This window comes from uncultured Azohydromonas sp., assembly GCF_937926365.1.
Classification (GTDB): Bacteria; Pseudomonadota; Gammaproteobacteria; order Burkholderiales; family Burkholderiaceae_C; genus Azohydromonas.
The window spans coordinates 1-54,500 of sequence record NZ_CALAOH010000128.1; the positions used below are offsets into that span (position 1 = coordinate 1).

Annotated in this window: 57 protein-coding genes and 1 tRNA gene (1 of these 58 running past the window's edge); 46 read left to right on the top strand and 12 right to left on the bottom strand. The window is 67.7% G+C overall.

What is annotated here, in order from left to right; all coding sequences use genetic code 11:
- From Q0741_RS13450 to Q0741_RS13475, 6 genes are all read left to right on the top strand, one after another.
- Nucleotides 1-485, top strand: a 485-nt coding sequence (locus tag Q0741_RS13450) for an SRPBCC family protein (RefSeq protein ID WP_298233715.1), incomplete at its 5' end; no start/stop codon positions are given.
- Between the two features lie 66 nt (nt 486-551).
- Nucleotides 552-1,412 carry an NAD(P)H-binding protein gene (locus Q0741_RS13455; RefSeq protein WP_298233716.1) on the top strand — a complete coding sequence of 287 codons (861 nt, stop codon included), beginning with the start codon at nt 552-554 and terminating at the stop codon, nt 1,410-1,412.
- Nucleotides 1,413-1,535: 123 nt separating this feature from the next.
- Complete coding sequence (locus Q0741_RS13460; protein WP_298233717.1) at nt 1,536-2,306, top strand: AfsA-related hotdog domain-containing protein; 771 nt, start codon at nt 1,536-1,538, stop codon at nt 2,304-2,306.
- Nucleotides 2,307-2,653: 347 nt separating this feature from the next.
- Nucleotides 2,654-4,345: an FAD-dependent monooxygenase gene (locus tag Q0741_RS13465; protein ID WP_298233718.1), complete on the top strand. Its 1,692-nt coding sequence runs from the start codon at nt 2,654-2,656 to the stop codon at nt 4,343-4,345.
- 3 nt (nt 4,346-4,348) lie between these two features.
- Entirely contained in the window at nt 4,349-5,062 is a 714-nt protein-coding gene (locus tag Q0741_RS13470) for an HAD family phosphatase (RefSeq protein ID WP_298233719.1), read from the top strand.
- Nucleotides 5,059-6,033, top strand: a complete 975-nt coding sequence (locus Q0741_RS13475; RefSeq protein WP_298233720.1) for a DMT family transporter — start codon at nt 5,059-5,061, stop codon at nt 6,031-6,033. The genes Q0741_RS13470 and Q0741_RS13475 overlap by 4 nt, the downstream gene beginning before the upstream one ends.
- Nucleotides 6,034-6,049: 16 nt before the next feature.
- Here Q0741_RS13475 and dmeF read toward each other — a convergent pair whose 3' ends face one another.
- Nucleotides 6,050-7,102 (bottom strand): CDF family Co(II)/Ni(II) efflux transporter DmeF, encoded by a 1,053-nt coding sequence (gene dmeF / locus Q0741_RS13480; RefSeq protein ID WP_298233721.1) that lies wholly within the window; start codon nt 7,100-7,102, stop codon nt 6,050-6,052.
- Nucleotides 7,103-7,270: 168 nt separating this feature from the next.
- On the bottom strand, nt 7,271-7,771 hold the full coding sequence (locus Q0741_RS13485) for a DUF411 domain-containing protein (protein WP_298233722.1): 501 nt from the start codon (nt 7,769-7,771) through the stop codon (nt 7,271-7,273).
- Nucleotides 7,772-7,988: 217 nt separating this feature from the next.
- Between Q0741_RS13485 and argB the strand changes: the two genes are divergently transcribed.
- The 13 genes from argB (at nt 7,989) to tatC (ending at nt 15,858) form a co-directional block, all read left to right on the top strand.
- Nucleotides 7,989-8,900, top strand: a complete 912-nt coding sequence (argB, locus tag Q0741_RS13490; protein WP_298233723.1) for an acetylglutamate kinase — start codon at nt 7,989-7,991, stop codon at nt 8,898-8,900.
- Nucleotides 8,900-9,592 carry a pyrimidine 5'-nucleotidase gene (locus tag Q0741_RS13495; RefSeq protein ID WP_298233724.1) on the top strand — a complete coding sequence of 231 codons (693 nt, stop codon included), beginning with the start codon at nt 8,900-8,902 and terminating at the stop codon, nt 9,590-9,592. Before argB ends, Q0741_RS13495 begins: the two co-directional genes overlap by 1 nt.
- A gap of 166 nt (nt 9,593-9,758) precedes the next feature.
- Nucleotides 9,759-10,400, top strand: a complete 642-nt coding sequence (gene slmA, locus Q0741_RS13500; protein ID WP_298233725.1) for a nucleoid occlusion factor SlmA — start codon at nt 9,759-9,761, stop codon at nt 10,398-10,400.
- 19 nt (nt 10,401-10,419) lie between these two features.
- Entirely contained in the window at nt 10,420-11,076 is a 657-nt protein-coding gene (pdeM, locus tag Q0741_RS13505; protein ID WP_298233726.1) for a ligase-associated DNA damage response endonuclease PdeM, read from the top strand.
- An 89-nt stretch (nt 11,077-11,165) separates the two neighbouring features.
- Entirely contained in the window at nt 11,166-12,098 is a 933-nt protein-coding gene (locus Q0741_RS13510) for an ATP-binding protein (RefSeq protein WP_298233727.1), read from the top strand.
- On the top strand, nt 12,091-12,567 hold the full coding sequence (locus tag Q0741_RS13515; protein ID WP_298233728.1) for an NUDIX domain-containing protein: 477 nt from the start codon (nt 12,091-12,093) through the stop codon (nt 12,565-12,567). Before Q0741_RS13510 ends, Q0741_RS13515 begins: the two co-directional genes overlap by 8 nt.
- Nucleotides 12,568-12,580: 13 nt before the next feature.
- Nucleotides 12,581-12,976 (top strand): phosphoribosyl-AMP cyclohydrolase, encoded by a 396-nt coding sequence (hisI, locus tag Q0741_RS13520; RefSeq protein WP_298233729.1) that lies wholly within the window; start codon nt 12,581-12,583, stop codon nt 12,974-12,976.
- Nucleotides 12,973-13,323 carry a phosphoribosyl-ATP diphosphatase gene (locus Q0741_RS13525; protein WP_298233730.1) on the top strand — a complete coding sequence of 117 codons (351 nt, stop codon included), beginning with the start codon at nt 12,973-12,975 and terminating at the stop codon, nt 13,321-13,323. The genes hisI and Q0741_RS13525 overlap by 4 nt, the downstream gene beginning before the upstream one ends.
- A gap of 27 nt (nt 13,324-13,350) precedes the next feature.
- A complete protein-coding gene (locus Q0741_RS13530; protein ID WP_298233731.1) occupies nt 13,351-13,749 on the top strand; it encodes a hypothetical protein in 399 nt (132 codons plus the stop codon).
- A 22-nt stretch (nt 13,750-13,771) separates the two neighbouring features.
- A complete protein-coding gene (locus tag Q0741_RS13535; protein ID WP_298233732.1) occupies nt 13,772-14,119 on the top strand; it encodes a histidine triad nucleotide-binding protein in 348 nt (115 codons plus the stop codon).
- Nucleotides 14,120-14,220: 101 nt separating this feature from the next.
- Nucleotides 14,221-14,475, top strand: a complete 255-nt coding sequence (gene tatA / locus Q0741_RS13540) for a Sec-independent protein translocase subunit TatA (RefSeq protein ID WP_298233733.1) — start codon at nt 14,221-14,223, stop codon at nt 14,473-14,475.
- Nucleotides 14,476-14,575: 100 nt separating this feature from the next.
- Nucleotides 14,576-15,064 carry a Sec-independent protein translocase protein TatB gene (gene tatB / locus Q0741_RS13545; protein WP_298233734.1) on the top strand — a complete coding sequence of 163 codons (489 nt, stop codon included), beginning with the start codon at nt 14,576-14,578 and terminating at the stop codon, nt 15,062-15,064.
- On the top strand, nt 15,061-15,858 hold the full coding sequence (gene tatC / locus Q0741_RS13550; RefSeq protein WP_298233735.1) for a twin-arginine translocase subunit TatC: 798 nt from the start codon (nt 15,061-15,063) through the stop codon (nt 15,856-15,858). The genes tatB and tatC overlap by 4 nt, the downstream gene beginning before the upstream one ends.
- 51 nt (nt 15,859-15,909) lie before the next feature.
- Here the strand turns inward: tatC and Q0741_RS13555 are convergent, their stop codons facing one another.
- Nucleotides 15,910-17,082, bottom strand: coding sequence for a trypsin-like peptidase domain-containing protein (locus tag Q0741_RS13555; protein ID WP_298233736.1), 1,173 nt, complete (start codon nt 17,080-17,082; stop codon nt 15,910-15,912).
- Between the two features lie 15 nt (nt 17,083-17,097).
- Between Q0741_RS13555 and Q0741_RS13560 the strand changes: the two genes are divergently transcribed.
- Both Q0741_RS13560 and pdxA read left to right on the top strand, forming a co-directional pair.
- On the top strand, nt 17,098-17,850 hold the full coding sequence (locus tag Q0741_RS13560) for a Nif3-like dinuclear metal center hexameric protein (RefSeq protein ID WP_298233737.1): 753 nt from the start codon (nt 17,098-17,100) through the stop codon (nt 17,848-17,850).
- On the top strand, nt 17,847-18,908 hold the full coding sequence (pdxA, locus tag Q0741_RS13565) for a 4-hydroxythreonine-4-phosphate dehydrogenase PdxA (protein WP_298233738.1): 1,062 nt from the start codon (nt 17,847-17,849) through the stop codon (nt 18,906-18,908). The genes Q0741_RS13560 and pdxA overlap by 4 nt, the downstream gene beginning before the upstream one ends.
- Here pdxA and mscL read toward each other — a convergent pair.
- Complete coding sequence (mscL, locus tag Q0741_RS13570) at nt 18,905-19,360, bottom strand: large conductance mechanosensitive channel protein MscL (RefSeq protein WP_298233739.1); 456 nt, start codon at nt 19,358-19,360, stop codon at nt 18,905-18,907. The genes pdxA and mscL overlap by 4 nt on opposite strands.
- Before the next feature lie 215 nt (nt 19,361-19,575).
- Here mscL and petA point away from each other — a divergent pair, with 215 nt between their 5' ends.
- The 6 genes from petA to Q0741_RS13600 all read left to right on the top strand — a co-directional run bounded on the left by petA (nt 19,576) and on the right by Q0741_RS13600 (nt 23,760).
- The gene (gene petA / locus Q0741_RS13575) at nt 19,576-20,175 is read left to right on the top strand and encodes a ubiquinol-cytochrome c reductase iron-sulfur subunit (protein ID WP_298233740.1); all 600 of its coding nucleotides are present in this window, start codon (nt 19,576-19,578) and stop codon (nt 20,173-20,175) included.
- Between the two features lie 24 nt (nt 20,176-20,199).
- The gene (locus Q0741_RS13580) at nt 20,200-21,600 is read left to right on the top strand and encodes a cytochrome bc complex cytochrome b subunit (RefSeq protein WP_298233741.1); all 1,401 of its coding nucleotides are present in this window, start codon (nt 20,200-20,202) and stop codon (nt 21,598-21,600) included.
- Nucleotides 21,601-21,622: 22 nt separating this feature from the next.
- Nucleotides 21,623-22,393 (top strand): cytochrome c1, encoded by a 771-nt coding sequence (locus tag Q0741_RS13585; protein WP_298233742.1) that lies wholly within the window; start codon nt 21,623-21,625, stop codon nt 22,391-22,393.
- Between the two features lie 110 nt (nt 22,394-22,503).
- Nucleotides 22,504-23,121 carry a glutathione S-transferase N-terminal domain-containing protein gene (locus Q0741_RS13590; protein WP_298233743.1) on the top strand — a complete coding sequence of 206 codons (618 nt, stop codon included), beginning with the start codon at nt 22,504-22,506 and terminating at the stop codon, nt 23,119-23,121.
- A gap of 3 nt (nt 23,122-23,124) precedes the next feature.
- The gene (locus tag Q0741_RS13595; RefSeq protein ID WP_298233744.1) at nt 23,125-23,646 is read left to right on the top strand and encodes a ClpXP protease specificity-enhancing factor; all 522 of its coding nucleotides are present in this window, start codon (nt 23,125-23,127) and stop codon (nt 23,644-23,646) included.
- A 38-nt stretch (nt 23,647-23,684) separates the two neighbouring features.
- A tRNA-Thr gene (locus Q0741_RS13600) sits at nt 23,685-23,760 on the top strand.
- 85 nt (nt 23,761-23,845) lie between these two features.
- On the opposite strand, the gene Q0741_RS13605 is transcribed toward Q0741_RS13600, so the two are convergent.
- Nucleotides 23,846-24,148 carry a hypothetical protein gene (locus tag Q0741_RS13605; protein WP_043458475.1) on the bottom strand — a complete coding sequence of 101 codons (303 nt, stop codon included), beginning with the start codon at nt 24,146-24,148 and terminating at the stop codon, nt 23,846-23,848.
- A gap of 162 nt (nt 24,149-24,310) precedes the next feature.
- Here Q0741_RS13605 and secA point away from each other — a divergent pair, with 162 nt between their 5' ends.
- The 3 genes from secA (at nt 24,311) to Q0741_RS13620 (ending at nt 32,404) form a co-directional block, all read left to right on the top strand.
- Nucleotides 24,311-27,046 (top strand): preprotein translocase subunit SecA, encoded by a 2,736-nt coding sequence (secA, locus tag Q0741_RS13610; RefSeq protein WP_298233745.1) that lies wholly within the window; start codon nt 24,311-24,313, stop codon nt 27,044-27,046.
- A 43-nt stretch (nt 27,047-27,089) separates the two neighbouring features.
- Nucleotides 27,090-28,319 carry a bifunctional glutamate N-acetyltransferase/amino-acid acetyltransferase ArgJ gene (argJ, locus tag Q0741_RS13615; RefSeq protein ID WP_298233746.1) on the top strand — a complete coding sequence of 410 codons (1,230 nt, stop codon included), beginning with the start codon at nt 27,090-27,092 and terminating at the stop codon, nt 28,317-28,319.
- Nucleotides 28,320-28,489: 170 nt separating this feature from the next.
- A complete protein-coding gene (locus Q0741_RS13620; protein WP_298233747.1) occupies nt 28,490-32,404 on the top strand; it encodes an FAD/FMN-binding oxidoreductase in 3,915 nt (1,304 codons plus the stop codon).
- Here the strand turns inward: Q0741_RS13620 and Q0741_RS13625 are convergent.
- Complete coding sequence (locus tag Q0741_RS13625; protein ID WP_298233748.1) at nt 32,401-32,946, bottom strand: MgtC/SapB family protein; 546 nt, start codon at nt 32,944-32,946, stop codon at nt 32,401-32,403. The genes Q0741_RS13620 and Q0741_RS13625 overlap by 4 nt on opposite strands.
- A gap of 89 nt (nt 32,947-33,035) precedes the next feature.
- Nucleotides 33,036-34,022, bottom strand: a complete 987-nt coding sequence (locus Q0741_RS13630; protein WP_298233749.1) for a tripartite tricarboxylate transporter substrate binding protein — start codon at nt 34,020-34,022, stop codon at nt 33,036-33,038.
- An 87-nt stretch (nt 34,023-34,109) separates the two neighbouring features.
- On the opposite strand from Q0741_RS13630, the gene Q0741_RS13635 reads away from it, so the two are divergent.
- A complete protein-coding gene (locus Q0741_RS13635; protein WP_298233750.1) occupies nt 34,110-34,520 on the top strand; it encodes a DUF971 domain-containing protein in 411 nt (136 codons plus the stop codon).
- A 14-nt stretch (nt 34,521-34,534) separates the two neighbouring features.
- Nucleotides 34,535-35,266: a bifunctional demethylmenaquinone methyltransferase/2-methoxy-6-polyprenyl-1,4-benzoquinol methylase UbiE gene (gene ubiE / locus Q0741_RS13640; RefSeq protein ID WP_298233751.1), complete on the top strand. Its 732-nt coding sequence runs from the start codon at nt 34,535-34,537 to the stop codon at nt 35,264-35,266.
- A gap of 33 nt (nt 35,267-35,299) precedes the next feature.
- Here ubiE and pssE read toward each other — a convergent pair whose 3' ends face one another.
- The 5 genes from pssE to Q0741_RS13665 form a co-directional block, all read right to left on the bottom strand.
- The gene (gene pssE, locus Q0741_RS13645) at nt 35,300-35,794 is read right to left on the bottom strand and encodes a PssE/Cps14G family polysaccharide biosynthesis glycosyltransferase (RefSeq protein WP_298233752.1); all 495 of its coding nucleotides are present in this window, start codon (nt 35,792-35,794) and stop codon (nt 35,300-35,302) included.
- Nucleotides 35,791-36,255, bottom strand: a complete 465-nt coding sequence (locus Q0741_RS13650) for a hypothetical protein (RefSeq protein WP_298233753.1) — start codon at nt 36,253-36,255, stop codon at nt 35,791-35,793. The genes pssE and Q0741_RS13650 overlap by 4 nt, the downstream gene beginning before the upstream one ends.
- Nucleotides 36,252-37,121 (bottom strand): hypothetical protein, encoded by an 870-nt coding sequence (locus Q0741_RS13655; RefSeq protein ID WP_298233754.1) that lies wholly within the window; start codon nt 37,119-37,121, stop codon nt 36,252-36,254. Before Q0741_RS13655 ends, Q0741_RS13650 begins: the two co-directional genes overlap by 4 nt.
- A gap of 84 nt (nt 37,122-37,205) precedes the next feature.
- Complete coding sequence (locus Q0741_RS13660) at nt 37,206-38,306, bottom strand: Gfo/Idh/MocA family oxidoreductase (RefSeq protein ID WP_298233755.1); 1,101 nt, start codon at nt 38,304-38,306, stop codon at nt 37,206-37,208.
- 40 nt (nt 38,307-38,346) lie between these two features.
- Complete coding sequence (locus tag Q0741_RS13665; protein ID WP_298233756.1) at nt 38,347-39,441, bottom strand: glycosyltransferase; 1,095 nt, start codon at nt 39,439-39,441, stop codon at nt 38,347-38,349.
- A 403-nt stretch (nt 39,442-39,844) separates the two neighbouring features.
- Here Q0741_RS13665 and Q0741_RS13670 point away from each other — a divergent pair, with 403 nt between their 5' ends.
- The 14 genes from Q0741_RS13670 to Q0741_RS13735 form a co-directional block, all read left to right on the top strand.
- Entirely contained in the window at nt 39,845-40,822 is a 978-nt protein-coding gene (locus tag Q0741_RS13670; RefSeq protein WP_298233757.1) for an EpsD family peptidyl-prolyl cis-trans isomerase, read from the top strand.
- Entirely contained in the window at nt 40,819-41,709 is an 891-nt protein-coding gene (gene epsE, locus Q0741_RS13675; protein ID WP_298233758.1) for a polysaccharide export protein EpsE, read from the top strand. Before Q0741_RS13670 ends, epsE begins: the two co-directional genes overlap by 4 nt.
- 10 nt (nt 41,710-41,719) lie before the next feature.
- The gene (epsF, locus tag Q0741_RS13680; protein ID WP_298233759.1) at nt 41,720-43,141 is read left to right on the top strand and encodes a chain length determinant protein EpsF; all 1,422 of its coding nucleotides are present in this window, start codon (nt 41,720-41,722) and stop codon (nt 43,139-43,141) included.
- Complete coding sequence (locus Q0741_RS13685) at nt 43,141-44,082, top strand: polysaccharide biosynthesis tyrosine autokinase (protein WP_298233760.1); 942 nt, start codon at nt 43,141-43,143, stop codon at nt 44,080-44,082. The genes epsF and Q0741_RS13685 overlap by 1 nt, the downstream gene beginning before the upstream one ends.
- Before the next feature lie 66 nt (nt 44,083-44,148).
- Entirely contained in the window at nt 44,149-44,988 is an 840-nt protein-coding gene (xrtB, locus tag Q0741_RS13690; RefSeq protein WP_298233761.1) for an exosortase B, read from the top strand.
- Entirely contained in the window at nt 44,985-45,707 is a 723-nt protein-coding gene (epsI, locus tag Q0741_RS13695) for an exosortase-associated protein EpsI, B-type (RefSeq protein ID WP_298233762.1), read from the top strand. The genes xrtB and epsI overlap by 4 nt, the downstream gene beginning before the upstream one ends.
- Nucleotides 45,708-45,730: 23 nt before the next feature.
- Nucleotides 45,731-47,293 (top strand): hypothetical protein, encoded by a 1,563-nt coding sequence (locus tag Q0741_RS13700; RefSeq protein WP_298233763.1) that lies wholly within the window; start codon nt 45,731-45,733, stop codon nt 47,291-47,293.
- Nucleotides 47,286-48,185 (top strand): sulfotransferase, encoded by a 900-nt coding sequence (locus Q0741_RS13705; RefSeq protein WP_298233764.1) that lies wholly within the window; start codon nt 47,286-47,288, stop codon nt 48,183-48,185. Before Q0741_RS13700 ends, Q0741_RS13705 begins: the two co-directional genes overlap by 8 nt.
- A 43-nt stretch (nt 48,186-48,228) precedes the next feature.
- A complete protein-coding gene (locus tag Q0741_RS13710) occupies nt 48,229-48,942 on the top strand; it encodes a sulfotransferase family 2 domain-containing protein (protein ID WP_298233765.1) in 714 nt (237 codons plus the stop codon).
- Nucleotides 48,943-48,951: 9 nt separating this feature from the next.
- The gene (locus Q0741_RS13715) at nt 48,952-49,884 is read left to right on the top strand and encodes a sulfotransferase (protein ID WP_298233766.1); all 933 of its coding nucleotides are present in this window, start codon (nt 48,952-48,954) and stop codon (nt 49,882-49,884) included.
- Nucleotides 49,885-49,888: 4 nt separating this feature from the next.
- Nucleotides 49,889-51,112: a glycosyltransferase gene (locus Q0741_RS13720; RefSeq protein ID WP_298233767.1), complete on the top strand. Its 1,224-nt coding sequence runs from the start codon at nt 49,889-49,891 to the stop codon at nt 51,110-51,112.
- Nucleotides 51,112-52,680, top strand: a complete 1,569-nt coding sequence (locus tag Q0741_RS13725; protein ID WP_298233768.1) for a hypothetical protein — start codon at nt 51,112-51,114, stop codon at nt 52,678-52,680. The genes Q0741_RS13720 and Q0741_RS13725 overlap by 1 nt, the downstream gene beginning before the upstream one ends.
- On the top strand, nt 52,677-53,660 hold the full coding sequence (locus Q0741_RS13730; protein WP_298233769.1) for a sulfotransferase: 984 nt from the start codon (nt 52,677-52,679) through the stop codon (nt 53,658-53,660). The genes Q0741_RS13725 and Q0741_RS13730 overlap by 4 nt, the downstream gene beginning before the upstream one ends.
- Nucleotides 53,661-53,718: 58 nt before the next feature.
- Nucleotides 53,719-54,500, top strand: the 5' portion of a protein-coding gene (locus tag Q0741_RS13735) for a sulfotransferase (protein ID WP_298233770.1). The gene runs 175 nt beyond the window's last position; the window shows 782 of its 957 coding nt (coding positions 1-782); its start codon is at nt 53,719-53,721; the stop codon falls past the right edge of the window.

Sequence of the window (54,500 nt, forward strand, 5' to 3'; positions counted from 1 at the left end):
CCGTGGCCGCGGCGGTGGCGCTGGCCGCGCTGGGCGCGCCGGCGGCGCACGCGGCCGAGGCGCCGCAGGTGCGCGTGGAGCACACCTTTGCCCTCGGCGCCGATGCGGTGTGGGCGCGCCTGGGGCGCTTCTGCAGCATCGCCGAGTGGCAGTCGCTGGTGGCGGGCTGCGTGGTGGACGAGCGCCGCGACGGCCTCTACCGCACGGTGGTGATGCGCAACGACACGGCCTACGTCGAGCGGCTGGAGCGCTTCTCGCACGAGGAGCGGCGGCTGGCCTACTCGATCCTCAGCGGCCCGCTGCCGGTGCGGCGCTACGTCTCGGAGCTGCAGGTCCTGCCCGTGGATGCCCGGCATTCGCGGCTGGTGTGGCAGGCCTGGTACGAGGTGCCCGCCGGCACCGAGGCCCCCGCCGTGGCGCGCGACCTCTCGGCCCTGTTCGGCAACGGTATCCAGGGCATGGAACGCCTGCTGGCCGCCGACTGAACCCGCTTTTCCTGCCCGGGAGGGCGGCAGGCCCTTCCGCCTTTTTCCTCACCTGAAGAGGTTTCCATGATCGTTGTCACCGGAGCATCCGGAAACGTGGGCACGCACGTCGTGTCACAGCTCGCCGCCGCAGGCTTTCCCGTGCGGGCGCTCAGCCGCAAGCCCGCCGCGGCGCCCTCCCTGCGCGGCGTCGAATGGGTCGAAGCCGACTTCGAGCAGCCCGAGAGCCTGGCGCGCGCGCTGCAGGGCGCCACGCGGGTGGTGCTGATCTCGCCGGCGCATCCGCGCATGCGCCAGCACCAGGTGGCGGTGGTCGATGCCGCGGTGGCCGCCGGCGCCCGGCGCATCGCCAAGCTCTCCGGGCTGGGCGCGGGCCCGCAGGCGCCGATCCGGCTGCCGCAGGAGCATTACGCGATCGAGCAGCACATCGAGCGCAGCGGCCTGGCCCACAGCTTCGTGCGGCCCAACCTGTTCATGCAGGTGCTGCTGGGCAGCGCCGACAGCATCGCCGGCGACGGCGTGATCTACGCCCCGGCCGGGGAGGGCGCCATCTCCTTCATCGACGCCCGCGACGTGGCGGCGGTGCTGGTGCACGAGGTGCTGCGCGACGACGTGGCGCCCTCGGTGCGCGAGATCACCGGCCCCGAGGCGCTCACCTACGCGCAGGCGGCCGAGACCATTGGCGGCGCGCTGCGCAAGGCGGTGCGCTTCGTGAGCGTCGAGCCCGCCGCCGCCCGCGACGGGATGCTGTCCTCCGGCATGGACCCGTGGCTGGTGGAGGCCTTCCTGGAGCTGTTCGAGATCTACCGCGCCGGCCATGGCGCCGCGGTGCTCGCCGCGGCCGTGGAGTCGGCGCTGGGCCGCCCGGCGCTGACGCTGGCGCGCTTCGCCGCCGATCACGCGCACGCTTTCCAGCGCGCGGCCTGACCCAGTGGCAGCGGCGGCGGCACCGCCGCCGTGGCTGCTTTTCCCGGGCGCCTGCGCCATCTCCTTCCCCAGGCGCCCACGCAGAAGAAACCAGGCAGTCCGTACGTCCAGAGAGGAAACACGATGGAAAAAGTCCGCTCCATGCTCGTCGTCGGGGACCGTTTCTCGCAGTTTGGTGCCCTGGATGGCGCCGTCACGGTGTCGCGCATTGCCGCGATGCTCGATGGCCAAGCGCCCGCCTCCGAGATCCCCGAACGGCTGCTGATCGGCCAGGGCGTGTCGGAGTGCTGGCGTGCCTACCTGCGCAACCGCGCCGAGGCGCGCGGGCTGCAGCTGGAACTCGTCGATGCCCCGGGCACGGGGCTGCGCACGGGGCGGCACTTCGCCCACAAGCACCGCCGGCACAACATCCTGATCACGGACCCGAGCCAGGTCGGGGTGCAGCGCTACCACTGCCACCTGGTCGTGGACGACGAGTGCGAGGTGATGTCGGACCACACCACCGGCTGCCACCTGCAGGGAATGCTGCTGATCGAGGCCGCGCGCCAGAGCTTCCTGGCCGTCACCGAGTGGTTCCTGCTGGATGCCAAGCAGAAGTACTACTTCGTGATCAACCGGCTGGACGTCAGCTACCACCGCTTCGCCTTCCCGGTGGGCACGGAGATCGACATCGCGCTGCGCGACGTGGACCACAGCCGCGCCGACCGCGTCGCGGCCGAGGCGACCATCCGCTTCCTGCAGCACGGCGAGTGCGTGGCCGAGGTGCAGGTGGCCTACACCGCCATCCAGGAAGGCCGCCTCCTGCAGCGCGAGGAGCAGATGGCGCAGGCCGTGCTGCTGCAGAGCTTGGCCACGGTGAAGGACGGCGCCGCGCGCGCGGTGCAGGCGTCCTGATGCCTGGTACGGATCCCATGAGGTGTTCAAACCTGTATTCCGTTCGCCCTGAGGTATCGAAGGGTGAACGGCCCCGGCTGCGCGGTAGGCCGCAGGGCCCGTTCGTACTTCGATGCGACCGCAGGGCGCACCCTGCCCTGAGGTATCGAAGGGTCGGCACGAACGGGCTTTCAGGGCTCGAGAACCAAGTGGGCGCTGTCTGAGGCGCTGCTGCAGCAGCCCTTTTCGTTTCCCCCCATCCATCGCCGCAAGGGCGGGCGCGCGTGCGCCCCGTCCTGCCGCGCCCGTGTGCGCGGTGCCCGCCGGGCCGCGGCGCGAAGCACGCGCAAGCCCAAGGAGAGATCCCGATGAAACAGTCCCAGGTGCCCGTCCTCATCGTCGGCGGCGGCCCGGTCGGCATGGCCGTCGGCGCCATGCTGCGCCGCCATGGCGTCAAGTCGCGCATCGTCGAGAGGAGCGACGGCCCGACGCCGTATTCCAAGGCGGTGGGCGTGCATGCCAACACGCTGGAGTCGATGCACGCGCTGGGGCTGAGCGAGCAGCTCGTCTCCGACGGCCGGCCGCTGCACCGCTTCCGGCTGCAGGAGGAGGGCCGCGCCATCATGTCCGCAGGCTTCAGCGGCATCGGCTCGCCCTATGAATTCGTGCTGGGGCTGCCGCAGAGCCGTACCGAGCGGCGGCTGCTGGAGCGGTTGCAGGCGCAGGGCGGGGACGTGGAGTGGCGCACCGAGCTGGTGTCGCTGCGGGACACGGCCGAGGCGGCGCAAGCCGTGGTGCGGCATGCCGACGGCAGCGAGGAGACCATCCACAGCCGCTGGGTGGTGGGCGCCGACGGTGGGCGCAGCACGGTGCGCGAGCTCAGCGGCATCGCCTTCCCCGGCGGCGACTACGGGCGCGCCTTCATCCTGGGCGACGTGCGCCTGGACTGGGACGGCCCCAAGGAGGATCTGCAGTTCTTCCTCTCGCCCAACGGCTACCTGCTGGTGGTGCCGATGCCCGAGGGGCTGCACCGGGTCATTGCCCAGACCGAGCGGCGCTATGAGGACTTCCAGACCGAGGACCGGCCGGTGGCGACCCTGGAGGAATTGCAGGCCATCGTGGACCGCAACGGGCCGGGCGGCATCTGCGTCCATTCCCCGCAGTGGCTGACCTGCGCGCCCTTCTATCACCGCTGCGCCGAAACCCCGGTCAAGGGCCGCGTGCTCCTGGCCGGCGACGCCTTCCACCTCTACAGCCCGCTGGGCGCGCAGGGGCTCAACACCGGCTTCCAGGACGCCTTCAACCTGGCCTGGAAGCTGGCCTTCATCGAGCAGGGCTGGGCCGGCCCGGAGCTGCTGCAGACCTACGCGGACGAGCGGCTGGAGCTGGTGCAGCGCGTGGGCGCCATGACGGCACGCACCACGCGCTACATCACCGCCACCGACCCGGTGGAGCGCCAGCTGCGGCAGGAGCTCACCCGCCAGCTCAACGACACGCCCAAGGTGCAGCAGGTGCTGCCGCGGCTGCTGGCGGGGCTGCTGCAGTCCTACGGGGAGCACGCGCGCCTGTCGGCGCCCAGCGACGCGGGGCTGCCGGCGGCGGGCGGGCGCATTCCGCACGCCTGGGTGCCGGACGCCGGCGGCTACCGCCCGCTGGCGAGCCTGGTGCACGGCGTGTCCTACACGTTGCTGCTGCTGAAGTCGGTGGGGGACGAGTCGGCGTTGCGGACGCTGGCGCCGGCGGAGGTGGCGGCGCTGCGGGCGGAATTTCCGTTCCTGCAGATCGTGCTGGTGGCGCGCGAGGCCGGCGCCCTGGGCGAGCAACTGCCGCCGGGCGTGCGCCTGGTGGAGGACCGGCTGGGCGAGGTGGGCCTGCGCCTGGGCAGCCAGAGCCTGCCCGGCGGCGTGGCCAGCGTGCTGGTGCGCCCGGACGGCTACTGCGCGCAGGCCGTGCGCGGCTGGGACCTGTCGCAGGTGGCGCGCTACTTCCGCGAGCGCGGCCTGGGCGCCGCGGCCGGCAGCGCGCGCACGCCCGTGGCGGCCGTGCCGGCGGAGGGCTGAGCCATGGGGCGGGCCGCCTTTTTCGACGTGGACAACACGCTGCTGGACGCCAAGTCGATGTTCTCCTTCCAGCGCTTCTACCTCGACGAGTGGCTGCCGCGGCACGGCGGCGCCGAGGGCAGCACTCAGAGCTATGCGGCCTTCGCCCGTGACTTCGAGGCGCTGGCGCAGCGCCTGGAGCGCCCGATGCTGAACCGGCTTTTCTACGAGGGCTACGCCGGGCATTCGCGGCGCGGGCTGATGGAGGCGGCGCGGGCCTGGTTCGCGCAGCTGCTGGCGCAGCGCGGCGAGGGCTTGTGGATCCGCCCGGCGCTGGCGCTGGCCGAGGAACTGCGCGCCGACGGTTTTCAGCTGGTGGCCGTGTCGGGCTCCAGCCGCGAGATCCTGGCGCCGGTGATGGAGCGGCTGCGCTTCGGCCACTGCCTGGCGACCGAGCTGGAGGCCGAGGGCGACCGGCTGAGCGGACGCATCGTGCCGCCGCAGATGATCGGCGAGGGCAAGGCCGTGGCGCTGCGGCGCTGGGCGGACGCGCACGGCATCGAGCTGGCGCGTTGCGTCGCCTGCGGCGACCACATCTCCGACCTGCCGATGCTGGCGTGCGTGGGGCGCGCGCTGGTGGTGGCGGGCGATCCGGCGCTGGAGCGCGAGGCGGCCCTCCGCGGCTGGCCGGTGCTGCGGGCCGACTCCGTGACCGATTCCCTGGGAGTGCACGCATGAGCGAATCGCTGACCCAGGCCGTGCCCGCGGCCGTAACGGCGGCGCCGGCCGGCGAGGAGGCGCGCAAGCGCTGGACGGGGTTGCTGGCGCTGCTGCTGGCGACCTCGGCGTGGGGCGGGCTGTTCCACGCCGGCAAGCAGGTGCTGACGCGGCTGGACCCGTTCTGGTTCACGGCGTTGCGCTACGGCGGCGCGGCGCTGCTGCTGGCCGCCCTGCTGCTGGCGCGTGGCGCACTGCGGCCGGGGGAACTGCGGGCGCAGGCCGGGCGGCTGTTCGGGCTGGGGCTGCTGGGCTACGGGGCCTTCGGCATCCTGGTGTTCATCGGGCTGTCGATGTCGGTGCCCTCGCACGGGGCAGTGATCATGGCGACGATGCCGCTGAGCACGCTGTTCATGCGCTGGGCCATCGACGGGCAGCGCCCCCAGTGGTGGGCCTGGATCGCGGCGAGCCTGGCGCTGGGCGGCGTGAGCCTGGTGGCCGGGGTGTGGAGCGCGCCGGGCGCGGGGAGCGGCGGCAGCACGCTGGCGGGCGATTCCATCGCGCTGCTGGGCACGCTGGGCTGGATCCTGTACACGCGCGGGCAGGCGAAGGTGCCGCAGCTCTCGGTGCTGGAGTACACGGCCTACACGGCGCTGCTGGCCTTCCCGGGGCTGCTGGCGATCGCGGCGCTCGCCTCAGGACTGGGCTGGGCACACCGGCCGAGCGTGGAGGCCGTGCGGGAAGTGGCGCCGGCCGCGCTCTACATCATCGCCATCGGCACGGTGCTGGCGGCGCTGGCCTACAACCTGGGCGTGCGGCTGCTGGGCGTGACGACCGGGGTCCTGTTCATCAACTGGGTGCCGGTATCGGCGCTGGTGATTGGCGCTGTGCTGGGGCATGTGCCCAGCGCGTCCGAATTGATCGGCACGGGGCTCGTGATTGCGGCGCTGGTGTTGGTGGCGGGGAGGATGAGGGCGGCGGGCAAGGGGTGAGGACTTATTGCCGTCGTCACGCCCCGGGCCGGTTTCCCAATCCACACCCCCGGCACCGATGCACCTCCACCGTCACGTGCCGCAGCGACTGCAGGTGCTCCAGGCGGTGCCGGTACTGCGCCGGCGCCAGCGGCTCGTCGGCCACGACGGAGGCCACCACCGACCACGCGTCCGGCCCCACCTGCCACACGTGCAGGTCGGCCAGCTTCGCGTCGCCGTCGCTTTCGATCGCATGGCGCACCTGGGTGCGCAGCTCGGTGGAGGCGGTGGCGTCCACCAGGGCGTGGGCGGAGACCTTCAGCACGCCCATGGCCCAGCGCGTGATGACGATAGCGCCCAGCACCGCCACCAGCGGGTCCAGCCAGCGCCAGCCGTAGAGCAGGCCGCCGCCCAGCGCGGCAATCGCCAGCACCGAGGTCAGCGCGTCGGCGATCACGTGCAGGTAGGCGGCGTTGAAGTTGTGGTCGTGGTGGTGGTGGCCGTGGCCGTGCCCATGCGCGTGGCTGTGGCCGTGGTGGTGCCCGTGGGAATGGGCATGGCCATGGTTGTGGTGCTCGTCGTGGTCGTCGTCATGGCCGTGGTGCTCGTGCGCCGCGCCGCTCGAGGCGCCGCGGTGCAGCAGCCAGGCGCTGCCCACGTTCACGACCAGGCCGATCACCGCGATCACCATCGCCTCGCCATAGGCGATGGGGTGCGGGTCGAGCAGCACGCGCACGGCGTCGATCACCAGCCAGGCCGAGACGGCCAGCAGCATCAGGCCGCTGGTGTAGGCGGCCAGCACTTCGATCTTCCAGCCGCCGAAGGCGTAGCGCTCGTTGCGGTGCGCGCGCTGCGCCAGCCGCGCCGCCAGCAGCGCGCCGCCCAGCGCCAGCGCGTGCGTGCCCATGTGCGCGCCGTCGGCCAGCAGGGCGAGCGATCCGCTCCAGGCCCCGGCCAGGAGCTCCACCACCATGGTGAGCAGGGTCAGGATCGTGACGGTGCGCAGCGCGCGGGAGCGGCCCTCGGCACCAGCGTCCTGCCAGTCGTGGCTGTGGTGGAAAGGGGTGAGGTCGTGGACGTGTTGCTGCATCCCCCGATCGTAGAGAGAGGGCATGACCGCGCCGGAACAGGCGGCATGTGAAAGGCCAGTCCCGGCGGGCTGCCGCACAGCCAAGGCCGTTCATCCTTCGATACCTCAGGACGAACGGAATACGGGGTTCGAAACCTTGTGAACCCGTGTGAGTCGTTGGGCGGTGGCTCAGGCGTTGTGCGTGGCCCAGACGCGGCTGGCGCCGTCGCGCTGCACCAGCAGCACGTCGAAGCGGTCGCGCCGGCCGCCGTAGGCCGGGCCGTCCATGCCGGGCGAGCCCACCACCATGCCCGGCACCACCAGGCCCAGCGCGGCCGGGCGCTCGCGCAGCAGGCGGCGCACGTCGGCGGCAGGCACGTGGCCCTCCAGCACGTAGCCCTCCACCAGCGCGGTGTGGCAGGAGCCGTACTGGGCATCCAGGCCCAGCTTGCCGCGCTGCGCGGCGGTGTCCTGCACTTCGAAGACCTGCAGCTGGAAGCCGGCGGATTCCATGTGTGCCACCCAGTCCTTGCAACAGCCGCAGGTGGGCGACTTCCACATCTGCACCCGGGTCGTGGCGGCCGGGGAGGCGGCGCGCACCCTGGGCGCGGCACAGGCCGCCAGGACGAACAGGCCCGTGGCCTGCAGCAGGCGGCGGCGGTCGGTGAGGGACGATTGAGCAGTCTTCATGCGAGGCAGTGTGGGCGCCGCCGGGGCGGCAGCGCTTGACGGACATCAAGCGTTTCGGGCGCTGGGCGCGGAGCTTGCCGCAGTGCGGCAGGCGTATCGCGAAGCCGCGTCAAGACCTCGCGCGGAGGCTTGAACATCCCCACCTACAATGCGCGCCGCCTGACGCCGCCCCGGCGCCTCCTGCCGGACTTTCCGGCCCCTCCAGCACCGTACTCCCATGAGCACTCCCGACCCGAGCATCCCCGACCTGTCGCATGTGGCCCCGCGCGAGAAGGCCGAAATCCTGGCCCAGGCGCTGCCCTACATCCGCCAGTTCCACGGCAAGACCATCGTCATCAAGTACGGCGGCAACGCCATGACGGATCCGGCGCTGCAGCAGGACTTCGCCGAGGACGTGGTGCTGTTGAAACTGGTCGGCCTGAATCCCGTGGTGGTGCACGGCGGCGGTCCGCAGATCGACGAGGCCCTGACGCGCGTGGGCAAGAAGGGCCAGTTCATCCAGGGCATGCGCGTGACCGACGAGGAGACGATGGAAGTCGTCGAGTGGGTGCTCGCCGGCCAGGTGCAGCAGGACATCGTGGGCCTGATCAACGCCGCCGGCGGCAAGGCCGTGGGCCTCACGGGCCGCGACGGCGGCATGGTCCGCGCGCGCAAGCTCAAGATGGTCGATCGCGACGACCCCGAGAAGCTGCACGACATGGGCCAGGTGGGCGAGATCGAGAGCATCGACCCCAGCGTGGTCAAGGCGCTGCAGGACGACCAGTTCATCCCCGTCATCAGCCCCATCGGCTTCGGCAAGGACAACGAGTCCTACAACATCAACGCCGACCTGGTGGCCGGCAAGCTCGCCGAGGTGCTGCGCGCCGAGAAGCTCGTCCTGCTGACCAACATCAAGGGCGTGCTGGACAAGGAGGGCAACCTGCTGACCGACCTCACGGCCAAGCGCATCGACGAGCTCTTCGCCGACGGCACCATCTCCGGCGGCATGCTGCCCAAGATCGCCTCGGCTTTGGACGCGGCCAAGAACGGCGTCAACGCCGTGCACATCATCGACGGCCGCGTGCCGCACGCCATGCTGCTGGAGATCCTGACCGACCAGGCCTACGGCACCATGATCCGCTCGCACTGATGTCGGACGCGTCGAGCGGCCCGGCCCGGCGCCCCGCGGTGCGGGCCTGGCTGTTCGACCTGGACAACACGCTGCACGACGCCTCCAGCGCCGTCTTCGGCGTGCTCAGCCCGGCGATGACGGACTACATCGCGCAGGAACTGGCACTGGAGCCCGCGGAGGCCGACGCGCTGCGCCGGCGCTACTGGCAGCGCTATGGCGCCACGCTGCTGGGGCTGATCCGCCACCACGGCATCGAGCCCGCGCACTTCCTGCACCAGACGCACCTGCTGCCCGGGCTGGAGGAGCGGCTGCGCTGCCACGCGCACGACGTGGCGGCACTGCGCCGGCTCCCGGGGCGCAAGTACATCCTGACCAACGCGCCGCGCGCCTACGCGCTGCGGGTGCTGCGGCGGCTGGGCTTCCTGGACGTGTTCGACGGCGTGTTCTCCATCGAGGACATGCGCGTCTTCGGCCACTGGCGGCCCAAGCCGGACCCCCGGATGCTGCAGCGCATCTGCGTGCGGCTGCGCCTGGCGCCGCGCCAGTGCGCGCTGGTGGAGGACACGCTGGAGCACCAGAAGGGCGCGCGGCGCATCGGCATGCGCACCGTGTGGATGCAGCGCTGGGCGCACCGCGCGGGGCTGTGCTGCTCGGCCCGGCCGCCCTACGTGGATCGGCGGGTGCGGCGCTTGGCTGCCCTGTGCCGCTAAGCGGGCAGAGGGGTTTTCGTCACACGGAAGCATTTCCGAGGAAACTGCCGTAATACGCGATCGGCTTGGCGGCAATCCGCCGTTCCGATGGGCCGCGAAGCAGACCACTGGCGGCAAAGCGTCGCAAGAATCCCGTAGTTATTACTACCAACCAAGGGGGCGTTCCATGTCCGACCTGAGTGCAGCCGCCGGAGAGCCCGACGTCATTCCTCTGAACCTGACGGCGCGGCGCCGCTTGAGGCCTGGTGAGCGGCGCACCCAGATCCTGCAGGCGCTGGCCGCCATGCTGGAGCAGCCTGGCAGCGAGCGCGTCACCACCGCGGCGTTGGCGGCGCGGCTGGATATCAGCGAGGCGGCGCTGTACCGGCACTTCGTGAGCAAGGCGCAGATGCTGGAGGCGCTGATCGACTTCATCGAGACCAGCGTTTTCACGTCGCTGAACCAGATTGCCGAGCGCGAGACGCCCGGCGCGGCGCAGGCGCAGCGCTCGCTGGCGGCGCTGCTGCAGTTCGCCGAGCACAACCCCGGCATGGCGCGGCTGATGGCCGGCGACGGGCTGGCGCACGAGGACGAGCGGCTCAACACGCGCATGAACGCTTTCTTCGACCGGCTGGAGAGCCACCTGCGCCAGTGCCTGCGCCAGGCGGCGCAGGCCTCGGGCTCCGAATCCCCCACGGTGGACGCGCAGGTGCAGGCCTCCGTGCTGTGCGCCTTCGCGCTGGGGCGGCTGCAGCGCTTCACGCGCTCGGGCTTCAACCGTCCGCCCACCGAGCACCTGGACGCCGTGCTGGCCCTGGTGCTGCGCTGAAGGCGGCACCATCGCCGCCATGAATGGCGGCGAAACCTGGATCGAACGCGGCGGCGAGCGGTTGCAGCTCCTGGCCGAGCGCGCGCTGTGGTGGCCGGCGCGGCAGGCGCTGCTGGTGGCGGACGCGCATTTCGGCAAGGCCGCGAGTTTCAGGCGGCTCGGCGTGCCGGTGCCGCAGGGCACCACGGGGCGCAATCTCGACGTCCTCTCCGGGCTGATCGAGCGCCACGGCGCCCGGCGGCTGCTGGTGCTGGGCGACTTACTGCATTCGGCGCACGCCCACGACGCGCCGGACACCCTGGCGGCACTCGCGGCCTGGCGCGCGGCGCGGGTGGACCTGCGGATCGTGCTGGTGCGCGGCAACCACGACGACCGCGCCGGCGACCCGCCGGCGGCGCTGGGCATCGAGGTGGTGGACGAACCGCTGCGACTGGCCGGGCTGGCGCTGTGCCACCACCCGCGGGCGCTGCCCGGCGCCTACGTGCTGGCGGGGCACCTGCACCCCTGCATCACCATCGGGCGCGGCTTCGATCGGCTGCGCCTGCCTTGCTTCCACTTCGGGCCGGCGGTAGGTGTGCTGCCGGCCTTCGGCGCCTTCACCGGCATGCATCCGGTGCGTCCGGGCCGTGCGGACGAGGTGTACGTGGTGGCGGGCGAGGTGGTGCGGCGGGTGTAGCGGGCTGCGTCCGACCTCGGCGGAGGGCGGTACGGGGCTGGCTACACTGCGCAGCTTTTCGCATAACCCCCCGGTTCGTCCTGCCTGCCATGCCTGATTTCGATTCCCTGATCGCGCGCGCCGAGGCGCTGTTGAGCCGTCTGGAGGCGGTGTTGCCGCAGCCGATGGCCGCGCCGGACTGGGGCGCCTCGGTGGCGTTCCGCTACCGCCGCCGCCGCGGTGCCGGCGTGCTGGAGCCGGTGCGGCACGTGGCGGGCATCCGCCTGTCGGACCTCAAGGAGGTCGAGCCGCAGAAGGACAAGCTGCTGCGCAACACGGCGCAGTTCGTGGCCGGCAAGCCCGCCAACAACGCGCTGCTCACCGGCGCGCGCGGCACGGGTAAGAGCTCGCTGGTGAAGGCCTGCCTCAACGAGCTCTCGCCGCAGGGACTGCGGCTGATCGAGGTGGACAAGGCCGACATGGTCGATCTGCCCGACTTGGTGGAGCTGGTCGCGGAGCGTCCGGAGCGCTTCATCGTGTTCTGCGACGACCTGAGCTTCGACGAGGGCGAGCCGGGCTACAAGGCGCTGAAGTCGATCCTGGACGGCTCCGTGGCGCAGGCCAGCGACAACGTGCTGATCTACGCCACCAGCAACCGCCGGCACCTGCTGCCCGAGTACATGAAGGAGAACCTCAGCTACACGCACACCGCCGACGGCGAGGTGCATCCAGGCGAGGTGGTGGAGGAGAAGATCTCGCTGTCCGAACGCTTCGGGCTGTGGGTGAGCTTCTACCCCTTCAGCCAGGGCGAATACCTGGCGATCGTGGCGCAGTGGTTGCGCAACCTGGGCGTGCCGGAGGAGCAGATCGTGCCGGCCCAGAAGGCCTCGCTGGTGTGGGCGCTGGAGCGCGGTTCGCGCTCGGGGCGCGTGGCCTACCAGTTCGCGCGCGACTGGGCCGGGCGCGCGCACGGGGGCGACCTGGCGCCGCCGCCGGCGGTGGCCGACGACGAGGAGCCGCCGCAGGGGCTGGACCATGTCTGAGGCGCGGCGCATCACGCAGCTTCCGGACGGCTGCACGCCGGTGGAGGTGGCGGTGGGCGTGCTGATCGAGCGCGACGGCGAGGGCAACGAAGGGCGCTTCCTGCTCACCAGCCGGCCCGAGGGGAAGGTCTACGCCGGGCACTGGGAGTTCCCGGGCGGCAAGCTCGAAGCCGGCGAGAGCGTCGAGGAAGCGCTGCGGCGGGAACTGCACGAGGAGCTGGGGATCGACATCGATGTCGCCAGCGTGCGGCGCTGGCACGTGGAGATGTTCGACTACCCGCACGCGCTGGTGCGGCTGCACTTCTGCAAGGTCTACGACTGGACGGGCGAGTTCCAGATGCGCGAGGCGCAGCAGATGGCCTGGCAGACGCTGCCGGTGCAGGTTCGGCCGGTGCTGCCAGGCACCATTCCCGTGCTGCAGTGGTTCGCGCAGGAGCGCGGGCACGCCGGGACCACCCATATCGACTGAGTACACTGAAACGATGGATTGGCTGGATGAAGTGAAGTGGGACCGCGACGGTCTCGTGCCCGCGATCGCGCAGGAAGCGTCCAGCGGCGACGTGCTGATGTTCGCGTGGATGAACCGCGAGTCGCTGGCGCTGACGCTGCAGCGCGGCGAGGCGGTGTACTGGAGCCGCTCGCGCCAGCGGCTGTGGCACAAGGGCGAAGAATCGGGCCACGTGCAGCAGGTGCACGAGATCCGGCTCGACTGCGACGCCGACGTGGTACTGCTGAAGGTGACGCAGCGCGGGCACGAGCCCGGCATCGCGTGCCACACCGGGCGCCATTCCTGCTTCTACCGCCGGCTGGACCGGGACAGCGGCGCCTGGAGCGCCGTGGACCCGGTGCTCAAGGATCCGGAGAGCATCTACAAATGAGCGAAGAACGAGTGCAACTGGGCGACGCGGTGCTGGCGCGGCTGGCCGAGGTGATCGAGTCGCGGCTGCCGGCCAACGGCGGCGACCCGGCCAAGAGCTACGTCGCCAAGCTCTCGGCCAAGGGCCTGGACGCGGTGCTGAAGAAGGTGGGCGAGGAGGCGGTCGAGGTCGTGATGGCGGCCAAGGACGGCGCCCGCGACAAGGTCGTCTACGAGGTGGCGGACCTGTGGTTCCACAGCCTGGTGGCGCTGGCGCAGTTCGGCCTGCGCCCGTCCGACGTGCTGGCCGAGCTGGCGCGGCGCGAGGGGCTGTCGGGGCTGGAGGAGTTTGCCCAGCGCAAGGGCTGAGGCCCGCAACCCCCGAGAGGATCCGCCATGGCCCTGCCACCGGTGCTGCCGCCCGACAACGTGCCCGACTGGGAGCGCGACCAGCATCTGCGCACCATCGGCCACATCAGCTACGCGCTGCACGCCATCGTGGCCGTGGGCGCGGTGCTGCCGGCCTTCCAGCCCAGCGTGCTGCTGCTGGTGGCGGCCTTCATCCTGGACCTGGTGAAGAAGGACGACGCGCAGGGCAGCTGGCAGCAGTCGCACTTCTCCTGGCGCATCCGCAGCGTGCTGTGGGCCGCCGGGCTGTACCTGGTGACGGCGCCGCTGTGGCTGCTGTTCTTCATTCCCGGGTGGATTGCCTGGGGCGTGATTTCCATCTGGTTCATCTATCGCGTGGTGCGCGGCTGGCTCGCCCTCAACGAGCGCCGGCCCATGCCCGAATAACGAACACCCTCTGCCCATCACCATGAGCACCGACCCGAACTGCATCTTCTGCAAGATCGCCGCTGGCCAGATCCCGTCGCGCAAGGCGTACGAGGACGAGGAGATCCTGGCCTTCCACGACATCGCCCCCTGGGCGCCGGTGCACGTGCTGCTGATCCCCAAGCTGCACATTCCTTCCATGGTCGAGGTCGGGCCGGAGCACGCACCGCTGCTGGGCAAGATGATGGCGCTGGGACCCAGGCTCATGCGCGAGCTGGGTGTGACCAACGGCTTCCGCACCATCGTCAACACCGGCGCCGACGGCGGGCAGGAGGTGGGGCACCTGCACATCCATTTCATCGGGGGTCCGCGGCCGTGGAAAAAGGGCTGAACTTCAGCTTATTCCACGAGACAGACAAACCAAGCCCGGACGGGGAAAGCTGTCATACGGCCACCCCCTAGAATCCCGGGATTGAACAAGGAGTTCCGGACATGGGTTCTTTCAGCATCTGGCATTGGCTGATCGTGCTGCTGGTGGTGGTGCTGATCTTTGGCACCAAGAAGCTCAAGAATTTGGGCTCGGACCTCGGAGGCGCGGTCAAGGGTTTCAAGGACGGCATGAAGGGGGCGGCGGAAGACAGCGGCTCGCCCACCACGACGACCACCGTGCCGCCGCAGCAGGTGAGCACGACGCACAAGGCCACCGATCCCAACACGGTGGATGTGGAGGCCCGGACCAAGTCCTGAGCCTGAACCGCAGGCGGTGAGGCCCGCCGCGTCGGCATGACGCCCCGGGCCACATCGCAGTTCACTTGCGGCGCCGCGGCGCCGCGCAACCTGTCTCCGGATGATCGATTTCGGTTTCGACAAGCTGGCGCTCATTGGCGCGGTGGCGCTGATCGTCATTGGCCCCGAGAAGCTGCCGCGCGTGGCGCGCACGGTGGGTCACCTCGTGGGCAAGGCGCAGCGCTACGTGGCCGACGTCAAGGCCGAGGTCAACCGCTCCATCGAGCTCGATGAACTCAAGAAGATGAAAACGCAGTTCGAGGATGCGGCACGCAACGTCGAACAGAGCGTGAACCAGGAGTTGCACGACACCACGCGCGACCTGGAACAGAGCTGGAACCAGGCTACGGGTTTCGACGGCAGCGGCACGGACGGCAGCGGCACCACGCTGGAGTCTCCGCCGCCGCAATACCAGCACCCGCGCAAGAACTGGCGGCTCAAGCGGGGCGCGACGCCGCTCTGGTACAAGCAGCGCAACGGCGTGCGCACGCGCGCCCAGTCGGGCGCGGCACGGGTGGCACGCTTCAGGCCGCCGCGCGCTTCCTCATGAGCGGCCAGCCTCCCAAGGACGAACTCGAGGGCACCGAGCAGCCGTTCGTCGAACACCTGGTCGAGCTGCGCGACCGCCTGATCAAGGCCCTGCTGGCCGTGGGCGTCGTCTTTGGCGTCCTGGCCTTCTATCCCGGCCCTGGCGCGCTCTACGACCTGCTGGCCGCGCCGTTGGTGGCCAATCTGCCGGAAGGCGCGACGCTGATCGCCACCAGCGTCATCTCGCCGTTCCTGGTGCCGCTGAAGATCACGCTGATGGCGGCGTTCCTGATTGCGCTGCCGGTGGTGCTCTACCAGGTCTGGGCCTTCGTGGCGCCGGGCCTGTATTCGCACGAGAAGCGCCTGGTGCTGCCGCTGGTGGTGGCCAGCACGCTGTTGTTTGCGCTGGGGGTGGCGTTCTGCTACTTCTTCGTGTTCGGGCAGGTCTTCAAGTTCATCCAGGGCTTCGCGCCCAAGAGCATCACGGCGGCGCCGGACATCGAGGCCTACCTCAGCTTCGTGCTGACCATGTTCATCGCCTTCGGCGCCGCCTTCGAGGTGCCGGTGGCGGTGGTGCTGCTGGCACGCATGGGCGTGGTGAGCATCGAACAGCTCAAGGCCTGGCGTGGCTACTTCATCGTGGTGGCCTTCATCATCGCCGCGGTGATCACACCGCCGGACGTGGTGTCGCAGCTCTCGCTGGCGATCCCGATGTGCCTGCTGTACGAGCTGGGGCTGTGGGCTGCCAAGCTCTTCATCCGCACCACCAAGGCGCCGGACGAGGAAGAGGCGGGCAGCAGCGACAAGGCCGCCTGAGCGATCTTTTCCCTGGCCTGAAAGCAAACGGCGGCCCAATGGCCGCCGTTTTCATTGCACGCGCTGCCCCGGCTTGGGCCGCTGGCCCACGGTGAGCTTCAGCTCCAGCGACTGGTTGCCGCGCTGCACGCCGATGACGGTATCACTGCGCGGCCTGAGTGCGGCCACTGCGCCCAGCAGCTGCGCGGTGTTGGCCACGGGGCGCTCGCCCACCTTCGTGACCACGTCGCCGGGCTTCATGCCGGCTTTGCCGGCCGGCCCGTTCTGCAACACGCCCGAGATCAGCACGCCCTCGCGTACGGGCAGATTGAAGCTCTGGACGAACTCGGGCGTGAGGTTCTGAGGCTCCACGCCGATCCATCCGCGCGTGACCTGGCCCTCGCGGATGAGGCTTTCCATCACTTGGCGCGCGGTGTCGGAGGGGATGGCGAAGCCGATGCCCAGGCTGCCGCCGCTGCGGGAAAAGATCGCGGTGTTGATGCCCACGAGCTGGCCGCGCGTGTCCACCAGCGCGCCGCCGGAGTTGCCGGGGTTGATGGGGGCGTCGGTCTGGATGAAGTTCTCGAAGGTGTTGATGCCGAGCTGGTTGCGTCCCAGCGCGCTGACGATGCCGGAGGTGACGGTCTGGCCCACGCCGAAGGGGTTGCCGATGGCCAGCACGATGTCGCCCACCTGCAGCGCCTCGGCCACGCCGAAGGTGATGGCGGGCAGGTTGGGCAGGTCGATCTTGAGCACGGCGACGTCGGTTTCGGGGTCGCTGCCCACCAGCCGCGCCTGCGCCTGGCGGCCGTCGGAGAGCTGCACCTCGATGTCGTCGGCGTCCTCGATGACGTGGTTGTTGGTGAGCAGGTAGCCGGTGCTGGAGACGATCACCGCCGAGCCCAGCCCTTTTTGCGGCTGCTGTGAGCCTGGGCCGTCGCGGAAGAAGAAGCGGAACCAGGGATCCTCGCCATGCGGATTGGGCCGCGCGCGGCCGCCGCTACCCTTGCGTGCCACCACGCTGACCACGGTGGGCGCGGCCACCCGCGCCGCGGCGGCGTAACCGCCGCCCGCGGGCGCCGAGGAGCCCGGCGCCGGCGGCGTGGCGCTGGAGATGGCGACCACCTCGGGGATCACCGGCCCTGGCGTGTTGCGCAGCCACTCGGGCTTGAGTGTCGTCACGACGAACAGCAGGGCAACGGCCACCGTGACGGCCTGCGAGAAAATCAGCCAGGTTCTGCGCATGAAAGGAAGCGGGCGATGGGCAGCGTGACGCGTGCCGAGATAGAGCAATACCTGAACCAGGCGCTGGCGGCGGACCGCTTCAAGGATTATGGGCCGAACGGCCTGCAGGTCCAGGGCAAGCCGGAAGTGCGGCGGCTGGTGTCCGGCGTGACCGCCAGCCGCGCGTTGATCGAGGCGGCCATCGCCGACGGGGCCGATGCGATCCTGGTGCACCACGGCCTGTTCTGGCGCGGCCAGGACGGGCGCCTGACCGGCTGGCTGGCCGAGCGCGTGAGGTTGCTGATGCGGCATGACATCAGCCTTCTGGCCTACCACCTGCCGCTGGACGCGCATGCCGAGTGGGGCAACAACGCGCAGCTCGGCCTGCAGCTAGGCCTGGCGGCCGACGCCCGCTTCGGCGAGCAGGACCTGGGTTTCATTGGCGAGGGTGGTGGTGTGGTGCTGGAGGCGCTGGCCGATCGCGTGGAGCGTTCGCTGGGCCGCGCACCGCTGGTGCTGCCGGGTGATGGCCGGCCCCTGCGCCGCATCGCCTGGTGCACGGGCGGGGCGCAGGGCTGGTTCGAGGCGGCCGTTGCCGCCGGCGCCGATGCCTACATCACGGGCGAGGTTTCCGAGCCGCAGGCGCATCTGGCGCGCGAGACCGGCGTGGCTTTCCTGGCCTGTGGCCACCACGCCACCGAGCGCTATGGGGCGCCCGCGCTGGCGGCGCACGTGGCCGAGCATTTCGGCCTGGAGCACCGCTTCATCGACATCGAGAACCCGGCATGACTTCCACGAACGACGAAGCAATGCGGCAGCCGCTGCTGGTGACCATGGGCGATGCCGCGGGCATTGGCCCCGAGATCGTGCTGCGCGCGCTCATGCGCGAGGACGCGCCGGCGGCGCTGGTGCTGGGCTGCCCGCGGGTGCTGCGCCGCGCGGCGGCGCTGCTGGGCGGAGCTGCCTGGCCGATGGCGGTGCTGGACGCGCCCGGCGACCTGGCGCAGTGCCCGCCACGCTGCGTTCCCGTATGGGCACCGCCGGGGTTGCCCGAGGGGCTGGAGACGCTGCCCTGGGGCCAGGTGGACGCACGCGCCGGGCGGGCGGCGGCGGTGTGCATCGAGGCCGCGGTGCGGCTGCTGCAGGAGGGTGTCGGGCGAGCCATCGTCACCGCGCCCATCCACAAGGAAGCGCTCTCGGCGGCGGGCGTGCCCTATCCGGGCCACACCGAGATGCTGCAGGCGCTGGCGGCGCCGGAAGGCGGCGAGCTGCCGCCGGTGCGCATGATGCTGGCCAACGAGGAACTGAAGGTGGTGCTGGTCACCATCCACATGGCGCTGCGCCGGGCGCTGGAGGTGCTGGATTTCGAGGGCGTGCTCTCCACGATCCGCATTGCGCACCGCGCCGCCGCGGCTTGGGGCCAGGCGGCACCGCGCATTGCCGTGGCGGGGCTCAATCCGCACGCGGGCGAGGGCGGGCTGTTTGGCGACGAGGAATTGCGCTACATCGCGCCGGCGGTGCAGGTGGCGCGCGCGGAAGGTATCGATGCCCGCGGCCCCTTCGCGCCGGACACGGTGTTCATGCGCGCGCGCCATGCGCTGCCCAGGCATCCGGGTGAGTTCGACCTGGTGGTGGCCATGACGCACGACCACGGCTTGATCCCGGTGAAGTACCTGGGTGTGGAGGAGGGCGTCAACGTCACGCTGGGGCTGCCCTTCGTGCGCACCAGCCCCGACCACGGCACCGCCTTCGACATCGCCGGCCGCGGGGTGGCCGACGACGCGAGCCTGCGCGCGGCGCTGCGCATGGCGCTGGCGCTCAGCGGCGCCGGCGCGGTGGCGGTTTAGGGCTGCTGGGGCTTTTGTTGCAGCGCGTCGCGGATCTCGCGCAGCAACACGATGTCTTCCGGTGCCGCGTCAGGCACTTCCGCCGGCGGCGGCTTGGGCTCCTCGCGGCGCAGCCGGTTGATTTGCTTGACCATCAGGAAGATCACGAAGGCCAGAATCAGGAAGTTCAGCGCCACCGTGATGAAGCTGCCGTAGGCGAACAGCGGCACGCCCGCCTTCGTCAGCGCGTCGTAGGTCATGGGGCCGGTGTAGTTGGGCGGTGGATCGGCCAGGCGGATGAAGTAGTTGGAGAAGTCCAGCCCGCCGACGATGCGGCCCACCAGCGGCATGATCAGGTCCTTGACTATCGAATCGACGATGCGCTGGAACGCCGCGCCGATGATCACGCCGACCGCCAGGTCGACCACGTTGCCCTTCATCGCGAAGGCCTTGAATTCGGACATGAAACTCATCAGCGGGTCCTTTTGACAGTTTTTCTGAGCGCCGTTGTAGCGCTAAGCACACACACGGCAGCGCTGAGTATTTCCGGCTTTTGATTTGAATCAAAGCTGCGAATACCGCTGTGACGGATGCATGGGAGCGTCAGCCACTCGAAAGGCTTTGTGTCAATCCTTGTCCGCTAGAATCTAGGGTTGCCCCTGAATCCGGAACAGTTCCTGAGGAAGCTATGTCAAAGCCTGAAGTCGACCAAGGCCGCCGCACCTGGGTGGCGATTGCCTGTGGCGCGGGTGCCGTCGGCGGTGTGGCCGCAGCCGTACCGTTTGTGAGCACTTTCACGCCGTCCGAGCGCGCCAAGGCCGCCGGTGCCGCCGTCGAGGCGGACATCAGCGCGCTCAAGCCCGGTGAAAAGATGACCGTGGAATGGCGCGGCAAGCCGGTGTGGATCGTCAAGCGCACTCCGGAGCAACTCGCGGGCCTGAAGAAGGTCGACGCGCAGGTGGCGGACCCGAATTCCGAGCGCAAGCCCGCGGAGCTCACGCCCGAGTACGCGCGCAACGAGCACCGCTCGATCAAGGAAGACATCTTGGTGGTGGTGGGCATCTGCTCGCACCTGGGCTGCTCTCCCAGCGACAAGTTCCAGGCCGGCGCGCAGCCGTCGCTGCCGGATGACTGGCAGGGCGGCTTCCTGTGCCCCTGCCACGGCTCGACCTTCGACATGGCCGGACGCGTGTTCAAGAACAAGCCCGCACCCGACAACCTCGAGGTGCCGCCGCACATGTACCTGTCGGACACCAAGCTGTTGATCGGCGAGGACAAGAAGGCCTGATCCCAGGCTCCCGGAGAACACCTCATGGCTGAATTCAAGACCGTACCCGCCGATGCGCCGGTCGCCCAGAAGCTGCTGAACTGGGTCGATAACCGCTTTCCGGCTTCCAAGCTCTACAAAGAGCACATGTCGGAGTACTACGCTCCGAAGAACTTCAACTTCTGGTACATCTTCGGCTCGCTGGCGCTGCTGGTGCTGGTGATCCAGATCGTCACCGGCATCTTCCTGGTGATGCACTACAAGCCCGACGCGAACGTTGCCTTCGCATCGGTCGAGTACATCATGCGCGACGTGCCCTGGGGCTGGCTGGTGCGCTACATGCACTCCACCGGCGCCTCGGCCTTCTTTGTCGTGGTGTACCTGCACATGTTCCGCGGGCTGATGTACGGCTCGTACCGCAAGCCGCGCGAGTTGGTATGGATCTTCGGCTGCGCGATCTTCCTGGCGCTGATGGCCGAGGCCTTCATGGGCTACCTGCTGCCCTGGGGCCAGATGTCGTACTGGGGCGCGCAGGTGATCGTGAACCTGTTCGCCGCCGTGCCGTTCGTCGGTCCGGACCTGGCGCTGCTGATTCGCGGCGACTACGTCGTGTCGGATGCCACGCTCAACCGCTTCTTCAGCTTCCACGTCATCGCCGTGCCGCTGGTGCTGCTGGGCCTGGTGGTGGCCCACATCATCGCGCTGCACGAAGTGGGTTCCAACAACCCCGACGGCGTGGAGATCAAGGCCAAGAAGGACGCCCTGGGCCGTCCGCTCGACGGCATCCCCTTCCACCCGTACTACACGGTGCATGACATCTTCGGCGTGAGCGTGTTCCTCGTCGCCTTCAGCGCGGTGGTGTTTTTCGCGCCCGAGTTCGGCGGCTATTTCCTGGAGTACAACAACTTCATCCCGGCCGACCCGCTGAAGACGCCGCCGCACATCGCGCCGGTGTGGTACTTCACGCCGTTCTACTCAATGCTGCGCGCCACGACCGACGTGATGGTCAACGTGCTGGCCGTCATCATCGCGCTGGCCGCCGTGCTGGCCGTGCTCAAGGGGCGTCTGCCGGGCAAGGCCAAGGTAGGCGTGTTGGTGGGTGCCGTGGTGGCTGTGGGCCTGCTCAAGGTCTTCGACGCCAAGTTCTGGGGCGTGGTGGTGATGGGCGGCGCCGTGATCATCCTGTTCTTCCTGCCCTGGCTGGACCATGCCCCGGCCAAGTCGATCCGCTACCGTCCGAACTGGCACAAGTACCTGTACGCCGTGTTCGTGGTCTTCTTCGTCGTGCTGGCCTATCTGGGCATCCAGCCGCCGTCCGAAGTGGGCACCCTCGTGGCGCAGGTCGGTACGCTCTTCTACTTCGGCTTCTTCCTGCTGATGCCGTGGTGGAGCCGCCTGGGCGATTTCAAGCCGGTGCCCGAGCGCGTCGTGTTCAAGGCGCATTGAGGCGACAGCCGGAGAAGCTCGAATGAAAAAGTTCATCCTCTCGCTCCTGGCCTCGCTGGCCATGGCCACGTCCGCCTTCGCTGCTGGTGGCGGCATCGCCTGGGACAAGTTCCCGGCGGACAAGCTCAATGACGTCGCTGCGCTGCAGAACGGCGCCAAGCTGTTCGTGAACTACTGCCTCAACTGTCACTCGGCGGCGTTCATGCGCTACAACCGCATGCGCGACATCGGGCTGACCGAACAGCAGATCAAGGACAACCTGATGTTCGCCACCGACAAGGTGGGTGATCTGATGAAGGTGTCGCTGGATGCGCGCGAAGCCAAAGAGTGGTTCGGCGCCACGCCGCCCGACCTGACCGTCATCGCGCGCTCGCGCGCCGACGGTGCCAAGGGCAGCGGCGCGGACTACCTCTACACTTACCTGCGCACCTTCTACCGCGACGACACCAAGGCGACCGGCTGGAACAACCTGGCTTTCCCCAGCGTCGGCATGCCGCACGTGCTGTGGGAACTGCAGGGCCAGCGCGTGGCCAAATTCGCCGAGGAGAAGGATCCGCACGATGCCAGCAAGACGGTGCACGTCTTCAAGGGCTTCGAGCAGGTCACGCCGGGCAAGATGGATGCTGCCCAGTTCGACAGCGCCATGGGCGACTTGGTGGCCTACCTGCAGTGGATGGGCGAGCCGGTGCAGAAGCAGCGCGTGCGCCTGGGTGTGGCGGTGCTGATCTTCCTGGGTCTGTTCACCTTCATCGCCTGGCGTCTGAACGCCGCCTACTGGAAGGACATCAAGTAAGCGAACCCTGCTGAACCGGCCCTGAAGGGCCGGCCAGACCCGCGCAGTGGGAGGCGTTGCCGCCCACTGCGCTTCATCATTTTCAGAGCGACAACAAAGGAGCCGTTGCCATGATGGTGCTCTACTCCGGAACCACCTGCCCCTACTCGCACCGATGCCGCTTCGTCCTGTTCGAGAAGGGCATGGACTTCGAGATTCGCGATGTGGACCTCTTCGCCAAGCCCGAAGACATCGCGCTGATGAATCCGTACAACGAGGTGCCAATCCTGGTTGAGCGCGACCTCATCCTGTACGAGTCGCACATCATCAACGAGTACATCGACGAGCGTTTCCCGCACCCGCAGCTCATGCCCGGCGATCCGGTGGCGCGTGCGCGCGTGCGGCTGTTCCTGCTCAACTTCGAGAAGGAGTTGTTCCTGCACGTCAACGTGCTGGAGGGCCGCGGCCAGGCCGTCAAGCCCACCGACAAGCAGTTGGAGAAGGCGCGCGCGCAGATCAAGGACCGCCTGACGCAGCTCGCCCCGATCTTCGTCAAGAACAAGTACATGCTCGGCGACGACTTCTCGATGCTGGATGTGGCCATCGCCCCGCTGCTGTGGCGCCTGGACTACTACGGGATCGACATGTCCAAGAATGCAGCGCCGCTGCTGAAGTATGCCGAGCGCATCTTCTCGCGCCCGGCCTACATCGAGGCACTGACGCCCTCCGAGAAGGTGATGCGCAAGTAAGCCATGAACGAGGCTGCCACTGACCAAGGCTCCAGCACGCGCCCGTACTTGATCCGGGCGCTGCACGACTGGTGCACCGACAACGGCTTCACGCCCTACCTGGCGGTCTTCGTGGACCGCAGCGTGCAGGTGCCGCTGGAGTACGTGAAGAACAACGAGATCGTGCTCAACATCGGTTTCGAGGCCACCTCGGGGCTGAAGCTGGGCAACGAGTTCATCGAGTTCAAGGCCCGCTTCGGCGGCCGCGCGCGCGAGATCGTGGTGCCGGTGGACCATGTGGTGGCCATCTACGCCCGCGAGAACGGGCAGGGCATGGCCTTCCCCGCGCCCGTCGCCACCGAGCCGGCGGAAGCCCAGGCGCCGGTGCCCGCGTCGGCGGCCTCGGCGCCGCAGGGGCTGCGCCTGGCCACGGCCGAGCCTGAAGCCGCGCAGCCCGAGGGTGAGAGCTCGGAGGGCGTCACGCCGCCCGAGCCGCCGCCGGAACCGCCCGCGCCCGGGCGCCCGTCGCTCAAGCGCATCAAGTAAAAAGGCAGCCATCGGCGGCTAAAATCCGCCGATGCCGTGCCGGCTTAGCTCAGTTGGTAGAGCAGCTGCCTTGTAAACAGCAGGTCACCCGTTCGATTCGGGTAGCCGGCACCACCTCAAGATGACAACGGCGCGTACCTCCCGGTACGCGCCGTTTTCCATTTCAGGGCGCATGGCGCGTCTTCACGCCTTCATCCCATCACGGCCGCAGGTGTATGCGGATGCGCTTGTCGCCAAAGCCCTCGTCGCGCAACTGCTGCTCGATGCGCGGCAGCAGCTGGCGCAGCTTGGCGGCGACGGCGGCGTTGGGGGCGAGCAGTGTCCAGCCGTCCTCGTCCACCGGGCCGGCGCGCAATTGCTGGCGCAGTGCCAGCGGCAGCGCGCGCGTGGCGACCTCGAAGCGCCGGTTCGACTCGCGCAGTCGCTGCGACAGGCGCTGCAGCGCGGCGTTTTCATTCAGCACCTGCGACAGGGGCAGGGCGGGAGGCAGCGTGGTGGCCATCGCCAAAGTGTAGCCAGCGCCTGCGAGGCTGCCCCGTGGGCGCGGCCTTGACGCCAGTCGGGGCAGGTGGCCGGGCGTCAAGAGTCGGTGAAGACCCGGGTGTTAAACTGCCCGGCTTGCCCGCCGCGGCGCTTCGCGGCTTTGCTCCCTCTTTATCACTGCATGTTGCCCAAGCTCCTGACCCAGATTTTCGGCAGTCGCAACGACCGCCTCCTGAAGCAGTACCGGCGCGTGGTGGAGCAGATCAACGCCCTGGAGCCCCAGTTCGAAAAGCTCGACGACGCGGGGCTGCAGGCCAAGACGGGCGAGTTCCGCGAGCGCCTGGCCAAGGGCGAGACCCTGGACGCGCTGCTGCCCGAGGCCTTTGCCACCGTGCGTGAAGCCGGCAAGCGCGTGCTCAAGATGCGCCACTTCGACGTGCAGCTCATCGGCGGCATGACGCTGCACCAGGGCAAGATTGCCGAGATGCGCACCGGCGAGGGCAAGACCCTCATGGCCACGCTGCCGGTGTACCTCAATGCGCTGCCCGGCAAGGGCGTGCACGTGGTCACGGTCAACGACTACCTCGCGCGCCGCGACGCGGAGTGGATGGGCCGGCTCTACAACTTCCTTGGGCTGTCCGTCGGCGTGAACGTGCCGGGCCTGAGCCGCGAGCAGAAGCAGGCCGCCTACAACGCCGATGTCACCTACGGCACGAACAACGAGTTCGGCTTCGACCTGCTGCGCGACAACATGGTCTACGAGGTCGCGGATCGCAGCCAGCGCGGACTCAACTACGCCATCGTTGACGAGGTGGACTCCATTCTCATCGACGAGGCGCGCACGCCGCTGATCATCAGCGGCCAGGCTGAGGACCACACCGAGCTCTACGTGCGCATCAACGCCGTGGTGCCAAAGCTCAAGAAGCAGATCGGCGAGGCCGATCCGCGCACCGGCGAAGGCGTGATCGAGCCGGGCGACTTCACGGTGGACGAGAAGACGCATCAGGTCTACCTCACCGAGGCCGGCCACGAGCACGCCGAGGAGATTCTCACCGAGGCCGGGCTGCTGGCCGAGGGCGCCAGCCTCTACGACCCGGCCAACATCACGCTGATGCACCACGTCTACGCGGCGCTGCGTGCCCACCACCTCTACAACCGCGACCAGCACTACGTGGTGCAAAACGGCGAAGTGGTGATCGTTGACGAGTTCACCGGCCGCCTCATGACCGGCCGGCGCTGGAGCGACGGCCTGCACCAGGCGGTGGAGGCCAAGGAAGGCGTGCAGATCCAGAGCGAGAACCAGACGCTCGCCTCCGTCACCTTCCAGAACTACTTCCGCCTGTACGGCAAGCTCGGCGGCATGACCGGCACGGCCGACACCGAGGCGTACGAGTTCCAGGAGATCTATGGGCTGGAGACGGTGGTGATCCCGCCGAACAAGCCCACCATCCGCAAGGACGAACTGGACCTGGTCTACAAGACGACCAAGGAAAAGTACGACGCGGTCGTCAAGGACATCCAGGACTGCGTCCAGCGCGGCCAGCCGGTGCTGGTGGGTACGACCTCGATCGAGAACTCCGAGATCGTCTCGAACCTATTGACCAAGATCGGGCTGCCGCACCAGGTGCTCAACGCCAAGCAGCACGCCAAGGAAGCGGAGATCGTGGCGCAGGCCGGCCGGCCCGGCGTCATCACCATCGCCACCAACATGGCCGGCCGCGGCACGGACATCGTGCTCGGCGGCAACGTCGAGAAGCAGATCCAGTTCCTCGAAGCTGACGAGAGCATCCCAGCCGAAGACAAGGCGCGCCGCATCCAGCAGCTGCGCGACGAGTGGGCGGGCCTGAACGCACAGGTGAAGGCCGCGGGCGGCCTGCGCATCATCGCCACCGAGCGCCACGAAAGCCGTCGCATCGACAACCAGTTGCGGGGCCGCTCCGGCCGCCAGGGCGATCCGGGCAGCTCGCGCTTCTACCTGAGCCTGGACGACTCGCTGATGCGCATCTTTGCGGGCGACCGCGTGCGCGCCATCATGGACCGGCTCAAGATGCCGGAGGGCGAGGCGATCGAGGCCGGCATCGTCACGCGCTCCATTGAAAGCGCGCAGCGCAAGGTCGAGGCCCGCAACTTCGACATCCGCAAGCAGCTGCTGGAGTACGACGACGTCGCCAACGACCAGCGCAAGGTCATCTACCAGCAGCGCAACGAGATCCTGGAGGCGCAGAGCCTCGATGATCAGATCTCCAACCTGCGCCGCAGCACCATGACGGCGCTGGTGCGCGAGTACGTGCCGCCGGAGAGCCTGGAAGAGCAGTGGGACCTCGCCAGCCTGGAGCGCCAGCTGCGCGAGGAGTGGCAGATCGAGCTGCCGCTGAAGTCCATCGTCGAGGGCAGCCAGTCCGTCACCGACGAGGACATCGTCGAAGCCGTGGTGAAGGCCGCCGACGAGGTTTTCGCCGCCAAGGTGGCGCAGGTGGGTGCCGAGCAGTTCACGCCCTTCATGCGCATGGTGCTGCTGCAGTCCATCGACACGCACTGGCGCGAGCACCTCGCCGCGCTGGACTACCTGCGCCAGGGCATCCACCTGCGCGGCTACGCGCAGAAGAACCCCAAGCAGGAATACAAGCGCGAGGCCTTCGAGCTCTTCGCACAGCTGCTGGACGTGGTCAAGACCGAGGTCACGCGCGTGCTGATGACGGTGCGCATCCAGACACAGGAGCAGGTGGCGCAGGCCGCCGAGGCGTTGGAAGAGCGTGCCGGTGCCGTCAGCAACGTGACCTACACGCACCCCAACGATGACGGCTCGGTGTCGCAGGACCGCGACCCGTCCGCCGAGGTGCCCAAGGTCGGACGCAACGATCCCTGCCCCTGCGGCAGCGGCAAGAAATACAAGCAGTGCCACGGCAAGCTCAGCTGAGCCAGGCCGAGCGCCTGGAGCCCTACTGCAAGGAGTTGATTCGATGCCCGTGAACCTGTCCGCGCCCGATCCCGCCACGCTCGCGCCCGTGCCCGGCGTGCGCATCGGTACCGCCATGGCCGGCGTGCGCAAGGCCAACCGCCGCGATCTGACCGTCATGACCCTGGTCGAGGGTTCGGCCGTGGCCGGCGTGTTCACGCTCAACCGCTTCTGCGCCGCTCCGGTGCAGCTGTGCCGCGAATATCTGGCCGCGGGCAGCGCCGTGCGTGCGCTGGTCATCAACACCGGCAACGCCAACGCCGGCACCGGCGAGGACGGCCTGGTGCGCGCACGCCGCACCTGCATCGCGCTGGCGAAGCGGCTGAGCCTGTCTCCCGAGCAGGTGCTGCCGTTCTCCACCGGCGTGATCATGGAAACGCTGCCGGTGGAGCGCATCGAGGCCGGGCTGCCGGCGGCGCTGGCGGACCTCAAGGAAGACAACTGGGCACTGGCGGCCGAGGCCATCATGACCACCGACACGCTGCCCAAGGCCGCCTCGCGCCAAGTGCAGATCGGTGGCCGCACCGTCACCGTCACCGGCATCAGCAAGGGCGCCGGGATGATCCGCCCCAACATGGCCACGATGCTGGGCTTCGTCGCCACCGACGCCGTGGTCGCCCCGGCGCTGCTGCAGCCGTTGGTCAAGGAAGCGGCCGACGCCAGCTTCAACCGCATCACCATCGATGGCGACACCTCCACCAACGACTCGTTCGTGCTGATCGCCACCCGCCAGGCGGGCCACGCCGAGATCACTTCGCTGGACTCGGCCGAGGGCCAGGCGCTACGAGAGGCGGTGATTGCCGTGTCGCAGCAGCTGGCACAGGCCATCGTGCGCGACGGCGAGGGCGCCACCAAGTTCATCACCGTGCGCATCGACGGTGGCCGCAACGAAGATGAGTGTCGCCAGGCGGCCTACGCCATCGCGCACTCGCCGCTGGTCAAGACCGCCTTCTTCGCCAGCGACCCGAACCTGGGCCGCATCCTGGCTGCGGTGGGCTATGCCGGCATCAGCGACCTGGACCAGGGCCTGATCGACCTGTTCCTGGACGACGTGCACGTGGTGGTGCAGGGCGGCCGGCATCCGGACTACCAGGAGGCTGATGGCCAGCGCGTGATGAAGCAGGCCGAGATCACCGTGCGCGTGGACCTGCGCCGTGGCCCGGCGAGCGCCACTGTCTGGACTTGCGACCTCTCGCACGACTACGTCAGCATCAACGCCGACTACCGCTCCTGACGCGAGCCCGCGGCGCCCGCCTTGCCGGGCCGCCGCACAGCAGTCGCCCGGCGCCGACTCCTACGCGCCGACGCGCCCCGCCTGTTCCCCTCATTCCCGGGGGAAACCCTGTGCGGGGTACATTCCTTTTTTTCGCGCTCATCCGGGTGCGAATCGCGCGCCAGCTCCCCATGAACGCACCCATTCCCGTCAATACCCTGGCCGGCGCCGCCGTGGCGGCCGCCATCGAAGACACGCCGCGCCTGCGCGAGATCCCCTACAACTACACCTCCTTCTCCGACCGCGAAATCGTGTCGCGGCTGCTGGGCGAGCGGGCTTGGGATCTGCTGCTGCAGCTGCGCGAGCAGCGCCAGACCGGCCGCTCGGCGCGCATGCTCTACGAGGTGCTGGGCGACATCTGGGTGGTTCAGCGCAACCCGTACCTGCAGGACGACCTGCTGGACAACCCCAAGCGCCGCGAGGCGCTGATCCAGGCGCTGCACCACCGCCTGGGCGAGGTTGGCAAGCGCCGCCATCCGGAAGACGACGCGCAGCGCGACGCGCTGGTGGGCGAGCTGCTGGGCCTGGCGCAGCAGGCGGTGGCGGACTTCGGCGCCGCCTTCACCCAGATCGACGAGCTGCGCCGCCGCGCGCGGCGCGTGCTGGGCCGCCACACGGCCAAGGACAACATCAAGTTCGACGGCCTCTCGCGCGTGGCGCACGTGACGGATGCCACTGACTGGCGCGTCGAATATCCCTTCGTGGTGCTCACGCCCGATACCGAGGCCGAGATGGCCGCGTTGGTGGCCGGCTGCGTGGAGCTGGGCCTGACCATCATCCCGCGCGGGGGCGGCACGGGCTACACGGGCGGTGCAGTGCCGCTGACCTGGAAGAGCGCCGTCATCAACACCGAGAAGCTGGAGCAGATGACGGAGGTCGAGCTGGTCGATCTGCCCGGCGTGCCGCACAAGGTGGCAACGATCTGGACCGGCGCCGGTGTGGTGACGCAGCGCGTGGCCGATGCCGCCGAGCGCGCGGGCTACGTCTTCGCGGTCGATCCGACCTCGGCCGAGGCCAGCTGCGTGGGCGGCAACATCGCCATGAACGCCGGCGGCAAGAAGGCGGTGCTGTGGGGCACGGCGCTGGACAACCTGGCCTCCTGGCGCATGGTCACGCCGGAAGCCAAGTGGCTGGAGGTGGTGCGCCTGGAGCACAACCTGGGCAAGATCCACGACGCCCCGCAGGTGCGCTTCGAGCTGCGTTACTTCGACGCTTCGGGCAAGACGCTGGAGCGCACCGAGATCATCGACGTGCCGGGCAGCATCTTCCGCAAGGAGGGGCTCGGCAAGGACGTCACAGATAAATTCCTGGCCGGCATTCCCGGTATCCAGAAGGAAGGCTGCGACGGCCTGATCACCAGCGCGCGCTGGGTGGTGCACCGCATGCCCGCGCACGTGCGCACGGTGTGCCTGGAGTTCTTCGGCAACGCCAAGGAAGCGGTGCCCTCCATCGTCGAGATCAAGGACTTCATGTTCGCCCAGGCCAAGGCCGGCGGCGCGATCCTGGCCGGCCTGGAGCACCTGGACGACCGCTACCTGAAGGCCGTGGGCTACGCCACCAAGAGCAAGCGCGGCACGCTGCCCAAGATGGTGCTGATCGGCGACATCGTTGGCGACGACGACGCGGCCGTGGCCCGCGCCACCAGCGAGGTGGTGCGCCTGTCCAACGGCCGCTCGGGCGAGGGTTTCATCGCCGTCAGCGCCGACGCGCGCAAGAAGTTCTGGCTCGACCGCAAGCGCACCGCGGCCATCGCGCGCCACACCAACGCCTTCAAGGTCAACGAGGACGTGGTGATCCCGCTGGAGCGCATGGGCGAGTACACCAACGGCATCGAGCGCATCAACATCGAGCTCTCCCTGCGCAACAAGCTGCAGTTGATCGATGCCCTGGAGACGTTCTTCAGCCGCGGCAACCTGCCTCTGGGCAAGACCGACGACGCCAACGAGATCCCCAGCGCCGAGCTGCTGGAGGACCGGGTGCAGCAGGCGCTGCAGCTGCTGCGCGAGGTGCGCGCGCTGTGGAAGGGCTGGCTGGAGCAGCTCGACGCGGCGCAGGCCCACTACGGCGGGCGCAGCTTCTTCGAGCTGCTGCAGGACACCTCGCTGCGCGCGTCGTGGAAGACGCAGGTGTTCAAGCCGCTGCAGGGCCTGTTTGCCGGCGCGGCCTTCGCGCCGATCCTGGAAGAGTGCCGCCGCATCCACAAGCAGGTGCTGCGCAGCCGGGTGTGGGTGGCGCTGCACATGCACGCCGGCGACGGCAACGTGCACACCAACATCCCGGTGAACTCCGACGACTACCAGATGCTGCAGACCGCCCACGAGGCGGTGGGCCGCATCATGGTGCTGGCGCGCAGCCTGGGTGGCGTGATCTCGGGGGAGCACGGCATCGGCATCACCAAGCTGGAGTTCCTCACCGACGAGGAGCTGCAGGGCTTCGCGGACTACAAGAAGCGCGTCGATCCGGAAGGGCGCTTCAACAAGGGCAAGCTGCTGCGCAACCCGCAGGCGCTGGGCCCGGACGTGCGCGCGGCGGACCTCGCGCATGCCTACACGCCCAGCTTCGGGCTGCTGGGGCACGAGTCGTTGATCATGCAGCAGAGCGACATCGGCGCCATCAGCGATTCGATCAAGGACTGCCTGCGCTGCGGCAAGTGCAAGCCCGTGTGCGCCACGCACGTGCCGCGCGCCAACTTGCTCTACAGCCCGCGCAACAAGATCCTGGCCACCTCGCTGCTGGTGGAGGCCTTCCTGTACGAGGAGCAGACGCGCCGCGGCGTGTCGATCAAGCACTGGCAGGAGTTCGAGGACGTGTCGGACCACTGCACGGTCTGCCACAAGTGCGCCACGCCCTGCCCGGTGAAGATCGACTTCGGCGACGTGTCGATGAACATGCGCAACCTGCTGCGCAAGATGGGCCAGAAGAGCTTCAGGCCCGGCAACGCGGCGGCGATGTTCATGCTGAACGCGACCAACCCGGCCACCATCAACCTGGTGCGCGGCGCCATGGTGAACGTCGGCTTCAAGGCGCAGCGCCTGGCCAACGACGTGATGAAGCTCGCCGCGCGCAAGCAGACCGCGCTGCCGCCGGCCACGCACGAGAAGGCGCCGGTGCGCGAGCAGGTGATCCACTTCGTCAACAAGAAGCTGCCCGGTGGCTTGCCGAAGAAGACGGCACGCGCGCTGCTGGACATCGAGGACAAGAACTACGTCCCGATCATCCGCAACCCCAAGGCGACCACGGCGGACACGGAGGCGGTGTTCTATTTCCCGGGCTGCGGCTCGGAGCGCCTGTTCAGCCAGGTGGGCTTGGCCACGCAGGCCATGCTGTGGCACGCGGGCGTGCAGACGGTGCTGCCGCCGGGCTACCTGTGCTGCGGCTACCCGCAGCGCGGCAGCGGCCAGTTCGAGAAGGCCGAGAAGATCATCACCGACAACCGGGTGCTCTTCCACCGTGTGGCCAACACGCTCAACTACCTGGACATCAAAACCGTGGTGGTGAGCTGTGGCACCTGCTACGACCAGCTCCAGGGCTACGAGTTCGACAAGATCTTCCCCGGCTGCCGCATCGTGGACATCCACGAGTACCTGCTGGAGAAGGGCATCAAGCTCGACGGCGCGGGCACGTACCTCTACCACGACCCCTGCCACACGCCCATGAAGCAGCAGGAGCCGATGAAGACGGTCAAGGCGCTGCTGGGCGACAACGTGCTCAAGAGCGAGCGCTGCTGCGGCGAGAGCGGCACGCTGGGCGTGACGCGCCCCGACATCTCTACCCAGGTGCGCTTCCGCAAGACCGAGGAACTGCGCAAGACCGAGACCGCGCTGCGCGCTTCGGGCCAGGTCGGCGCCAAGGAGGACATCAAGATCCTCACCTCCTGCCCGAGCTGCCTGCAGGGGCTCAGCCGCTACGGCGAGGACCTGGACAACGGGCTGCTGCAGGCCGACTACATCGTGATCGAGATGGCGCGCAAGATCCTGGGCGAGAACTGGATGCCCGACTACGTGGCCCAGGCCAACGCTGGCGGCATCGAGCGCGTGCTGGTCTAAGCGTCGTCGTACTTGTCGGTGGCGCGGCGGCCGGAGCCCCGGTCGTCGGTCTGGGCAGTGGCGTCGTGCGAGTGCTCGTGCTCCTCGAAGCGCGAGACGATGGCCAGGATCACCAGCGTGATGAAGGTGGCCAGCAGCGCCGTCGCCTCGCGGCCCTGGCCCACGGCGATGCCGATGGCCGCGGTGGCCCAGATGCTCGCCGCGGTGGTGAGGCCGCGGATCTCGCCTTGGGCGTTGAGCTTGAGTACCGCGCCTGCGCCCAGGAAGCCGATGCCCGAGATCACGCCTTGCAGCACGCGGCTCATGCCGTCCTCTTCCAGGCCCGCCTGCGCGGGCGCCAGCACGAACAGCGCCGCGCCCAGCGCCACCAGCATGTGCGTGCGCAACCCCGCCGCGCTCTGCCGCCGCTCGCGCTCCCAGCCGATAGCCGCACCCAGCAGCACGGCCACCGTCAGCCGCATGCAGGCGCGGGTGAGCTGCTCAACGTCGGAGAGGTCGGCGAACTCCGAGCGGATCGTCTGCGCCACCTGTGCCCAGCTCATCGTGCGGGGACGCCGGTCTCGCGCCGGATGCCATTTCTTGTCATGCGCCGTGCGCGGCAAGAAAGGCGCCCGCCGCGGCGCGCCATCCCTTATTCGGCGGAGAGGCGGCGGGAGCGGATCAGCTGGTGCCAGAAGGCCGTTTCCTTCTGCAGGAAGGCCGTGAGCGCCGCCGGATCGCCGGGCAGCACCTCCAGGCCGAACTCCTCCAGCTTCGGCTTGATCTCCGGCGCCAGGATGGCCTTGCGCATTTCCGCGGACAGCCGCTGGACGATGGGCTCCGGCGTGCCGCGCGGCACGAACAGCGCCTGCCAGGCCGTGGCCTCGAAGCCCGATACGCCCGCTTCCTGCAGCGTGGGCACCTGGGGCAGGGCGGGGATGCGCTGGGGCGACATCACCGCCAGCGCCTTGAGCTTGCCGCTGCGGATCAGCGGCAGCCCGGCGGCGGTGTCCAGCACCGTCATCGGCAGCTGGCCGGCCATCACGTCCTGCGATGCGAAGGCCGTGCCGCGGTAGGGCACGTGCACCACGAAGCTGCCCGTGCGCTCCTTGAGCAGCTCCATCGCCAAGTGGTGCGGGCTGCCCACGCCGGGCGAGGCGTAGCTGAAGCGCCCCGGGTTGGCCTTGAGCTCCCGCAGCCACTGCCGCGCGTCGTTGAAGCCCGACTGCGGGTTCACGACCACGATGAGCGGGAAGCGCGCCATGAAGCCCACCGGCGCGAAATCCTTCGGGTCGTAGGGCAGGCGCTTGTACATCGCCTGGTGGAACACCATCGCGCCGTTGTCGCCGGTGAGCAGCGTGTAGCCGTCGTGCGCGGACTTGGCGGCGTTCTCCGTGCCGATGATGCCGGCGGCACCGGGGCGGTTCTCGATGTAGATGGTCTGGCCCAGCTGCCTGCCCATCTGCGGCGCCAGCTGCCGCGCCAGGAAGTCCGAGCCGCCGCCGGCCGGGTAGGCCACCACCCAGCGGATCGGCCTGGACGGCCAGGCTTCCTGCGCCGCTGCGGCAAGGGACAGGGACAGGCCCGGCAGCGAGGCGCTGGCGGCTTGCAGGAGGCGGCGGCGGGACAGCTTGGTCATGGTCAGGGGCTGGACAAATGGGGCCATCTTAGCCAGCGGGATAATCGGGCCCGAACGCGCCTCGGCGCACCGGATTCCGGAGTCCCCATGAGCAGCAGCCCGCAGCACCAGCCCACCGCCCTTACCGTGCACCAGCAGTCCAGGCAACTGGAGATCAGCTTCGAGGATGGCGCCACCTTCCGCATTCCCTTCGAGCTGATGCGCGTGTATTCGCCCTCGGCCGAGGTGCAGGGCCACGGCCCGGGCCAGGAGGTGCTGCAGACGGGCAAGCGCCAGGTGGAGATCGTGGGCATCGAGCCCGTGGGCCACTACGCGGTGCAGCCCAGCTTCTCCGACGGGCACGACTCCGGCATCTTCACCTGGGACTACCTGTACTTCCTCGGCTCGCAGCAGCAGCAGCTGTGGCAGGACTACGAAAAACGGCTGCAGGAAGCCGGTGTCGAACGCGACGCGCCCATGCCCGAGAAGTCGGGCGCCTCCTGCGGCCACCACCACTGAGCGATTCCCCCTTCATGAGCCAGACCCATTTCGGTTTCGAGACCGTCGAAGAACAGGAAAAGGCGCGCCGTGTGCGCGGCGTGTTCGATTCCGTCGCGTCCAAGTACGACGTGATGAACGACCTGATGTCCATGGGCCTGCACCGTGCGTGGAAGGCGTACACGCTGGCGGTCGCGAACCTGCGCGAGGGCCAGCGTGTGCTGGACATCGCCGGCGGCACGGGTGACCTGGCGCGCGCCTTCGCGCCCAAGGTGGGGCCGAGCGGCCTGGTGGTGCACACCGACATCAACGAGGCCATGCTGCGCACCGGCCGCGACCGGCTGCTGGACGAAGGCATGGTGCTGCCCAGCACCATCTGCGACGCCGAGAAGCTGCCGTTCCGCGAAGGCACCTTCGATCTCGTCAGCGTGGCCTTCGGCCTGCGTAACATGACGCACAAGGACGTCGCGCTGGCCGAGATGGCGCGCGTGCTCAAGCCGGGCGGCCGCCTGATGGTGCTGGAGTTCTCCAAGGTGGCGGCGCCGCTGCAGAAGGCCTACGACTGGTACTCCTTCCAGGTGCTGCCGCGCCTGGGCAAGCTGGTGGCCGGCGACGCCGACAGCTACCGCTACCTGGCCGAGTCGATCCGCATGCACCCGGACCAGGCCACGCTCAAGGCGATGATGAAGACGGCCGGCTTCGGCCACGTGGACGTGCACAACCTCAGCGCCGGCGTGGTGGCGCTGCACGTGGGCATCAAGTGCTGATGAGAAACGCCGGCGCCTGAAGGCCGCCGGCGCTCAGGCACGGCGCGGCGCGCACTCTGTGGCCAGGAACTGGCCGATGCGTTCCGCCAGCCGCTGCGGCGATGCGTGGCGCTGGCGCGGCTCGAAGCCGCGCAGCGCCTGCAGCCGCTCGGGCAGCTGCTCCAGCTCGTAGGCCACCAGCACGTGCTGCAGCTCTTCGAAGCGGCGCGCGGTGGCGATCTGGTGGTCGTTCACGTGCTCGCCGAAGCGCGCCAGCCGCGGCACCACCAGCAGCCGCTTGTCGTGCTGCAGCGCCATCGCGATGGTGCCGGCCCCCGCGTGGCTCACGAGCATGGAGGACTGCGCCAGCAACTCGTCGAAGGCCGTGCGCGACAGGAAACGATGGAAGGGCATGTGCCGCGGCTCGTAGCTGCCGTCGCCGATCTGCGCCACCACCTCCTCGCCGATGCGCTTGGCGCCCACCAGCGCGTCCATCTCCCGCACCAGGCGGTCGAAGGGGAACATGCTGCCCACGGTCAGCAGGATCACAGCACCTCCCCGGCGTACTCCACGCCCCGGTAGCGCGCCGCGACGGCCGGCCACTGGGCCAGGCACAGGTCGGCGACGCGGCGCATCAGGCGCCCGCTGACGGACAGGGCCTCGATCTGCGCCACGCTGTCGATCCACACCACCTTGGCGCCCAGCAGCTTGGACCAGATGCAGAACAGCGCCAGCGGCATGGAGCCGGTGGTCACCACCACATCGGGCCGCAGCTTCCAGGCCAGCCCCAGGGTACGGCCCAGGACCGCCACCGCCTGGAAGGGCTTGCGGCGGTCGCACTCGCCGATCACGTGCACCGGCCGCCCGCCGGTGTCGAAACCCGAGGCCGCGATCTCCATGGTGGTGATGTAGGCCGCGGGCTGCGCGGGCCACAGGCCCTGCGCGTGGCGCAGCAGGATCTGCAACTCGTTGGCATGCCCGCCCGCCGAGGCACCGACGACCAGCTTCATTGCGGCGCCAGGCTCAATTCATCGATCAGCTGCTTGGTGTGCCGAATATTGGCGTGCGAGGAGGCACCAAACACGATCGACTCGATACGGGGCTGGCGGCAGACATAGTCGATGGCCTCGCGAGGTGCGATCGCACCCGAGGCCAGGACCGACATCGCCACCGGCCGAAAACGGCGCTGCGCGATGGCCTGCTCGTAGGCGGGAATGCCGCCGCACATGCGAAAACCGATCTTGTTGATGTTGGCGCAAACGATGGGATTTTCGATGCCCAGTTCGTCCAGCACGTCGAGCAGGCGCGGCAAATTCATGGTGATATAGCCGGGCTCTGCGCCGTAGGCATTGCGCACGTGGTCATGGAACATGCGCAACACCGGCTTGAGATTCAGGCCCAGGAACAGGTCCGTGATGACGTTCTGCAGAAAGATCACGGGTGTCGGCAGCCCGCGGAACATTTTCATTTCCGCATCGACCAGCAGCTGCAGGATCTTTTCAACGTCCTTGTTGGCCAGTGCCATGCCGCCCTTGAGCATGGCACCCAGCGAGCCTTCCTCGGGCAGGAATTTCTTCAGCGCTTCCAGCATGCCGTACTCGGTCACGGCATTGGCATATTTGTGCGCATAAGGCATGCAGGGGTAGAAGGCGTAATCCGGATACCGGTCCCGGTGGGTGCGGAAGTAATCGCAGATTTCACCCACGCGGTCGTGCGTGGTGCACATGAAGGTACGGATGCCTTCCTGGTAGGCGGCATCCAGCACCTTGATGATGGCGGAGGTGTCCTGGAAGCGCATGGCTTGCGCCCGCGCTTTTTCCTCGGACATGTGGTTCACGCCGAAAAACTGGTTATCACCGAAAAGCACGCGATCCATGGGGATCGATCGGGGTTGAGACATCGACATGGGAGTGGCTGGCGCTTGGCGCGTGAGTTTTTCAAAAGCGGGGTGGCACCGGGATCAGGTCCGCTCGCCGATGAGGCGCGACCACAATCCAGCCCGGCGCCCGGGAACGGACGCCATGTCGGCGGCGCGCTGCTGGGCAGGATTGGTTTCGGCCTCCAGCAGCATGGAAACCAGCCGGTCGGTTTGCAGCGCGGAGCGGAAGGAGTTTTCTCCGTCGATGCGGCCGAGCTTGATGCTCTGTAAGAAGTAATCGACCTGGGCTGAGTACTCCTCGCCGCGCAGGTAATACCAGACCTCCTGCGTCAAATCCGTGGTGTAGCGGACCGACCAGCCTTTGGGCGCGCCGGGAAGGGCGTCGTGCGGTTCGCGCAGATAAATCTGGCATTCCTGCCGATCGGCGCTCATGCGCCCGCGCGAGCCCCAGACCGTGATGGCGGTGGACATCTTGCGGTGGCTCTCGTCACTCCAATTCACGCTGAGCTGCGCGCTCGCGCCACCGGGGTAGCGGAACAGCGCATACACCTCGTCGTCCACGTCGCGCGAGAACACGCTGTGGCGCACAACCCCGTTCACGGCGCCTGGCATGCCCGCCACGAAATTCATCAGATCCAGTGCGTGGCAGGCGTAGTCGTACAGCGCTCCGCCGCCTTCGGTCTTGGTCGAGCGCCAGGTGGAGCCGCTGGGACGCAACACCACCGGGCCGTAGGCCTCGATGCGTACGTGGTGCACCTCGCCCAGCGCGCCGCTGCGCACGATGCGGGCTGCCTCTTGAAAGGCACCGACGAAGCGGTAGTGATAGCCGACCTGGTTGACCAGCTTTTTCTGCTCCGCCAGTTCCGCTAGCCTGTAGCCGTCCTCCGGATCCAGGACGAATGGCTTTTCGCAGAACACGTGCAAACCCCGCTCCAGTGCCTTTTCCACCATGGTGGCGTGGAACTTGGACGGCGTGGCGATAATCAGGGCGTCCAGCTTTTCCTCGCTCAGCAGCCGGTCGAAATCACCGTAGCATTTGAGGCCGGAATACTGCGCGAGCACGTCCGTCAGGTAAGTGGAGGAGTCACAGCCCGCCACCAGGTCTATATCCGGATGAGCGCGTGCAATGGCGAGGTGGGACAAACCCATCTTGCCCAGGCCCAATACTGCGGTCTTGATCATTGCTGATTCTCAGGGTGGTGAAAGTTTTTGGGACTCCCTGTTAGGAGAGTACTTGTGCGTAAACGTCCGAAACCGCGCGCGCCATGCTGCGCGAGGAATAGCGCTCGCATTGCAGACGGTAGGCGTCCTGGCGAATGCGGGTCCAGTCGTGGCGGCCGTCCATCAGGGCTCCCAATTCGGCGGCCAGTGCCTGCTCATTCCCCGAAGGCACGACCAGACCGGTGCGGCCATGTTCCAGCACTTCCGGAATACCTTCCACGTCGGAGGCCACGACCGGGACGCCGGTTGCCATGGCTTCCAGCACGGCCATGGGCATGCCCTCGCCATAAAGGCTGGGCAATACCATCACGTCCAGCCCGCGAAGCGCGGTATCCACGTCCCGGGTGAAACCGGTCCAGATCACGTGCCCGTCCAGGCCCAGGTTATGGGCCAACGCCTTGATCTCGGTTTCATAGGCCGGCGTTTCAAAACCTCCCACGGCGACGATGCGCAGGTCTCGACCGGAACGAAGCAATAGCGACGCAGCCCGCAGCAGTATTTCGATACCCTTGCGCGGCCTGAACAACGCCACCGTCCCTATATGCCAGGTGCCTTGCGGACTGGAGCGCCCGGGCAAAGGGCCGGGCGTGGGCACGCCATTGGGCACGGTGAATATGCGTTCGGCCGAAAATCCCTGCTGTACCAGATAGCGCTCGAGGCTCCGTGATACCGGAATCAGCGCCTGGATGGAGCCAGCGCTCCAGCGCTCCACCACGGAATTCACGCGATTCATCAAGGGTGCCTCAGTATCGCGGGCCGCCGGGCTGTGCACATGGTGGACCATCGGCACACCCGCGAGCAGGCTGGCGACGCGGCCGATCATGGCGCCGCGCGGCGAATGCGAATGCAGCAGTTTGAAACCCCCGTCGCGCACCAACGCGGCCACGCGGCGTGCGCAGCCGAAATCAAATCGGTGCCGCATCGGCATCTTGTGCAGGCTGATTTCCTGCCCGGTGCGCAATGAGGGAAATTTGTCCGGCTTGAAACAGACAAAACTGATTTCATGGCCCAACTCGGTCAGGCCGAGGGCCAGCAGGTCCTGAACCTTTTCAGCACCCGCGTAATACTCTCCATTGATGATGTGCAGCACTTTCATTCAACGAAGAGCTCCGGTTTTATTGCCACTTCAATTGCCACTTCAAAAGTCCTGGAGACCGGACGCCGTTCTGGGCTGGCGTCCGTCTTGCTTGGCTCTAAAGCCGCGCTGCCGGCATGGAAGTAACGTTTCAAACATTTACCTCGTGCACATTTAGCAGCGTTTGGGCTCCTGCTTATCAAACCTTAGCATTCCGGGATGCTGGAATCGCTACCGAAGTAGGGGAGCAAAATTCCTACGGGTTACCCCTGTTCTCGTTAGTACCCGTGTTCATGGGGCTGTCTACGCCCCGCCGATGGCGGTTTACTGCGGGCCTTCGGAAGTGTTCCGGCAGGACTTGCAGTTTTGAACATTCAAACTATTGGTAACGCCCATGCCGCTATCTACAAGGATTGAACGGCACATGGCGCCGTTAACCGCTCCCAGTACCTGCGGGAATATCCTGCGCGTCGGGGTGGCCGCGGTCATGGCGCTGGGCCTTTTGAGCGCCTGTGGCGAGCAAAAGGCCAAGTCGGCTTCGCAGGTGGCCGCCCGTGTCAATGAGAGCGAAATTTCCGTCCACCAAGTGAATTTCTTGCTGCAACAGCGAGAAGTACGGCAGGAGGAAGTCGAGGCGGCGAGCCGGCAGGCTCTGGCGCGTTTGATCGACCAGGAGCTTGCCGTTCAGAAGGCGCTGGATCTCAAGATCGACCGCCAGCCTGCCGTGCTGCAGGCCCTGGAGGCGGCGAAAAGGGATGTGCTGGCACGCGCCTATATGGAACGCGTGTCCGAGGCGGCGCTGCAGCCAACCTCCGCCGAGGTCGAGCGATTCTACAACGAGAAACCCGCACTCTTCCGGGAGCGGCGCATCTACCAACTGCAGGAGATCAATATAGAAGTGCCGAAGGATCAATTGCCGGAGTTGGGCAAGCGGCTTTCGGCCGCCAAGGATATCGACGCCTTCACCGACTACCTGCGGACCAGCAATATCAGGCACGTCCAGAACCGGACGGTCAGAGCGGCGGAGCAGATTCCGCTGGAGCGTCTGAACGATTTTGCGGCCATGACCGACGGCCAAGCACGTTTCGTCCCGACCGAATCCGGCGCCATCGTCATCGCGCTGGTCAAGTCGCAGCCCCAGCCGGTTCCGCTGGAAAAAGCCAAGCCCGCCATCGAGCAGTTCCTGACGGCGCAGCGCAAGCGAGAAATGGTCGAGCGCGACATCAAGGATTTGCGCACGGCGGCCAAGATCGAGTATGTCGGCAAGTTTGCGGAAGCCCCACCGACCGCTGCGGCCACCGCGAAACCGGTGAACGGGCCCGGCGAGCCCGACGGGCAAAACACCCCGGCCGCTGCGTCGGGTAATTCTTCAGTTGACCAAGGAATGGGGGTGAACAAATGAATTCCTCTGCGCGTTTCGTACGTCTTGGCATCTCCGTCGCATTGGTCGGATGGTCCATGGCCGGCATGGCGCAATCCCAGCCTAATGCCGCGCGCCAAGCGGCGGCCCAGGCGCCCGCGCCGGTTGCCACGGCACCCTCATCCGCCGCCAATGCCGGTGATTACAGGCTTGGCCCTGGCGACACGCTCAAAATTTCGGTATTTCAAAATCCCGACCTGACGCTGGAAACCCGTGTCACGGATAGCGGGATGATCACCTATCCCCTGATCGGTGCCGTAAAAATTGGCGGCCTGACGGTGCCCCAGGCGGAGCAGCGCATTGCCAATGGCCTGAGTTCCGGCAATTTCGTCAAGCAGCCCCAGGTTTCCATCCTCATCATGCAGGTGCGCGGCAATCAGGCGGCGGTCCTGGGCCATGTCAACCGGCCCGGGCGTTATCCGCTGGAAATGGCTCAAATGCGCCTGACCGATCTGCTGGCCGTGGCCGGCGGCGTGGCGGATACGGGCTCCGACATCGTGACCCTGGTGGGCACGCGTGAAGGCCGTCCGTTCAAGACCCAGATCAGCCTGTCCGACGCCTTTGCCTCGGGCAAGCAGGAGGGGGCTTTTGAAACCCGGGTTCAGGACGGCGACGTGGTTTACGTCGACCGCGCCCCCACGGCCTATATCTACGGCGAGGTCCAGCGCCCCGGGCCGCTGCGCGTGGAACGCGGCATGACCTTGTTGCAGGGCCTGGCGGCTGGTGGTGGGTTGACACCGCGGGGCACCGACCGCGGTTTGAAGGTGCATCGCAAGGGTGCCGATGGCCGTATCGAGGTATTGCAGCCCGCCATGAATGAGCCACTGCGCGATGGCGACGTGGTGTACGTCCGCGAGAGCATTTTCTGAGGGTCACCGCATGTCCATTGCCCAATTCTTTGCCATCCTGGTGGCGCGGTGGAAGGTCGTGATGGCCGTCCTGCTGGCCACCCTGGTGACGACCATCGGCATCAGCCTGATATTGCCCAAGACCTATACCGGCAGCGCTTCCGTATTGGTGCAGGTGGCCACGCCCGACCCGATCGTGGGCATGAGCGTGGCCAGCCAGTTGGTGCCCCAGGTCATTACCAGCCAAGTGGAAATTCTCAACAGCGACCGCGTTGCGCAGCGCGTGGCCCGGTTGATGCGCCTGAACGAAAACGCGGACCTGCGTGCGCAATGGCAGGAAGCGACTCAAGGCGTGGGTTCGTTCGAATCCTGGCTGGGCGACATGTTGCAGATCAACCTGCAGGTGGTTCCCGGCCAGTCGAACATCATCGTCGTCAATTACAAGTCGCCGGACCGCAAACTCGCGGCGGCCACGGCCAATGCCTTCGTGAAGGCTTATCTGGAAACGGCGCTGGAGTTGCGTGTCGATCCGGCGCGGCAATCCGCGGCCTTTTTCGACGAGCGGGCCAAGAGCCTGAGGCAGCAACTGGAGAAGGCGCAGACGGCCCTGTCCACGTACCAGCGTGAAAACGGCATCGTCGCCACCGACGAGCGCATCGACGTCGAAACCGCGCGGCTCAACGAGCTGTCCTCGCAACTGGTGGCGGTGCAGGCGGTAGCTGCCGAGTCGAGCAGCCGGCAGGCCGCGGCCAACGTGGCCAGCGACCGCGTGCAGGACGTGCTCAACAACGGCCTGGTGGCGCAGCTGCGCGGCGAGCTCTCCCGGCAGGAATCGGCGCTGAGCCAGCTCACGGCCCGCCTGGGCGATGCCCATCCGCAGGTGCAGGAGGCCAGGGCCACCATCGCCAGCTTGCGTTCGCGCGTCGACAGCGAGGTGGCGCGCGTGGCCGGCGGCGTCACCGTCAGCAACCGCATCAACCAGGCCCGTGAGGCCGAGATCCGCGCTGCGCTGGACACGCAGCGCGAACGGGTGCTCAAGCTCAAAGCGCAGCGCGACGGCATGTCCTCGCTGCTGAGGGACGTGGACAACGCGCAGAAGGCCTACGACACGGTGCTGGCGCGCCTGAACGCCACCAGCATCGAGAGCCAGGCCACGATGACGAACCTGATCGAGTTCTCGCGCGCCACCGAGCCCATCGAGCCGTCCTCGCCGCAGATCCTGCTCAACGGCATCGTGGCCGTGTTCCTCGGCTCGATCCTGGCCGTCGGCGTGGCGCTGATGCTGGAGTTCATGAACCGCCGCGTGCGCTCACCCAACGACGTGGCCCAGCTCGCCGATCTGCACGTCATCGGTTATCTGCCCAAGCCCGACCGCAAGACTTGGCTGTTCGGTACCCGGCGCGGCGCGTCGATGCAGACGCGGCTGGTGGGCTATCAAGGAAAGGCGGCCTAATGGAACTCCATCGCATCCCCAGCTCCACCTTGCGCGACGGGACCTCCGGAACCTCGTTCAGCTACCGGGCCGACCAGGCCGGTGCCGTGGACGACGGCGAGACCGGCAAGGAACGGCCGCTGGGCGAGATCATCAAGTCCGCCAACCACCTCAGCGACGACCAGATCGAGCGGGTGCTGCAGCACCAGAAGGAGCGCGGCATCCGCTTCGGCGAGGCGGCCATCGAGCTGGGCGTGGCCAGTGGCAACGACGTGCTGTGGGCGCTGTCGCAGCAGTTCCACTACCCGTATCCGGCCAACTCCAAGAGCCTGCTCAGCAGCGAGCTGGTGACCGCGCGGGACCCGTTCTCGTTCCGGTCCGAAGCCTTCAGGGCGATCCGCAGCCAGCTGATGATGCAGTTGTTCACCGAGGAGACCGGCGCGCGCTCGCTGGCGGTGGTCAGTCCCGACACCGGGGATGGCAAGACCTACTTCTCCGCCAACCTGGCCATTGCCTTCTCCCAACTCGGCGGCCGCACGCTGCTGATCGACGCGGACATGCGCAACCCGCGCCAGCACGAGGTCTTCTGCGTGGACAACACGGTCGGCCTGTCGGGCGTGCTGTCGGGCCGCACGCTGATCAACGTGATCCGGCCGGTGGAAGAACTGCCCAGTCTCTACCTGCTGCCGGTGGGGGCGGTGCCGCCGAACCCGCTGGAACTGGTCGAGCGGCCGGCCTTCGGGCTGCTGATGCGCGAGCTGTGCTCCAAGTTCGACTACGTGGTGGTCGATACGCCGGCCTACGTCCACGGCACGGACGCGCCCGTCATCGCGGCCCGCTGTGACGGTGTGCTGACGATGGTGCGCGCGGGGCGCAGCCGGGCCACCGCGCTGCAGGACCTGACCACGGCCCTGCGCAGCGTGCCCGTGCGCCAGTGCGGCGTGGTGATGAACGAGTACTGAGTACCGGACCTTGAGGCGTGGACACACAGCATGAGAGCCGCCGGTCTGTTTCAACCCGCCTGGCCGGTGTCGGCCTGGCCCGTCTGGCTGCTGGGCCTGGGATTCGGCCTGCTCTACCTGCCGACGTTCTACGACCTCTCGCACACCACCTGGGCCTCTGACGAGCAGGGACACGGGCCGATCATCCTGGCGGTCAGCTACTGGCTGGCCTACAGGAAGCGGCACGAGCTCATGGCGCTGCCCGCCACGCCCAGGCCCTGGCTCGGCACGCCGATCTTCCTGTTCGCGCTGCTGCTTTACGTGTTCGGCCGCTCCCAGTCGGTCATCGCCTTCGAGGTCGGGTCCCAGATATTTCTCTGGATCGGCCTGCTGCTGATGTTCCGCGGCTGGGCCGCCGTCAAGCTGCTCTGGTTCCCGCTGTTTTTCCTGCTGTTCATGGCGCCGTTGCCCAATGCCCTGGTGGCGGCGCTGACGGCACCCTTGAAAACGGCGGTTTCCACGGTGGCGGAGGCCGTGTTGTATGGCATGGGTTATCCCGTTGCGCGCACGGGTGCCATGCTCAATATCGGGCAATACCAGCTGTTCGTGGCCGATGCCTGTGCCGGGCTGAATTCGATGTTCACGCTTGAAGCGCTTGGCCTGTTGTACATGAACCTCATGAATTACAAGTCCGTGGCGCGCAACGTGGCCCTGGCCGTGTGCATCGTGCCGATTTCATTTTGCGCCAACGTCATCCGGGTCATGGTGCTGGTGCTGGTGACCTACCATTTTGGCGATGCCGCCGGGCAGGGATTTGTGCACGGGTTTGCCGGCATCCTGCTGTTCCTGGTGGCGCTGACGCTGATGTTGCTGGTGGATTATCCGCTGGGCCGGTTGTTTCCCGAACGGAAGAGGGCGGTTTCATGAAAACCTCATCCCTGCACCTGCGGATGCTGCTGGTTTTCCTGGCGATGGCACTGGCGTCGTGGCTGGCGTATGCGTTGCGCCCGTCCATCAAGGTGGCGGATACCTCGCCGCTGGGTAGCCTGGAATCGAGCATTCCCAGGCATTTTGGCGAGTGGCGGGTGGATGACAGTTTGCCGGTGGTCCTGCCTTCGCCAGAAGTCCAGGCCAAGCTGGACCGGATCTACAACCAGGTGTTGTCGCGGACTTATGTGGACCAGCAGGGACGGCACATCATGCTGTCCATGGCTTATGGCGGCGACCAGTCCGACGGCACGACCGCGCACAAGCCGGAAATCTGTTATCCCGCCCAGGGCCTTGAGATTGTCTTCAACCGGGTCGGCACCATGGAAGTGGACGGGCAGGACTTGCCGGTGCGCCGCCTGCGGGCCCGCATGGGCAGCCGGCACGAACCCATTACCTACTGGATCGTGGTCGGCGACCAGGCCGTCACTTCGGGCACCGGGATGAAACTGGCCCAATTGCGCTATGGCGTGCGCGGCTTGATTCCAGACGGCATTCTGGTGCGGGTTTCCAGTTTGGACCGTAACTCCGAGGCCGCCTTCAGGCGCCATGAAGAATTCGTGCGAGCGCTTGTCGCCAGCCTGGACACGTCCATGCGCCAACGGGTGATGGGCAGCGTCTCCAGCCCCTCGGCAAATTCAAAAACGGCGGCACTATGAATTCCAGTCCATCCCGCGGTTCCTTGCCGCTGTTGATTCTTGGCTTGGGCTTCGCCGTGCTGATGGGCATGGCGGCGGCCCTGGGGCGCCCGGCCCTGTTGGCCCCCTTCGTGGGCCTGATCGGCCTGCTGGTGCTGTTCGTCATTCCCGCGCGGCTGGCCTTCTGGTCCATATTGGTCGTGTCGATGCTGCTCGTGGGGCCAGTGATGTATTTCGGCAAGCTGGATTCCGCGCGCTGGATTCCGCCCCTGCTGACACTGGCCTTATATGTGCCGCTGGCGGCCTTCGTGCTCAAGCCCAAAAAGCCCAGCTTGGATGCGGGCTGGCCGCTGTGGCTGTTCATTCTCGCCATGTTCCTGGTGGTGGCGGTGTGCAGCACGGCGCTGAGCTCGCCGATGGTGGGCGAGGTGGCGGTGGCGTCGCGGGCCTATTTCGCTTTCTGGTCCGTAGCCCTGGCCCTGGCGGTCGGCATGCTGGGGCCGCGCGACATGGCGCTGGCTTGGAAAGCCTTGCTGATTTGTGCGGTGATCCAGTTGCCGGTGGCCTTGTACCAATATCTGGTGGTGGCCAAGGCTTCCAGCCGCCTTTCGCCCTGGGATGCGGTGGTCGGTACCTTCCCCGGCAATATGGAAGGCGGCGGGGCCAGCCATGGCATGGGTATTTTTCTGCTGATCGCCATGGCGGCCGTGCTGTCGCTGTGGCGGACCCGCCAGATTCACCGGGGCCTGGCGGTGCTGATACTGCTGTCCATTCTCGGCTCCCTGGCCCTGTCCGAGGTCAAGGCCGCGGTATTGCTGGTGCCGCTGGTATTTGCCCTGGTGTATTACCGCGAGCTGCTGCAGCGGCCGATGCTGACCCTGGGCGCTGTCCTGATTTCCGTCGCCTTGATGGGCACGCTGATCCTGGTCTACGAGAACACTTTCTATGCCAATCGCGGCATGACGCTGTCCGGCAAGATGCCCACGTCGCCGCTGGAGGCGGTGCAGAACCAGCTCAATCCGGAGCAGATGCACATCCGCTCCGAAGGTGCTGGTGTGGTGGTCAGTCGGGCGGCGCGCATGGCGGACTGGTGGCAGCGCAGCGTGCGCTACGGCGACCCTTTCCACGCCCTGCTCGGCTATGGCATCGGGGCCACGCAGATTTCCTCCGTCGGCATGGGCGAGTTGGTGCGGCAGTTTCCATACTCCCTTGACATGACTGGCACCAATATTCTGTTGTGGGAAACCGGCGTCATTGGGCATTTGCTGTTGATGGCCGCGCTGCTGCTGGCCGGCATGAATTGCGCCAGCAGTGCACGATCGCCCCTGGTGCCGGTGGAGCACAAAGCCTTGCTGGAGGCTGCCGCGGCTGGGCTGGTGATTTATGCCATCACCCTGCCGTACAGCAACTTCGCGCTGCGCGCGGCCCCCTCGCAATTTCTCATGGTGTTCATGCTCGGCTATTCAGCCTACTGGTGGCGCGTCGTCCGGCTGGGCCACCTGATTCGTGCGACAGGCCCAGCCCACACGCCGAATGAGAATTTCGAAAACAACACGAAAACGGATTTGGCAGGCAAGCGTCCGACTCCGAGGTATCTGCATGGATGACAAGGTGGTCTTCATTCTGGGTTCCGGCCGTTCCGGGACCACGTTGCTGTACAAATTGCTGGCGGCGCATCCCGCGGTCGGTTATTTGAGCAACTATCAGAGCCGTCTGCCGGCGCTGCCCGGTCTGGCCTTGATGCACCGGATTCCACGCCATTCGCTGGCGCTCAAGCGCAAGGCTTGGTTCGGTGGACAGGGCAACGCCTATTTCGAAGGTCGGCGCGGATGGTCTCAATTCTGGATACCCGCGCCCGCGGAAGCCGAGAGCGTGTTCGAGCGCGCCGGCATCCCCCCCACGCCGGCGCATGATTTCGTGCTGGAGGAACCCGGCCTCGGCAGGCTGAGAAATACCTTCGAGTCGGTACTGCAACGGGGCGGCGGCGACGTGGTGGTGTGCAAGCGCACGGCCAATAACCGGCGCGTGGCGGTGCTGCGCCAGGCTTTTCCGCGCTGCAAATTCGTGCACTTGGTGCGGGACGGCCGCAGCGTCGCCGATTCGCTGGTGCGGGTGGGCTGGTGGGCGGACCACCAGTTGTTCTGGGCCGGCAAGACGCCGCGCGAGCTCAAGGCCGAGGGGGTCAGCGAGTTGCATATCGCGGCCCGCAACTGGGTCGAGGGGATGCACCAGATCGAGCGGGGGCTGCAAACCATCGAAGCCTCGTCGAAGCACACCCTGCATTACGAGCAATTGCTGGCCGATCCCCATGGCGAATTGCGCAAGCTGCTGCGCTTCATGGGCGTGCAGGCTTATGCCGATCGAGAGTACGAGGATTTCATCGCTTCCCTGTCCATCAAGCCGGTGGATGCTTCATGGCGACGCAAATGGTCCGCGGCGGACCGTGAAAGCGTCACGGCACTTCAGCGGGATACCCTGATTCGCTGGGGCTATGCGTGACCGGGTGGGAATGGAACGGGCTTGTCAATTGCCAGGAGTACAGATGCATGCAGTCATCCAGTCCATTTACCGCCGCTCGGTGCCCTGGGGGTACAGGCAACTGCTGAGAGCTTACAAACCCAATGGCCCGTTGCGCCGCCTGCGCACGATGCCGGATGCAGAAGACTATTGCCTGACCCCGTTCGATGAGAATCGCTGCATTTTCGTGCACATCCCCAAGACCGCTGGAATTTCGCTGTGCACGGCCTTGTTCGATTGCAAGGGAGGCGGACATCTGACGGCACGCGCCTACCGCGCCCTGTTCGGTTCCCAGGCGTTTGACGAATATTTCAAATTCACCTTCGTGCGCAACCCCTGGGACCGCATCGTCTCCGCCTATACCTACCTGTCGCAGGGCGGCGGCAATGAGCGCGATACGGCTTGGGGGCGTTCCGTACTGAGCCAGTACCCGTCTTTCGACGAGTTCGTGCTCCAGTGGTTGGATCCGCGTAACGTCTACACCCAAATTCACTTCGTCCCGCAGTGGGAATTCGTGGTGAACGGGCAGGGCCATGTCTGCATGGATTTCGTGGGCCGCTTCGAGCGCTTGGCGGACGATTTCCAGTACGTGGCCGACCAACTGGGCTGCCGCTGCGAATTGCCGCTGGTCAATGCCAGCCGGCGACTTTCCTACAGAGACTATTACTCCGACGCCAGTCGCCGGCGGGTGGCGCAAATTTATGCGCGGGATATCGAACAGTTCGGATACTGTTTTTGAGGCAAGGCGATGAAGGTGCTTTACGTCTGTTCGGCAGCGCGCTGTGGTTCGACGCTGACGGACATGTTCCTGGGCGGACATCCCCAGGCCACCTCGCTGGGCGAGGTCAATTTCCTGGCCAAGGCCATCCGCGTTGGCGAGCGCTGCTCCTGCGGGGCGCTGGTGCGGGATTGCCCGGATTGGCAGGCGGTGTTCAAGCGGCTCGCGCCCTGGGGCTTCGATCCGCAGCAGCCATACCGTTTCCGGCTGTGGGACGCCGTGGCCTGGACCTACGTGGATCAGGCGCATCAGACGCGCGGCTTTCTAGCCGCGGTGCGCATGCGCAAGAGCTGGATGGCGCTGCGGGATTTGCTGCCCGAAGGCGTGCGCCCGCACTGCCCGGTGCCGCCGGCCTATGAGCAGGCCCTGGTGAACAAGATGAGGCTGTACGAGGCCGTGGCCGCCGCCTGGGACAAGGAAGTGGTGATCGACTCGTCCAAGAACGTCCGGGAGGCGGTGGAGCTTTACCAGCGGGATCCGGACACCGTGCGCATCCTGCTCGTGACCCGGGACGGGCGGGGCGTCTACCTGTCGCGGCGCAGCAGCGGGCGCGACCGGGAGGAAAGCGTGCGCGGCTGGCTGAGCTACTACGGGCGGGCGCTGGCCCTGCTGGAGAAGCATGTTCCGGCCGAGGCGCGCATGCAGCTCAAGTACGAGGACATCGCCAGCGCGCCGCAGCGGGCGGGCGAGACGCTGTGCAACTTCGTGGGGCTGCGCTTCCAGGAGTCCATGCTCCAACTCGACGGCGTCGTGCGCCACATGGTCAATGGCAACGCCACCCGCTTCGCGCCGGGCAAGGGCATCAAGCTCGACGAGCGCTGGCGCCATGACCTGCAGCCCGCCGAGCTGTCCTATTTCGACGGCCGTGGCGGCCGCATGAACGCGGCCCTGGGCTATCGCTGAAACCATGCTGAAGCTGCTCTACATCACGGAAGACACCTTTCCTCCCTTCCGGGTCGATGTGGTCGAGCTGTTCGCCCGCCAGCTCGTGTCCCGGGGCTACACCATCGACTGGGTGATGGACGTGCAGCAGCCGAGCCCGGAGCTGGGCGCCGAGACCCGCTGGCTCGGCAGCCGGGTGTTCCTGGCCGGCAATGCGGGCGGTGAAGGGCTGCTCGGCCGCGTCACCCGCAATCTCAAGGGCGTGCTCAACGACTTGCGCATCCTGTGGCTGGCGCGGCGGGGCAACTACCACGTCATCCAGGTCCGGGACAAATTCTTCGCCGGACTGGTGGCGGCGCTGGCCGCCCGGCTGACCCGGGCCCGCTTCGTGTTCTGGATGTCCTATCCGCTGGCCGAATCCAAGCTGCAGCTGGCGCAGAACCCGCAGGCGCGCCATCGCTGGCTGCTGCGCCTGAAGGGCCGGCTGATGCAGGCCTCGCTCTACGGCGCCATCCTGCCGGCGGCGGATCACGTGTTCGTGCAGAGCGAGCGCATGAAGCGCGACGTGGTGGCGCACGGCATCGACGCCGCGCGCGTGACGCCGGTGCCCATGGGCATCCGCGCCGACAAGGTGGGCCAGGCCGCGGACGCACGCCCGCCCTCGCGCGAGGCGCCGCTGCTGCTGCACCTGGGCATCATCCTGCGCATCCGCAGCCCCGAATTCCTGCTGCGCGTGCTGCAGCTGGTGCGGCGCCGCTACCCGCGCGCCACCCTGGCCTTCGTGGGCGAGGGGCAGACCGCCGCGGACCGGCAGGCGCTGGAGGCCGAGGTCGCCCGGCTGGGCCTGCAGGACGCCGTCACCATTACCGGCTTCCTGCCCATGGAGGAAGCCTGGCGCTGGGTGGAGCGGGCCGACGTGTGCATCTCGCCCTTCAGGCCCATCCCGGTGCTGGAGTCCACCTCGCCGACCAAGCTCATCGAGTACCTGGCCATGGCCAAGTGCGTGGTGGCCAACGAGCATCCCGAGCAGTCGCTGGTGATGCAGCAAAGCGGCGCCGGCCGCTGCGTGGCCTGGGACGAGGAAGCCTTTGCCGCCGAGATCTGCCGCCTGCTGGATGAGCCGCAGCAGGCCCAGGCGCTGGCCGCGCGCGGCCCCGACTGGGTTCGGGCGCACCGCACCTACGAGGCCATCGCGCAGCTGGTGGATGCGCAGTACCGGCGCCTGGTGGCCCACGAGGCGCGGAGCTGATGGCGCCGTCCGAGCATCACGAAGGCCGCTATTCCGCCGCGCGGATCCGCAAGGCCCTGCTGTTCTTCATCGTCGGGCGTGGCGCCCAGGCGCTGACCTTCCTGCTGCTGACGCTGCTGCTGGTGCGCGTGCTGTCCGCGCGCGACTACGGCGCCTACATGGCCGTGTGGGGCATGGTCGAGCTGATGGTGCCGCTGAGCTCCTTCGGCCTGCTCGAAGCCAGCCGCCGCTACCTGCCGATGCTGGCGCAGACCGGCTCGCGCCAGGCCGTGCTGCCCTTCGTGCGCGGCGTGGTGCTCGCGCGCCTGCTGCTGCTGGGCGGCTGGGCCGCGGCACTGGCGCTGCTGTGGCCCGCGGTGCTGGAGTTCCTGGGGGTGCAGCGGCAGGAGCTGGGCCACGCCCTGGCGGTGGCGGGGGCCATCGCCGTCATCTGCAGCGTGCCGGCCTTCCGTTTCGTGAGCGAGCTGCTGGAGTCGCTGCTGGAGCAGAAGTGGTCGCAGTTGCTGCACGCCGCGATGCCGCTGCTGCGCATGCTGGGCGTGGCCACGCTGCTGCTGTCGGGCCGCCTGGAGTTGGGGCTGCTGCTGCTGCTCGACGCCGGCATCGCGCTGCTGTTCCTGTTGGCATCGCTGGCGGTGCTGTACGCCAAGCTGCGGGAGATCCCGGAAGGCGCCTCGGCAGCGCTGGAATTCAAGGAAGTGTTCTCCTTTTCCTGGCACATGACGGGCGTGAACCTGCTGCAGGCCACGGCCAGCATCGGGGCGCTGCGGCTGCTGGTGGTCCGCACCCTGGGCCTGGAGGCCGCGGGCATGTTCGCCTTCCTGCAGCAGCTGTTGCTGATGGTGGGGCGCTACATGCCGGCACAGGTGCTGGGCAGCGTCGTGCGGCCGGTGCTGGCCGCACGGCATGCGCAGGGCGAGCACGCCACCGTGATCGGCGCGCTGGAGCTGCTGTGGAAAGCCAACCTGATGATGCTGGTGGTGTGGCTGGCGGCGGTGGGCGTCAGTGGCGACGAGCTGATGGCGCAGGCCAGTGGCGGACGCTTCGCCGATACGGGCCAGGTGATGTTCCTGATGCTGCTGGGCCTGGGCGCGACCACCCAGGGGCAGAACATCTCGATGTGCATGCAGCTCTACGGCATCACCAAGCAGCTGCGGGCGCAGAGCGTGCTGTTCCTGCTGGTGCCGCTGGGCGTGGTGCTGGGCAGCCGCTATGGCCTCGTGGGCGTGGCGGCGGGTATCGCGATCACGCATGGCTTCAAGAACGTCTTCGCCACCTGGTGGCTGCGGCGCCAGGGCATCCACCTGGCCTATGACCTGCGGGCGCTGGGACGTATCTCGGCGGGCATGGCCATCGCCGTGCTGCTGGCCGCGGCGCTGCATGCCGCGCTGGGGCCGTGGGTGGCGCTGGCCATGCTGGGCCTTTTCACCGTGGCGGCCATGGTCCTGTGCAAGCCCCTGCGCGAGAGCGAGTTCCAGCTCATGTCGGGTTTCTTCAAGGGCCGCAAGGGCCGGCTGGCCTCCTGGCTGCACGCGCTGGTTCACATCGATCGCAAGGGGTTGACATGAGTTTCGATGCAGGTCCGGTTTTCGTGGTGGGTGTCAACGGCTCGGGCACCACCATGCTGGCCGACGCGCTGGGCAACCACCCGGCCTTGTACATGCTGCCGCGCGAGACGCGCGTCCTGCCCGGGTTGCTGCAGCGCTACGGTGTGTCGGCGCCGCTGACGGCCGAGGACCGCCGCGGCTTGGTGGACGAACTGCGGCGCAGCAAGGCCTTCTGGCGCGAGAACGGCGACCAGGCGGTCGTGCTGGACGAGCAGGAATACCAGGGCGCGCGCAACGCGCCCGACGCCATCGCCGCGCTCTACCTGCACATGGCCCGGCGCGAGGGCAAGCAGCGCTGGGGCGACAAGACGCCGATGTACGTGCAGCACCTGTCGCTGCTGGCGCACGCCTTTCCCGCGGCCCGTTTCGTGCACGTGGTGCGCGACGGGCGCGATTGCGCGCAGTCCTTTCACCGCCGCTGGAAGCTCTCGCCGCTGCGCTCCGTGTGGCGCTGGAAGAAGGCCGTGGCCACCGGGCGGCAGCAGGGCCTGCTGCTGGGCCCGGCCCGCTACCTGGAACTGCGCTACGAGGACCTGACCGCCGACCCCGAGCACTGGATGCGCCGGGTCTGCGGCTTCCTGGAGTTGCCTTTCGCGGCCGAGGTGCTGAAGTCCCGCATGCGCTATTTCGATCCGAATTCGGAGCGGGCCGGCGCGGGCGCGATGGTGCCCAACTCGCAGCGCTGGCGCAGCTATTTCGATGCGCGCCAGATCGCCCGGCTCGAAGCGGTGGCGGGCCGCATGCTCCACGAGAGCGGCTACCCGGCGCAGACCCTGGGCGACGCCGATCCACCGGCCTGGACCCTGGCCGCGCTGAAGTGGACCGACTGGGCCCGCATGACCGGCATGCACCTGGCGGGCACGCGGCGCATGGCGGGCATCCAGGCCCTGGCGCTGCGCGCCAGGGAAGCCATGAGCCAGGACCGGGTCAACCGCTACTGAGGCCCTGGGCCGCGCGGCCCGCGCCGTCTTTCATTCGCAGATCGTGACCGGAGCATCCATGACACTGCCCAATTTCATCATCGGCGGTACCGAGAAAGCCGGTACCACCTCGGTATTCACCTATCTGCTCTCGCATCCGGAGGTTTGCGGCTCCAGGGTCAAGGAAACCGATTTTTTCCGCCACGACGATTGCGCCGACCTTGCGCGCAGCGCCGAGGCTTATGCGGCCCATTTTGCGCACTGCAAGGCCGAGGGCGCCCGGGTGGTGATGGAAGCGTCGCCAGGTTATCTGGGTGAATCCAGCGTAGTGGCGCCCCGTATGCGGGCCATGCTGCAAGAAGTGAAACTGCTGTTCATCCTGCGCCATCCGGTGGACCGCATTTATTCATCCTTCAATTTCCACAAGGCCCGGCTGGAACTGCCGCAGGACTTGAGCTTTGAGGATTATGTGGAGCGCTGCCTGCAATTCGACCGCGGCGTGCCGGCCGAGTCGCTGGGTATCGGGCGCTGGTTCCTGCAGGTGCTGGACTATGGGCGCTACGCGCCACACCTGGAGCCGTTCCTGCAGCGCTTTCCCGCGTCCTGCATCAAGATCATGTTCTACGAGGATTTGCAGCAGGACGAGCGGGCCTTCATGCAGAAACTCTGCGGCTTCCTGGCCATCGATCCGCATCATTTCGATGCTTATACCTTCCAGGCGGCCAACGTGACCTTTTCCAGCCGACACGCGGGCTTGCATCGCTGCGCGCTGAAGCTCAACCAGATGATGGAGCCGGTGCTGCGCGCCCGTCCCGGGCTCAAGCGCGTGCTGGTGTCCTTGTACAAGCGCTTCAACCAGGC

Bases quoted from the DNA above. Each gene is read 5' to 3' on its own strand.
- Q0741_RS13630 (WP_298233749.1), bottom strand. From the start codon at position 34,022: ATGACCAAGCTGTCCCGCCGCCGCCTCCTGCAAGCCGCCAGCGCCTCG.
- Q0741_RS13590 (WP_298233743.1), top strand. From the start codon at position 22,504: ATGATGGTGCTCTACTCCGGAACCACCTGCCCCTACTCGCACCGATGC.
- Q0741_RS13605 (WP_043458475.1), bottom strand. From the start codon at position 24,148: ATGGCCACCACGCTGCCTCCCGCCCTGCCCCTGTCGCAGGTGCTGAAT.
- Q0741_RS13475 (WP_298233720.1), top strand. From the start codon at position 5,059: ATGAGCGAATCGCTGACCCAGGCCGTGCCCGCGGCCGTAACGGCGGCG.
- epsE (WP_298233758.1), top strand. From the start codon at position 40,819: ATGAATTCCTCTGCGCGTTTCGTACGTCTTGGCATCTCCGTCGCATTG.
- Q0741_RS13650 (WP_298233753.1), bottom strand. From the start codon at position 36,255: ATGAAGCTGGTCGTCGGTGCCTCGGCGGGCGGGCATGCCAACGAGTTG.
- pdxA (WP_298233738.1), top strand. From the start codon at position 17,847: ATGACTTCCACGAACGACGAAGCAATGCGGCAGCCGCTGCTGGTGACC.
- Q0741_RS13530 (WP_298233731.1), top strand. From the start codon at position 13,351: ATGGCCCTGCCACCGGTGCTGCCGCCCGACAACGTGCCCGACTGGGAG.
- Q0741_RS13515 (WP_298233728.1), top strand. From the start codon at position 12,091: ATGTCTGAGGCGCGGCGCATCACGCAGCTTCCGGACGGCTGCACGCCG.
- Q0741_RS13535 (WP_298233732.1), top strand. From the start codon at position 13,772: ATGAGCACCGACCCGAACTGCATCTTCTGCAAGATCGCCGCTGGCCAG.
- Q0741_RS13485 (WP_298233722.1), bottom strand. From the start codon at position 7,771: ATGAAGACTGCTCAATCGTCCCTCACCGACCGCCGCCGCCTGCTGCAG.
- epsF (WP_298233759.1), top strand. From the start codon at position 41,720: ATGTCCATTGCCCAATTCTTTGCCATCCTGGTGGCGCGGTGGAAGGTC.
- Q0741_RS13595 (WP_298233744.1), top strand. From the start codon at position 23,125: ATGAACGAGGCTGCCACTGACCAAGGCTCCAGCACGCGCCCGTACTTG.
- Q0741_RS13585 (WP_298233742.1), top strand. From the start codon at position 21,623: ATGAAAAAGTTCATCCTCTCGCTCCTGGCCTCGCTGGCCATGGCCACG.
- ubiE (WP_298233751.1), top strand. From the start codon at position 34,535: ATGAGCCAGACCCATTTCGGTTTCGAGACCGTCGAAGAACAGGAAAAG.
- Q0741_RS13710 (WP_298233765.1), top strand. From the start codon at position 48,229: ATGCATGCAGTCATCCAGTCCATTTACCGCCGCTCGGTGCCCTGGGGG.
- secA (WP_298233745.1), top strand. From the start codon at position 24,311: ATGTTGCCCAAGCTCCTGACCCAGATTTTCGGCAGTCGCAACGACCGC.
- pdeM (WP_298233726.1), top strand. From the start codon at position 10,420: ATGAATGGCGGCGAAACCTGGATCGAACGCGGCGGCGAGCGGTTGCAG.
- Q0741_RS13685 (WP_298233760.1), top strand. From the start codon at position 43,141: ATGGAACTCCATCGCATCCCCAGCTCCACCTTGCGCGACGGGACCTCC.
- Q0741_RS13510 (WP_298233727.1), top strand. From the start codon at position 11,166: ATGCCTGATTTCGATTCCCTGATCGCGCGCGCCGAGGCGCTGTTGAGC.
- argJ (WP_298233746.1), top strand. From the start codon at position 27,090: ATGCCCGTGAACCTGTCCGCGCCCGATCCCGCCACGCTCGCGCCCGTG.
- Q0741_RS13705 (WP_298233764.1), top strand. From the start codon at position 47,286: ATGGATGACAAGGTGGTCTTCATTCTGGGTTCCGGCCGTTCCGGGACC.
- Q0741_RS13660 (WP_298233755.1), bottom strand. From the start codon at position 38,306: ATGATCAAGACCGCAGTATTGGGCCTGGGCAAGATGGGTTTGTCCCAC.
- tatB (WP_298233734.1), top strand. From the start codon at position 14,576: ATGATCGATTTCGGTTTCGACAAGCTGGCGCTCATTGGCGCGGTGGCG.
- Q0741_RS13715 (WP_298233766.1), top strand. From the start codon at position 48,952: ATGAAGGTGCTTTACGTCTGTTCGGCAGCGCGCTGTGGTTCGACGCTG.
- Q0741_RS13635 (WP_298233750.1), top strand. From the start codon at position 34,110: ATGAGCAGCAGCCCGCAGCACCAGCCCACCGCCCTTACCGTGCACCAG.
- petA (WP_298233740.1), top strand. From the start codon at position 19,576: ATGTCAAAGCCTGAAGTCGACCAAGGCCGCCGCACCTGGGTGGCGATT.
- tatC (WP_298233735.1), top strand. From the start codon at position 15,061: ATGAGCGGCCAGCCTCCCAAGGACGAACTCGAGGGCACCGAGCAGCCG.
- epsI (WP_298233762.1), top strand. From the start codon at position 44,985: ATGAAAACCTCATCCCTGCACCTGCGGATGCTGCTGGTTTTCCTGGCG.
- Q0741_RS13720 (WP_298233767.1), top strand. From the start codon at position 49,889: ATGCTGAAGCTGCTCTACATCACGGAAGACACCTTTCCTCCCTTCCGG.
- Q0741_RS13655 (WP_298233754.1), bottom strand. From the start codon at position 37,121: ATGGATCGCGTGCTTTTCGGTGATAACCAGTTTTTCGGCGTGAACCAC.
- Q0741_RS13495 (WP_298233724.1), top strand. From the start codon at position 8,900: ATGTCGGACGCGTCGAGCGGCCCGGCCCGGCGCCCCGCGGTGCGGGCC.
- Q0741_RS13555 (WP_298233736.1), bottom strand. From the start codon at position 17,082: ATGCGCAGAACCTGGCTGATTTTCTCGCAGGCCGTCACGGTGGCCGTT.
- argB (WP_298233723.1), top strand. From the start codon at position 7,989: ATGAGCACTCCCGACCCGAGCATCCCCGACCTGTCGCATGTGGCCCCG.
- Q0741_RS13670 (WP_298233757.1), top strand. From the start codon at position 39,845: ATGGCGCCGTTAACCGCTCCCAGTACCTGCGGGAATATCCTGCGCGTC.
- slmA (WP_298233725.1), top strand. From the start codon at position 9,759: ATGTCCGACCTGAGTGCAGCCGCCGGAGAGCCCGACGTCATTCCTCTG.
- dmeF (WP_298233721.1), bottom strand. From the start codon at position 7,102: ATGCAGCAACACGTCCACGACCTCACCCCTTTCCACCACAGCCACGAC.
- hisI (WP_298233729.1), top strand. From the start codon at position 12,581: ATGGATTGGCTGGATGAAGTGAAGTGGGACCGCGACGGTCTCGTGCCC.
- Q0741_RS13730 (WP_298233769.1), top strand. From the start codon at position 52,677: ATGAGTTTCGATGCAGGTCCGGTTTTCGTGGTGGGTGTCAACGGCTCG.
- mscL (WP_298233739.1), bottom strand. From the start codon at position 19,360: ATGAGTTTCATGTCCGAATTCAAGGCCTTCGCGATGAAGGGCAACGTG.
- Q0741_RS13560 (WP_298233737.1), top strand. From the start codon at position 17,098: ATGGGCAGCGTGACGCGTGCCGAGATAGAGCAATACCTGAACCAGGCG.
- Q0741_RS13625 (WP_298233748.1), bottom strand. From the start codon at position 32,946: ATGAGCTGGGCACAGGTGGCGCAGACGATCCGCTCGGAGTTCGCCGAC.
- Q0741_RS13455 (WP_298233716.1), top strand. From the start codon at position 552: ATGATCGTTGTCACCGGAGCATCCGGAAACGTGGGCACGCACGTCGTG.
- Q0741_RS13525 (WP_298233730.1), top strand. From the start codon at position 12,973: ATGAGCGAAGAACGAGTGCAACTGGGCGACGCGGTGCTGGCGCGGCTG.
- Q0741_RS13665 (WP_298233756.1), bottom strand. From the start codon at position 39,441: ATGAAAGTGCTGCACATCATCAATGGAGAGTATTACGCGGGTGCTGAA.
- Q0741_RS13460 (WP_298233717.1), top strand. From the start codon at position 1,536: ATGGAAAAAGTCCGCTCCATGCTCGTCGTCGGGGACCGTTTCTCGCAG.
- Q0741_RS13725 (WP_298233768.1), top strand. From the start codon at position 51,112: ATGGCGCCGTCCGAGCATCACGAAGGCCGCTATTCCGCCGCGCGGATC.
- Q0741_RS13465 (WP_298233718.1), top strand. From the start codon at position 2,654: ATGAAACAGTCCCAGGTGCCCGTCCTCATCGTCGGCGGCGGCCCGGTC.
- Q0741_RS13470 (WP_298233719.1), top strand. From the start codon at position 4,349: ATGGGGCGGGCCGCCTTTTTCGACGTGGACAACACGCTGCTGGACGCC.
- Q0741_RS13620 (WP_298233747.1), top strand. From the start codon at position 28,490: ATGAACGCACCCATTCCCGTCAATACCCTGGCCGGCGCCGCCGTGGCG.
- Q0741_RS13580 (WP_298233741.1), top strand. From the start codon at position 20,200: ATGGCTGAATTCAAGACCGTACCCGCCGATGCGCCGGTCGCCCAGAAG.
- tatA (WP_298233733.1), top strand. From the start codon at position 14,221: ATGGGTTCTTTCAGCATCTGGCATTGGCTGATCGTGCTGCTGGTGGTG.